A 55375-nucleotide genomic window follows, 5' to 3' on the forward strand; every position below is an offset into this window, starting at 1 on the left:
CCAGGACGAACCAGACCGGCGTCACGTGCGGCGCACCGTCCTTGCGGGTGAGCGCGACCTTGCCGGTCTTGGTGCCCTCGGAGACGAACGCCCGCCACTCGCTGTCTGTCATCGTTGCCATGATCCAAGTCTGCCGCATGCGGACCGGGCGGCTACGCTGGGTCACGTGGAGATCGTGACGGCCCACGGCCCGGCCGAGGTCACGCTGGACGAGACCGCCGACCCCTCGTTCCTGCTGGTGCTGACGCACGGGTCGAACGGAGGCGTGGAGGCGGCCGACCTGCTGGCGGTGCGTGAGGTGGCGCTGAGCCTCGGGGCCGCCGTCGCCCGGGTGATGCAGCCGTTCCGGCTGGCGGGCCGGCGCGCGCCGGGACCTCCGGCCAAGCAGGACGAGGCCTGGCTCGAGATCGTCAAGCTGCTGCGCGACCGGTTCGGTGACGTTCCGCTGGTGCAGGGCGGGCGGAGCAACGGCGCCCGGGTGGCCTGCCGTACGGCCCGGGACGCGGGGGCCACCGGCGTGGTGGCGCTGGCGTTCCCGCTGCACCCGCCGGGCAAGCCGGAGAAGTCACGCGCCGATGAACTGCGGGCGGCGGGGGCCGAGGTCCTGGTCGTGAACGGCGATCGCGATCCGTTCGGGATCCCGGACGCGGCCGACGCCGCCGAGGTCGTCGTGCTGCCGGGCGAACGGCATGACCTCAACAAGAATCCCGCCGCGGTGGGTGCCACGGTCGAACCGTGGCTGCGCCGCTGGCGGGACAGGTGAGTTGTGAAGTTTTGTGGTGGTCTGTGCGCCATACGGCCCCTGGGCCCCGGTCGGGCCCAGAGGTCTCGGGCAGGCGGCGCCGCCCCCGAGGATGATCACCCGTTTTGACTAGTCCCCCGTGGAACGAGTCGTCAAGCGGCGGACGGGGCCCAAAGGTCCGTCGGCCGGTGCGGTGCGATGATTCCCCCGTCGGGCAGCAGCTCGCCGGTGTCGTCGAAGAGCACGACGCCATTGCACAGTAGGCTCCATCCCTGCTCGGGGTGGTTGGCCACAGTCTTGGCGGCGTCGCGGTTCGGTCCGTCCGGTGAAGGACAGGGCGGCTGGTGCGGGCACATCGGCGTGCCTCCGGTCTCAAGTGTTCGTGGTGGTGTTGTTCTTCTTATGACGTTCCCCAGTGTGATGCGGTTCGCATCTTCGCGGCCATAGCCCGTTGGGACGGTTGTCCCTTGGTACCGGGGTACCGGTGGGCTGTGACCCGCCTCACTCCGAGGTGCCATACACAGGGTGCACCGAGATCGATAACGGGTGAAGAACGACGCGCCGTCATAAGGCAAACGATTCCTCCTGATTCGTGGCTCTCATGCCCGTCGGCCCTCATCGGCCACACGTGTGGGATCGTTTCGCCTGTTTGCCCCGCCTGAGCCCCCTACGCTTTCTCTCGGCGGGGGAGCGGCCGAGGGGGAGGTGGGGGCCCGTGCGCGTGGCGCTGTTCGTCGCCTGCTTCAACGACGCGTTGTTCCCCGGCACCGGACGCGCGGTGACCGAGTTGCTGGAGAGACTCGGCCACGACGTCGTGTTCAACGTAGAGCAGACCTGTTGTGGCCAGATGCACTGGGCGTCCGGCTACCACCGCGAGGCCGCCGACCTCGCCCGCGGGGTGACCAGCCTGTTCGAGGACGGTGAGGTCATCGTGACGCCGTCGGCATCGTGCGCGGCGACGATGCGGGAGTCCTACCCGCGCATCGCCCGCGCCGCCGGCGATCCCGAGCTCGCCGCGGCGGCCGAGACGCTGGCCGTCTACGAGCTGACCGAGTTCCTGGTGGACGTGCTGGGCGTGGTCGACGTGGGCGCCTACTTCCCGCACCGGGTCACCTACCACCCGACCTGCCACTCGCTGCGCTCGCTCGGCGTGGGGGACCGGCCGCTGCGGCTGCTGCGCGCGGTGAAGGGCCTGGACCTGGCCGAGCTGCCCGCCGCCGACGAGTGCTGCGGCTTCGGCGGCGCGTTCGCCATGAAGAACGCCGACGTGTCGGTGGCGATGGTGGCCGACAAGGTACGGCACATCCGCGACACCGCCGCCGACGTGGTGTGCGCGGTCGACAACTCCTGCCTGGCCCACATCGACGGCGCGCTGTCGCGGCTGCGCGGCGGCGTGCGGGTCATGCACCTGGCTGAGATCCTCGCCGGCACGGAGGGGACATGACCCCCGTCCCGGTCGGCATGCCCAAGTTCGCCACCACCGCGCGGACCGCGCTTGCCGACCCGCGCCTGCGCCGGGACCTGCGCACCGTCAACGGGTCACGCCGCGAACGTTCGGCGCAGGCCGTCGCGTCGACCCCCGACTGGGAGGAACTGCGCGAGGCGGGCCGGGCCATCAGGGACCGCACGCTGCTCGGCCTCGACACCTACCTGCAGGAGCTCGAACGCGCGGTCACCGAGGCCGGCGGCACGGTGCACTGGGCGGGCAACGCCGCCAAGGCCGGCCGCATCGTCACCGGCCTGATCGATCGCGACGCCGAGGTCATCATCTCCGCGTCCACGGTGACCCGCGAGATCGGCCTCGCCGGGGCGCTGTCGGAGGCGGGGATCCGCGCGACCGAGACCGACCTCGCCGAACTGATCGGCGGGTTCCGGGAGTCCCACCCCGACGCCGCCTCCATCCGGGAGCTGTTCCAGCACGAGATCCCGGCCGCCACCGCCGAGCTGAGCGAGGACCCGGCCGAGCTGGCCGAGGTCGCCCGCACCCATCTGCGCGACCGGTTCCTGTCCGCCGACGTGGCGGTCTGCGGCGCCGACTTCGCCGTCGCCGACACCGGCACGCTCGTGCTGCTGGAGGGCGAGGGCGACGGCCGGATGTGCCTCACCCTGCCGCGCACCCTCATCGCGGTCGCGGGCCTGGACGCCGTGGTCCCCTCCTGGGCTGACATGGAGGTCTTCCTGCAGCTGCTGCCGCGCGCGTCGTCGGGTGACCCGATGTCGCCTGCGGTGTCGACCTGGACGGGCCTGGCCCCCGGCGACGGACCGGCGGAGTTCCACCTGGTGCTCGTCGACAACGGCCGTACGAAGGCGCTCGCCGACGAGGTGGGCCGCCAGTCGCTGCGCTGCATCCGCTGCACGGCCTGCTCGGCGGTGTGCCCGGTGTACGAGCGGACCGGTGCCGGACCCTATGGACCGGTCCTGCCGGGACCGATCGGCGCCGTGCTGACGCCGCAACTGCGCGGGGTGGAGCGCGCCTTCGAGGCCTCGCTGCCGTACGCCTCCACGCTGTGCGGCGCCTGCGCGGACGTCTGCCCGGTCAAGATCGACATTCCGGAGCTCCTGGTGCACATGCGCGGCCAGGTCATCGAGTCGCGCCGGCGCCGCCCGGTGCCGACGCCGGAGATGATGCTGATGCGCACGGTCGCCTGGACGATGGGGGACCGGCGCCGCTACGAGACCGCGATGCAGCGCACCACTCGCGGCGCGCGTCTCCTCGCCCGCGGCGGCCGCATCAAGCGGCTGCCGGGGCTGCTCGGCAAGTGGACCGAGGCGCGCGACCTGCCCGCCCCGCCCCGTGAGAGCTTCCGCGCCTGGTGGCGCACGAGGGACGGTCGCTGATGGGGGAGCGGGAGAAGATCCTCGGGCGGGTCCGGGACGCGCTGGGCGACGCGCGCGGGACCGAGGTGGAGGTGCCGCGCGACTACCGGCGGCGGCTCACCGAGGACGTGGCGGCCGGACGGGCCGACGTGCTGGCGCTGTTCACCGAACGGCTCGCCGACCACCGCGCGACCGTGCGCCACGTGGGCGGCGACGAGCTGGCCACCACGCTCGCGGCGGCGCTGTGGGGACGCGAGGCCAAGGAGATCATCGTTCCGGCCGACCTGCCGTACGGCTGGCTGGCCGAGCTGGACGGCGTGCGCGCCCTGGCCGACTCGGCGATGACCGACACCGCCACGCTGCGGGCGGTCGACGGCGTCGTGACCGGCTGCGCGGTGGCGATCGCGCAGACCGGCACGATCGTGCTGGACGGCGGCCGGGCGCAGGGGCGGCGCGCCCTCACGCTGGTCCCCGCGCATCACCTGTGCGTCGTGCACGCCGACCAGGTCGTCGGCACGGTGCCGGAGGCGGTCTCGCGGGTCGACCCGTACCGCCCGCTCACCTGGATCAGCGGGCCGACCGCGACGGGCGCGCTCGGGCCGCCGCGCGTGACGGGCATGCACGGCCCGCGCAGCCTCGAGGTCCTGGTCGTCGAGGACTGAGCGGCGCGGCGCCTGGAGGCGCGCCTACAGGTTGACGGCGGCCAGCACCAGGTCCAGCCCGCGGTCGAAGCGGGCGTCCCAGTCGACCACCTCGACGGCGTCCTCGCCGGTGCCTCGCACCTCGAGCGCGGTGTGGCCGATGACGTACGACAGCAGCGCGTGCGCCGCGACGGCAGCCGCGGCCTCGGGCACGCCGCCCTCCCGGAGCACCTCGCGCAGGGACGCGGTGGTGGTGGCGAGGGCGGCCGGGTTACGGCTGGTGACCAGGAGCGGGAGGACCCCGGCGTGGTCCAGCAGACGCTTGCGGTAGGCGTGCGCCCAGCGGGTCAGCGCCTCTCGCCAGCCCGCCGCCTTGCGCCCGTCGGCCGGGGCGATCGCCACGTGCGCGACCAGGCCGTCCAGCAGCTGCTCCTTGCCTCGCGGCAGATGGTGGTAGATCGCCATCGCCTCGACCTCGAGCGCGTCGCCGAGCCGCCGCATGGTGAGCCGGCCCAGCCCCTGCCCGTCGATGATCTGCAGCGCGGCCTCGATGATGCGCTCGATGCTGAGGGGCGCGCGGTCCTTGGCGTTGATCGCAGGCTGTCTGACCATGGAACGACCTTACTGCGTAAAGGTCCCGACTTGGGTGTCCGCCGCCACAACACGCCGGTGCCGCGCGTACGCTTGCCCTGACTTCGATCTAGAACGAGGAGCACCGCATGTCGTTGGGCCGCAAGGTGAGCAAGGACGTCCTGGAGCTGCACGAGGCCGACCAGCGGCTCGCCGGGACCCTGCGCGACCGCCTTCTGGACGCGTCCGAGGCCGAGCGGGAGTTCCGCGCGGCGCAGGCCCGTACCGCCCCGGCCGCCGAGCAGCGCGAGCTCGCGATCCGCTTCGACAAGGCGCTCACCGAGGCGCTGGCCACCGCCGAGGCGGCCGAGCGGGTCGCCATGGGCACCAAGACCTACACGACCGGCGCGCAGGACCCCAAGACCCACCGCGCCGCCGAGATCGCGGCGCGCAAGGCCAGGGCGAAGTGGGCGGTCCGGCCGTTCAGCGAAGAGGTGACCCGGCTGCGCACGGCACGCGAGGCGCACCGTCTCAGCCTCAAGATCGGCCCGCAGGTCGCGGTCTGAGCGCGCGCCCGGCTCGCGGGCCGGCTCCCGGCCCGACTTCGGTGCCGGACTTCGCGACACAGCACCACCGAGTGGCACCGGCCGCCGAGTTCTGAGAATCTACCCTCTCGGGGAAACGCCGGGGGGCTCCCTGCACCGGACGCCGCGGGGATCGCGCGGCGTCACGGGAGTTTCCTGGCGAGGGTCGCACGACACGGTGCACTTATCGCGGGGGGAACATCACTTGGAGCGCACGCCGCCTGATCGGCATCGCGTCCTCGAGTCCTATGAGGACGGGGTGCAGGCGATCAGGACGATGGCGGCTCGGATCGGCGACTGGAGCGTACGCACCCCTTGCACCGAGTGGCAGGCTCTGGACCTGGCCGGGCACCTGCGCTGCGTCGCCGAGAACTACCTGGAGTACCTGCAGGACTCGCCGGACAGCCGGCTGGCCAAGCTGTTCGCCCAGGAGGCCGCGACCGCGGTGCTGATCCGGCAGCAGGCACGGCAGAACGCGACCGAGCTCGCGGTGCTGCCGCCCGAGCCGGGGCCGTCGCGCATCATGGCCTTCACCGTCTCGGCGGGGGCCTACGCGGACCTGATGCCTGATCTCTGGGACCGCACGCATTTCGTCTACCGGGGCACCAAGTACACGGTCGGGGACCACGCGGGCGCGTCCTGCGTGGAGTGGCACCTGCACGCGTGGGATCTGGCACGGGCGCAGGGGGCCGACTACCGGCCGCAGGATCCGGAACTGCTGGTGTCGGCCTGGCATTGGGGCGTTCCACATCTGCCCCTGTCGGGCGGGGACGCCTGGGAGGCCGTACTGCGCTCGTCGGGCCGTTCACCCGGCTGGCCGGAGAAGGACGTCCCCGCGACGGCGGAGAAGGGCGCGCCTGCCGCGTCCGGTGCCGCGAACGCCTCGGGCCTGCCGGCCGCGGCGGCGATGGCCCTCGCACGGCGCCGGCCACGCCGCCCGGTCTGACACCGCCGCTGGGCCTGACACTGCCGTACGGGCTGAGACCGCCGTACTGACTGGCAACGGACATGAAGAAGCCGATGCGCCGTCCCCCGGCCGGGGGACGGCGCATCGGCCTGTGCGGGGGCGGTCAGACCCCTACGAGCTTCCTGCTGTGCGTGCGCAGGTAGACGACCCAGGTCAGGGCGAAGCACAGGGCGTAGAACGCGATGAAGGCGATGTAGGCGCCGTCACCTGTCTTGTAGGTGAGGAACGACTGGCGGAAGGCCATGTTCACCAGGACCCCGCCGAACGCGCCGATCGCCCCGGCGATGCCGATGAGCGCCCCGGCGAGGCGGCGCGCCTCGTGCTCGGCCTGGTCCGGGTCGCCGCCGTTGGCCACACCGAGCTGCGCCTTGGCGCGGAAGATGGCCGGGATCATCTTGTAGGTCGAGCCGTTGCCGAGGCCGCTGAAGACGAACAGCAGGATGAACCCGGTGAGGAAGAGCCCCAGCGACTTCTGCGCGGAGGCGGTCAGGACCAGGCCCGCCGCGACGGCCATCGCGACGAAGTTCCAGAACGTCACCTTGGCGCCGCCCACCCGGTCGGCGAGCCAGCCGCCGACCGGCCGGATGAACGAGCCGAGCAGCGGGCCCAGGAACGTCAGGTAGGCGGCGTCGATCGGGGTGGCGAAGTCGGACTTGAACTGCACCTGCAGTACCTGCCCGAAGGCGAAGCCGAACCCGATGAACGAGCCGAACGTGCCGATGTAGAGCACCGACATGATCCAGGTGTGCGGGTCCTTGGCGACGTCGCGCATGGCGTGCTTGTCGTTGCGCGCCTGGGACAGGTTGTCCATGTAGAGCGCCGATGCCAGCGCGGCGACGACGATGAACGGGATGTAGAGGCCGGCGACGTAGCCGGGGTGGCCCTTGCCCGCGGTGGCCAGCACCAGCAGCCCGACCAGTTGCACGACGGCCACGCCGAGGTTGCCGCCGCCCGCGTTGATGCCGAGGGCCCAGCCCTTCAGCCGCTGCGGGTAGAAGGCGTTGATGTTGGCCATCGAGGAGGCGAAGTTGCCGCCGCCGACGCCCGCGATCGCCGCGAGGATCACCAGCGTCGAGTACGACACCCCCGGCTTGATCATGAAGGCCGCGAGCACGGACGGGATCAGCAGCAGCGAGGCGCTGACGATCGTCCAGTTGCGCCCGCCGAACCTGGCCACCGCGAAGGTGTAGGGGACGCGCAGCACCGAGCCGACGAGCGCCGGCACCGCGGTGAGCATGAACTTGCCGGCCGGGTCGATGCCGTAGGCCGGTCCCAGGAACAGCACCAGGACCGACCACAGCGTCCACACCGAGAACCCGATGTGCTCGGAGAAGATCGAGCAGATCAGGTTGCGGCGGGCGACCTTCGCGCCGCCGTTCGCCCAGAACTCCTCGTCCTCGGGCCGCCAGTCCTCGATCCAGCGGCCCTTGAGGCGGGTCAGCGCGGGCCCGCGGCCCCTGTGCTTGACATCGGTCGTGACGGTCATCGGGACTCCTCGTGGTCGGTCGGACGCGGCCGACGCTAGGAGTCCCGGATTTCGCCGGTGTGTTTCGTGTAATGCGGCAGTGATAACTCCGCTGCACTACCGCCCGTGACCGCTGTGAGCCCGTCCGCGAGAGTCCCGGGCTAGACGTGGTCGACGAGGACCTTCGCCTTGCCCGGGTCGGCGCTCCGGGCGCAGTGGGCCGAGCAGTACCAGTGCCGGTCGACCTCCACGCCGTGGCCGACCACGCGGCACTCGCAATGCTCGCAGATCGGAGCCATCCGGGTGATCGCACACTCGAACGAGTCGAAGGTGTGCACCGCGCCCTGCGCGTGCACCTCGAAGCTCATCGCATAGTCGTTACCGCAGACCTCGCAGGCCGCCATGACGTCCCCCCGTCATCAAACCGTCGCTCTCCGTACGCGATCTACCCATCGGAGGGGCGCTTCTATCCCTCCAGGTCAGCCCTTATGGGGCTATCCCTCCGGGGTGGGGGCCTTGGGGGCGACCAGGACCGGGAAGGAGGGCTCGCGGCCGTCCTCCAGGTAGATGGCGCGTCCCTCGGCCATGCCGCGCAGGCTGGGCTCCATGCGGCGGGAGATGTGCGTCGGTGCCAGTTCGGGCACCTTCTCGGGAGCGACGAGGACGTGGTCGGACAGTTCGTCGGGAGGAAGCCGGATCGCGCTCACCTCGTCGGCGGTGACGGCGCCGGAGAACACGAAGACGTTCACCGCGTCCACGCCGTCGCGGGGCGAGCCCCAGTCGACGCAGACCATGCCGTCCAGGCGGGGGACGAAGCCGAGCTCCTCCTCGCACTCGCGCACGCACGCGGTGAGCGGCGACTCGCCCTTCTCGATGACCCCGCCGGGCAGGAACCAGCCCTCCCTGTAGGTGGGCTTGACCAGCAGGACCCGCCCGAGGTCGTCGAGCAGGAGGGCCGCGGCGGCGCCGCGGGTGCGCGGCAGCGAGGCGTAGTAAGCAAGGTCGGGCATAGTTCAGAGGTTAGGCGCCGAAATGTGAAAATTGTCCGGTCGGGTGTACGGGGTGGCCGCTTCCGTCCACGAAGTCGCGGGCCCGCCGCCAATCCGTTCGGCGTGCAGCGCTCTGGCGACGAATGGTCCCTGACAACGTCTGACAACGCTTGACATGTGATCGTCGGAATTGGGTGATCTTTGCCACCCATTCCACGGCGGCCTCCTGACCTTGGTGAACGGGGCCGCGTGAGCGGCTTTTAACATCCAGGTCACAGAGGGGACGCAGCGGCGAAATCCCGTCCGAACAGGCTCGGGACATGACCGAGACCCCGACGCACTGCCCCTACTGCGCCCTGCAGTGCGGCATGACCCTGGGCGGCACGCCCGTCCAGGTGACCCCGCGTGAGGACGTCCCGGCCAACCGCGGCGGCCTGTGCCAGAAGGGCTGGACTGCCGCCGAGATGCTGACCGTGCCGGACCGGATCACCGGCCCGCTGATGCGCGCCCGGCGCGGGGCGCCGCTGGAACCGTGCGGCTGGGACGAGGCGCTCGACCGGATCGCCGCCGAGACCGCGCGGCTGCAGGACGCCCACGGGCGCGACGCCATCGCCGTGTTCGGCGGCGGCGGCCTCACCAACGAGAAGGCCTACCAGCTCGGGAAGTTCGCCCGGGTGGCGCTGCGCACCTCGCAGATCGACTACAACGGCCGGTTCTGCATGTCGTCGGCCGCCGCCGCGACCAACCGGGCGTTCGGGATGGACCGCGGCCTGCCGGGGCCGATCACCGACCTGGGCGTCGCCGACGCGATCCTGCTGGTCGGCGGCAACGTCGCCGAGACCATGCCCCCGTTCATGCGCCACCTGACCGACATGCAGGGCCGGGGCGGCGCGCTCATCGTCGTCGATCCGCGCCGTACCGCCACCGCGCGCCAGGCGGACCTGCACCTGCAGCCGACGCCGGGCACCGACCTGGCGCTGGCCAACGGACTGCTGCACCTGGCGCTCACCGAGGGGCTGGTGGACGAGGCCTACATCGCGGAACGGACCAACGGCTTCGCGGCGGTGCGGACCGTCGTGAACGGCTACTGGCCGGACCGGGTGGAACGCATCACCGGCGTTCCCGTACCGCACATGCGCGAGGCCGTCCGGCTGCTCGCGCGCGGGCGCCGATCGCTGATCCTCACCGCGCGCGGCGCCGAGCAGCACGCGCGCGGCACCGACATGGTGACCGCCCTGATCAACCTGGCCCTGGCGCTCGGCCTGCCGGGACGCGAAGGCTCCGGCTACGGCTGCCTCACCGGGCAGGGCAATGGGCAGGGCGGCCGCGAGCACGGCCAGAAGGCCGATCAGCTGCCCGGCTATCGCAAGATCGACGACCCGGCCGCCCGCGCGCACATGGCGTGGGTGTGGGGCGTCGACGCCGACTCGATCCCCGGACCGGGGCGTTCGGCCTACGAACTGCTGTCGGCGCTCGGCACCGAGACCGGGCCGAAGGCGCTGCTGCTGTTCGGGTCCAACCCGGTGGTGTCCGCGCCGCGCGCGACCGCCGTGGAGGAACGGCTGGACGCGCTGGACCTGCTGGTCGCGGCCGACTTCGTGTTGTCGGAGACCGCGAGCCGGGCCGACGTCGTGCTGCCGACGGCCCAGTGGGCCGAGGAGTCCGGCACGATGACCAACCTGGAGGGGCGGGTCCTGCGCCGCCGCGAGGCCGTACGGCGGCCGGACGGCGTGTGGACCGACCTGGAGATCATCGCGGCGCTCGCCGACCGCCTCGACGCGCCCGGCAAGTGGAGCACCGACCCCGCCGAGGTCTTCGACGAGCTGCGCGCCGCGAGCGCGGGCGGCCTGGCCGACTACTCCGGCATCACCTACGAGCGGATCGAACGCGACGGCGGCGTCTTCTGGCCGTGCCCGGGGGAGGACCACCCCGGCACCCCGCGCCCGTTCCTCGACCGCTTCGCCCATCCCGACGGCCGGGCGCGCTTCACACCGGTCGAGCACGTCGGGGCGGCCGAGGACGTCGACGACGACTACCCCGTCTACCTCACCACCGGGCGGGTGCTCGCGCAGTACCAGAGCGGCGCGCAGACCCGCAGGGTCCGGCCGCTGGTGGAGGCCGCGCCCGAGCCTTTCGTCGAGCTGCATCCCGACCTGGCCGAACGGCTGGGCATCGAGGACGGCGACGACGTCCGCGTCGCCAGCCGGCGCGGCACCGCGACCGTGCGGGCCCGCCTGACCGACGCGATCAGGCACGACACCGTGTTCATCCCCTTCCACTGGGCGGGCGGCGGGCGGGCGAACCTGCTCACCAACCCCGCCCTCGACCCCATGTCGCGCATGCCCGAGTTCAAGGTCTGCGCCGTCCGGCTGGAGCCGGCGGCACGAGTGAACGGAGTCGCACAGTGAGCATCGTGGTCGTCGGGAACGGGATGGCAGGTTCCCGGTTCGTGAGCGAGGTGCGGTCCCGCGACCGGGACGTGCCCGTGACGGTGTTCGGTGCCGAGCCGCAGCAGCCCTACAACCGGGTGCTGCTGTCCAACGTGCTCGCCGGGGTCTCCGCGCCCGACCAGATCGGCCTGGTCGACCCCGCCTGGTACGAGGCCAACGACGTGGACGCGCGGCTCGGCGTCGAGGTGGTGCGGATCGACCGGGAGGCGAGGGTGGTGTACGCCTCCGACGGCAGTTCCGTGCCGTACGAGACGCTGGTGATCGCGACCGGGAGCAACTCGCTGATCCCGCCGTTCCCCGGGACCGAGAACGGCCTGCCCGCCGGGGCGATCGCGTTCCGCACCCTGGCCGACTGCCACGAGATCCTGGCGGAGGCGGACGGCGCGACGACGGCCGTCGTGGTCGGCGGCGGGCTGCTCGGCATCGAGGCGGCGCGCGGGCTGGCAGGCCGCGGCATCGAGGTGACGGTCGTTCACCTCGCCGGGCACCTGATGGAACGGCAACTCGACCCGGGCGCCGGCAAGGTGCTCGCGCGGACGCTGCGCCGCCTCGGCATCGACGCCCATCTGGACGCGAGCGTGACCGCGCTCCGCACAGGGGACGACGCCGGAACGGTGCGGGTCAGCGGTGTCGACCTCGCCGACGGTCGTTTCCTGGCCGCGGACCTGGTCATCATGGCGTGCGGGGTGAAACCGGAGGTCGGGCTGGCACGCGCCGCCGGCCTCGCGGTGGAACGGGGCATCGTGGTCGACGAGGAGCTCACCTCGGTCACCGACCCCGCCGTCCGAGCGATCGGCGAGTGCTCGCAGTACGGCGACACCGTCTACGGGCTGGTGGCGCCCGCCTGGGAGCAGGCGACCGTGCTGGCCGACCTGCTGACCGGCGCCGACTCCGCCGCGCGCTTCACCGGAGCGCGGCAGATCACGCGGCTCAAGGCGGCCAGCGTCGAGCTCGCCGCGATGGGGGAGACCCATCACGGCGACGACGACCCGGGCGTGGAGGTCATGCAGTTCGCCGACGCCAGCCGCGGCACGTACAAGAAGGTCGTCATCAGGGACGACCGGATCATTGGCGCGATCCTGCTGGGGGAGACCAGCACCGCCGGCACGCTCACCCAGCTGTACGACCGGGAGTCGCCGCTGCCGAGCGACCGGTTGAGCCTGTTCTTCCCAGGGGTGGGCGGGGCGCCCGAGGCGGACACGCCCGTGCGCATCCCGGACGCGGCGACGATCTGCCAGTGCAACAACGTTTCCAAGGGACAGATCCGCGCGTGCTGGGAGAAAGGCGCGCGAACGGCGGACGAGGTGGCCCGCGAGACGCGTGCCAGCACCGGTTGCGGAGGATGCCGCAGTGCCCTGGAGGGCATCGTGTCCTGGCTCGATGAGCAGGAGTCCGTCACCGTCGCCTGAACCTCCGCGGCCCTGGGCTGAGACCTTCGGCACATTCACCCCGTCGCTAGCGCGGCGGGGTTTTGTGCTTTCCGAAAGAACGCCGGAAATTCGCGGCGGCCGATTGCGAGATGACCACGTTTGGATTTCAGGGTGAGCGTCTTTTAACACGCCGGTGACAAAGGGGACCCAGCCGCGAAACGGCCTCTGCTCAGGATCGGGCCATGAACGTCGGAGGGCAGGGCCGCATGAGGGTTGTCGTCGTGGGACACGGGCCGACCGGGCACCGGCTGGTGGAGGCGCTGCGCGAGCGCGACACCGGCGGGCAATGGCAGGTCACGGTGGTCGGCGAGGAGACCAGGACGGCCTATGACCGGGTGGCGCTCACCTCCTACCTGACCGAGGACGCCGACCTTGCCTACCCGGCTCATGACGATCAGGTGGAGATGGTCACCGGCGATCCGGTCGCCGGGATCGACCGGGTGGCGCGCGTCGTTCGTACCGCCGGGGGCCGTGAAATCGGCTATGACGCATTGGTTCTTGCGACGGGATCGGCGCCGTTCGTGCCGCCGGTCGAAGGCAAGGATCTGCCGGGCGTTTTCGTCTACCGGACGATCGACGACCTCGACGCCATCCGTTCACACAGCGCGAACCTTACAACGTCAAGGCCCGGGGTCGTGGCCGGCGTCGTCGTGGGCGGGGGACTGCTCGGCCTCGAGGCCGCCCGCGCCCTCCAGGGCCTCGGCGTCGACACACACGTGGTCGAGGTCGCGCCGTGGCTGATGCCGCGCCAGCTGGACGAGGGCGGCGGCGCGATGCTGCGCCGCCACATCGAGGCCATGGACATGAAGGTGCACGCCGGTACGCCGATGGCGGGCCTTCAGGCGGGCGAGGACGGCGGCGTCGGACGGGTCGCGCTGGCCGACGGCTCGGCGATCGACGCCGGGATCGTGGTCTTCTCTGCGGGCATCAGGCCGCGCGACGAACTGGCCCGCGGCTGCGGCCTGCCGGTGGGGGAGCGCGGCGGCATCGTCGTCGACGCCGAGTGCCGTACGGGCGATCCGGCCATCTACGCGATCGGCGAGTGCGCCCTGGTGGACGGCCAGGTGTACGGGCTGGTCGCGCCGTGCTTCAGCATGGCCGAGGTGGTGGCCGACCAGCTGCTGGCCGCCGGCGCCGAGTCCGAGAGCCCGGCCCGCTTCACCGGCGCCGACCTGTCCACCAAGCTCAAGCTGATGGGCGTGGACGTCGCCAGCTTCGGCGACCCGTTCGCCGGACCCGAGCAGGGCGCGCTGGACGTCACCTACACCGACCCGGTCGCGGGGATCTACAAGAAGCTGATCGTCAGCGACGACGCCAAGACGCTGATCGGCGGCGTGCTCGTCGGCGACGCCGAGTCCTACCCGACGCTGCGCGCGTTCATCGGCGCCGAACTGCCCGGCACGCCGGAGCAGGCGCTGTTCGGCGGGACCGAGGCGGCCGGGGGCGAGCTGCCCGGCGCGACCGTGATCTGCAGCTGCAACAACGTGAACGCCGAGGCGATCCGCTGCTCGATCCGCGACGAGGGCCTTACCGACATGGGCGGCGTGAAGGGCTGCACGCGCGCCGGAACCAGCTGCGGCAGCTGCGTTCCGCTGGTGAAGAAGATCCTGGACGCCGAGCTCACCGCGGCCGGCATCGAGGTCAGCCGGGCGCTGTGCGAGCACTTCGACTACAGCCGCGCGGAGCTGTTCGACATCGTCCGCGTCACCGGGATCACCACGTTCACCCAGCTCATCGACGAGCACGGGCACGGGCGCGGCTGCGACATCTGCAAGCCGGTCGTCGCCTCCATCCTGGCGAGCCTGGGCCACGGCCACATCCTGGAGGGCGAGCAGGCGGCGCTGCAGGACACCAACGACCACTTCCTGGCCAACATGCAGAAGAACGGCACCTACTCGGTGGTGCCGCGCATCCCCGGCGGTGAGATCACCCCCGAGAAGCTCATCGTGATCGGCGAGGTGGCCCGCGATTTCGGCCTCTACACCAAGATCACCGGCGGGCAGCGGATCGACCTGTTCGGCGCCCGCGTGGAGCAGCTGCCGCAGATCTGGAAGCGGCTGGTGGATGCCGGGTTCGAGTCCGGGCACGCCTACGGCAAGGCGCTGCGGACGGTGAAGTCGTGCGTCGGATCGACCTGGTGCCGGTACGGCGTGCAGGACTCGGTGGCGATGGCGATCCTGCTGGAGCTGCGCTACCGGGGGCTGCGGGCGCCGCACAAGCTGAAGTCGGCGGTGTCGGGCTGCGCCCGTGAATGCGCGGAGGCGCAGGGCAAGGACTTCGGCGTCATCGCGACCGAGAACGGCTGGAACCTCTACGTCGCGGGCAACGGCGGCATGCGGCCCCGGCACGCCGACCTGTTCGCCACCGACCTCGACGACGCGACGCTGATCCGCTACATCGACCGGTTCCTGATGTTCTACATCCGCACCGCCGACCGGCTGCAGCGCACCGCGAGCTGGCTGGAGGGCCTGGAAGGCGGGCTGGACTACCTGCGCGAGGTCGTCATCGACGACCGCCTGGGCATCTGCGCCGAACTGGACGCCGCGATGGACCGCCACGTCGGCTCCTACGCCGACGAGTGGCGCGACGCCATCGAGGACCCCGCCAAGCTCACCCGCTTCGTCTCGTTCGTCAACGCCCCCGACACCCCCGACCCGAGCATCGTCTTCGAGCCCGAACGCGATCAGATCAAGCCGGTCCTGGTGGCCGGTCCCCGCCTGGAGGTGGCAACGCGATGACCATGACACCCGACGCGACCCTCGACCGAGGAACCGCTCCCGTCCGGACCGCCGCCCGCTGGTCCGACGTCTGCGCCTACGGCGACCTGCTCCCCGAGCGCGGCGCCTGCGCGATGGTCGACGGCGTGCAGGTCGCGATCTTCCGCACGTACGGGGGCGACCTGTTCGCGCTGTCGAACTTCGACCCCTACAGCGACGCGTACGTGATCTCCCGGGGCATCCTGGGCACCCGCGGCGGCGCGCCGACGGTCGCCTCGCCCATGTACAAGCAGGTGTTCGACCTGCGCACCGGCGTCTGCCTGGACGACCCGCGGGTGGCGCTGCCGACCTTCGCGGTCCGTCGCAACGGTGCGGATCGGGTCGAGGTCGCTCGCGGTTCGGAGGTGGGCACGTCCGATGAACACCGACAGTGAGCCGCTCGCCGGGTTCGCGGTCGGCGTGACCGCGGACCGCAGGCACGAGGAGCTGGCCACGCTGCTAGAACGGCGCGGAGCGCGGGTGGTGCACGCCCCGGCCATCCGCCTGGTCCCGCTGTCGGACGACGCCGACCTGCTGCACGCGACCGGCGAGTGCGTCGAACGGCCGCTCGACCACGTCGTCGTCACCACCGGCATCGGCTTCCGCGCGTGGCTGGAGACGGCCGACGGGTGGGGTCTGCGGGACGCGCTGATCGAACGGCTCGCACAGGTGGACCTGCTCGCACGCGGCCCGAAGTCGCGCGGCGCGATCCGTTCGGCCGGACTGCAGGAGGTGTGGTCGCCGGACTCGGAGAGCTGCGCCGAGGTGCTCAAGCACCTGCTGGAGAAGGACCTGGCGGGCACGCGGATCGCGGTGCAGTTGTACGGCGAGGAGCTCCCGGAGTTCACCGGCGCTCTGCGCGCTGCGGGCGCCGAGGTGATCGAGATCCCCGTCTACCGCTGGTCGCGTACCGAGGACTCGACGCCGCTCCGGCGCCTGGTCGGCCAGGCGGTAGCCGGAACCGTCGACGCCATCACGTTCACCAGTTCCCCAGCCGTAGCCGCGACGCTGGCGGTCGCAGCCGAGGACGGCCTCGAAGAGCCGCTCCTCGACGCGCTGCGCACCAACGTCGTCGCGGCCTGTGTGGGCCCGGTGACCGCGCAGCGGCTCATCGAGAAGGACGTGCCGACCGTGCTGCCGGAACGAGCCAGGATCGGCGCACTGGTCCGAGCCCTCGTCTCCGACCTCCCCGAACGCCGCTCCCGCCGCCTAGAGGTCCGCGGCTTCTCTCTAGAGCTGCGCGGGCACGCGGTCGTCTTGGACGGTCAGCTGAAACCGATCGCCCCCGCGCCGATGGCGATCCTGCGCGCCCTGGCCCGCCGCCCGGGCCACGTGGTGTCGCGCGCCGAGCTGTGCGGGGTGCTGCCGAGCCGCCTGATGGTGGGCGGCGTGCCGTGGAGCCGCGACGGACGCCCGCAGGCCGACGAGCACGCGGTGGAGATGGCCGTGGCGCGGCTGCGCCGCGGCCTCGGCAGATCAGGAATCGTCGAAACAGTGGTCAAGCGCGGCTACCGCCTGGCGTGCGACCCCCGGATGCTCGCGGAGATGAGTAGTTGACCGAGGACCACCCGACCCTGCTGGCCGTCGCGCACGGCACCCGCGACCCGGCGGGCGCCGCCACCGTACGGGCCCTGCTGGACCGTACCCGTGCGCTGCGCCCCTGGATCGACGTCGCCGAGGCGTACGCGGAGATCGCCGAGCCGTCCCTGGAAGACGCCGTCACCCGCATCACCAGCCCCATCGTCACCGTTCCGCTCATGCTCGCCCGCGGCTATCACGCCCTCGTGGACATCCCGAACCGCGTAGGGAACGCCCTCACGACCCGCCCCCTGGGCCCGGACCCGATGATCGCGGCAGCCCAAGCGGGCCGCCTGGCCGAAGCACTCAACGGCGAACGCCTCGGCCCCCACGACACCGTCATCCTCGGCGCCGCCGGCTCCTCCGACCCCAACGGCGTGGCCGACGTACGCACCGCCGCCCGCCTCCTGTCCGGCCGCCTGCGCAGAGAAGTCCCGTACGGTTTCGTGGCCGCCGAAGGCCCCCAGCTCTCCGAGGTGGTCGCCGCCCACTCGCACAATCGAGTGATCGTCGCGTCCTACCTCCTGGCCCCGGGCCTCTTCCACACCCGCATGCTTTCCTCGGGCGCAGACATGGTCAGCGACCCCCTAGGCGCCCACGACGCGATCGCGCGCTTGATCCTCCGCCGCTTCGACGAGGCGCGCCTGCGCGATGGCCTGCGCGTCGCCTGAGGCCGGTCTACGCTGCGTGCATGACGTTCGAGGCGGGTCATCCCTGCTGGGCGGATCTCAGCACTCCCGACATCGAGGCGAGCAAGGCCTTCTACGGCGGCCTGTTCGGATGGGAGCCGCAAACCTCGCCCGAGTCCGGCGGCTACACCATGTTCAACCTGCGGGACGGGCACATCGCGGCCGCTATGCCGCAGCAGAGCCCCGGCTTCCCGACCGCGTGGACCACCTACATCAGCGTCGCCGACGCCGACTCGACCGCCAAGGCCGTCCAGGACGCCGGCGGCCAGATCCTGATGGGCCCCCTGGACATCACGGACCAGGGCCGCATCGCCCTCTTCGCCGACGCCCAGGGCGCCGTCCTCGGCCTCTGGCAACCCCTCGCGTTCCAGGGCGCCGCCCTCACCCGCGAGCCCAACACCTACTGCTGGAGCGAACTGGCCTGCCGCGACGTAGAAGGCGCCAAGACCTTCTACAGCGAAGTCTTCGGCTGGTCGGGCGAGACCCACGTCTTCGGCACGTCCTCCTACACCGAATGGGACACCGGCGCCCGCCCCTTCGCCGGCATGGTCGAGATGAACGAGGTCTGGCCACCCGAGGTCCCGGCCCACTGGATGGTCTACTTCGCCGTAGAGGACTGCGACGCCGCCGCCTCCAAGGCAGCCGACCTGGGCGGCCTCATCTCAGTCCCGCCCCACGACATCCCCTCAGGCCGCTTCGCCGTCCTCAACGACCCTCAAGGCGCCGTCTTCTCCATCATCCGCCTCGCCCACTAGGCCTCTGCGATGGCGCCCGGTCAGGCCGGGCAGCGGGGTCAGGGGTGGGTGGAGGTGCGGTCGGGGCTGCCCTGATCGGCTTCGGGTTCGGCGAAGCGGGGGTCGTTGGCGGCCAGGAGCTTGAGGACGAGGGCGCTGAGTTCGTCGCGTTCGTCGGGGGTGAGGGCCTGGAGGAGGGACTCGTGGACCTCTTCGCGGCGGGTGCGGTGCTCGCGTAGGGCGCGGCGGCCGCCGGTGGTGATGTGGAGGGCGTAGCGGCGGCGGTCGTCGGGGTCGCGGTGGCGCTCCACGTAGCCGTGGCGTTCCAGCATGTCGATGACCGAGACCAGGTCGGCGGGGTCGACGCTGAGCCGGTCGCTCAGCTCGCGCTGGGAGATCGGGCCTTCGGCCAGCCAGGCGAGGGACAGCACGTGCTGGATCCGCAAGGGCTCGCCGGGGTGCAGTACGGCGGCGCGGCGGCGGGCCATCCGTACCGCCTCGAGCATCAGGTACATGGGCGACTGGAAGAGCGGGTCGTCGGGCGTCACATGGTCGATCCTCGCATTCGGGCGGCCTCTTGACCGCAAAGCTAGGATACTCCTACCGTTGGAATATCCAAGTATTTCGGGGAGGCTCCCATGTCGGCGGTCGCGGTGGACGGCCTGGTGAAGCGCTTCGGCGAGATCGAGGCCGTGAAGGGCATCGACTTCCAGGTGCACCCGGGGGAGATCTTCGGGTTCCTGGGGCCGAACGGCGCGGGGAAGTCGACCACCATCAACATGCTCTGCACGCTGCTGCGCCCCAGCGAGGGGCGGGCGGAGGTGGCCGGGCACGACGTGGTGACCGAACGCGACGACGTGCGGCGCAACATCGGGCTGGTGTTCCAGGACCCGACGCTGGACGGCTATCTGTCGGGCGCGCAGAACCTGCGTTTTCACGCGGAGTTGTACGGGGTGCCGCGGTCGGTGGTCGGACAGCGGATGCGGCAGGTTCTGGAGATGGTCGGGTTGTGGGATCGACGAGAAGATCTCGTGCAGACCTACTCGGGCGGGATGAAGCGGCGGCTGGAGATCGCCCGGGGGCTGCTGCACTCGCCGCGGGTTCTCTTTCTGGACGAGCCGACCGTGGGGCTCGATCCGCAGACCCGGTCGTCGATCTGGAACTACATCCGCCAGCTCAAGGAGACCGAGGAGATCACGATCTTCCTCACGACCCACTACATGGACGAGGCGGAGCACTGCAGCCGCATCGCGATCATGGATCAGGGCGGGATCGTGGCGCTGGACACCCCCGAGGCGCTGAAGGCCGGGGTCGGCAAGGACCGGGTGCGGATCCAGACCGGTGACGACCAGGCGGCCATCGCGGCGCTCGGCGAGCTCTTCGGGCTGGAGGCCGGCATGTCGGAGGGCATGGTCACCTTCGCCGTGGCCTCGGGCGAGGAGTTCGTGCCGCGGCTGTTCGCCGAGCTCGGCATCCCGATCAAGTCCGTGAGCGTGGCGCGGCCGTCGCTGGACGATGTGTTCATGTCGTTCACCGGGCGGACGATCCGCGACGCCGAGGGCACGGCCGCCGACCGGATGCGCATGGCGATGCGCGCGAGAGGACGATGAGGATGACGCTCACCACCGAACCCGCTGAGGGCGTCGTTCGCGTACGGGTGCCACGGCGCAGCATCGCGCACGACCTGCGCGCGGTGAAGATCGTGCTGCACCGGGAGCTGATCCGCTTCTGGCGGGACCGGATGCGCATGGTGTCCGGCCTGGTCCAGCCCGTGCTGTGGCTGCTGGTCATGGGAACGGGCCTGTCCAACCTGACGCGCAGCGGGGGAGGGCCCGCCGGCGAGGTCAACCTCAAGACCTTCATCTTCCCCGGCGTCTGCGCGATGTCGGTGATGTTCACCGCGATGTTCTCGGCCGGGTCGATCGTGTGGGACCGCGAGTTCGGGTTCCTGCGCGAGATGCTGGTCGCGCCGGTCAGCCGCAGCGCCATCGTGATCGGCAAGTGCGTCGGCGGCGCGTTCGTGGCGACCCTGCAGGGCGTGGTCATCGTGGCGCTGGCGGGCCTGGCCGGGGTGCCGTACGACCCGCTGCTGATCGTGGAACTGCTGGCCATCATGTTCCTGGGCGCGTTCGCGCTGACCGGGTTCGGCGTGATGATGGCCGCGCGGATCAAGACCATGCAGGCGTTCTTCGCGCTCATGCAGATGGCGATGATGCCGATGATGTTCCTGTCGGGCGCGCTCTACCCGCTGGCCGGGCTGCCGACGTGGCTGACGATCCTCACGCGCCTCAACCCGCTGACCTACGCGGTCGACCCGCTCCGGCAGGCCGTGTTCGCGCACCTGAACGTCTCGCCGGAGCTGGAGCGCACGTTCAACCCCGGAGTGACCTGGAACGGCTGGGTGGTCCCGGTCTGGCTGGAGCTGTGCATCGTCGCCGCCATGGGCCTGTCGCTGATGGGCGTGGCGATCATGGAGTTCCGCCGCGGCGACTGACGCCCTCCAAAAGGCTCCGGGCGAGCACCCCGGCGTCCCGGCGCGCGGTCGCCGGGTCGCCCGCGTCCGCGATGCGCAATGAGATCTCGGTGAGGCCGCCGTACAGGGCCGCGGCCAGCAGCTCGGCGGGATGGTCCTGCAGCACGCCCGCGTCGATCAGCGACTGGATCCCGGCGACCAGCAGGCCGCCGAGGTGGCGCTGGTCGAGCTCGCGCCAGCGATGCCAGCCGAGCGCGATCGGGCCCTGGAGCAGCACGAGCTCGCGGTAGTCGCGCTCGGCGCAGACGTCCAGGAACGCGTCGACCCCGGCCAGCGCCTGCTCCCACGGGTCGTCCTTGCCCGTCATCGCGGCGGCGATGCGCTGGGCGGCCCGTTCCTCCTGCTCCTCGAAGACCTCCTGGAACAGGCCTTCCTTGCCCTCGAAGTGGTGGTAGAGCGCGCCCCGGCTGAGCCCGGTGCCGCGTACGAGGTCCTCTGCCGACACCGCCAGGTAGCCGTGCTCCAGGAACCGCTCGCGGCCGGTCTCCACCAGCGTGCGCCGGGTCTCCTCCGCGTAGAGCTCCCGGCGGGACTTGACGCCATCCACGCCCCAGGGATATCACATTCACAGTGAATGTGAGATTCAACCTGTCAGTGAGATTCGGGCCGACGGTGACCTGACGGTCAGGGGAGTGGTGAATCGTGGACGTGGTGATCGTGGGCGGCGGGATCGCCGGACTGGTGGCCGCGCGCGAGCTCGCGCGGGCGGGCCGCGAGGTCACCGTGCTGGAGGCACGCGACCGGGTCGGCGGGCGGCTGCTGAACGCCGAGCTGCCGGGCGGCGGGCCGATCGAGGTGGGCGGGCAGTGGGTCGGGCCGGGTCAGGAGCAGGTGCTCGCGCTGATCAAGGAACTCGGGCTGGCCACGTACCCGACGTACATGGACGGCAGGCATCTCGCCGAGTTCGGCGGCAGGCGCAGCGCGTACACCGGCCGGATCCCGCGGCTGAGCCCGCTGGCGCTCGCCGACATCGCCCAGGCCCAGCTGCGGCTGGACCGGCTGGCCGCCAAGGTGCCTACCTCGGCTCCCTGGGAGTGGGACCAGGCCGGACGGCTGGACGGGCAGACGTTCGCGACCTGGATCCGGCGCCACACGGCCACCCGCGCCGGCCGCTCGTTCCTGACGCTGATCACCCAGGCCGTCTTCGCGGCCGAACCGGAGGACCTCTCGGCCCTCTGGGCGTGCCACTACGTGGGCGCCGCCGGCGGCCTCGACGCGCTGATCGAGACGAGCGGCGGCGCGCAGCAGGACCGGATCGTGGGAGGCTCGCAGCGCATCGCCCTGTCCCTCGCCGACGAGCTCGGCGACCGCGTCGTGCTCGACAGCCCGGTGACCGAGATCGACTGGACCGACGACGGCGTACGGGTCGAGCTCGGCGGCGGACGGGAGCCGGTACGGGCGCACCGCGCGATCCTCGCCGTGCCGCCGCCGCTGGCCGGGCGGATCCGCTACACGCCCGGCCTCCCCGGCGACCGCGACCAGCTCACGCAGCGGATGCCGATGGGCCGCGTGATCAAGCTGAACGTGGTGTACGACGAGCCGTTCTGGCGCCGCGACGGACTGAGCGGGCAGGCCAACAGCGACCGCCGCGCCGTCGGCACCGTCTTCGACAACACCCCGCCCGAGGGCGGCCCGGGCGTCCTGGTGGGCTTCCTGGAGGGGCGGCAGGCCGACGTCGCGTCCCGGCTGGCCCCGCACGAACGGCGGCGCCAGGTCCTGGCCGATCTCGTCGGCTACTTCGGGCCCGCGGCCGGGGATCCGGTCGCGTTCATCGAGCACGACTGGGCGGCCGAGGAGTACTCGCGGGGCTGCTACGGAGCGTTCACCGCGCCCTCCACCCTCACCCGCTTCGGTCCCGCCCTGCGCGCGCCGATCGGCCCCCTGCACTGGGCCGGGACCGAGACCGCCACCCGCTGGCCCGGTTACATCGACGGCGCCGTCGAATCGGGCCGCCGGGCCGCAGCCGAGGTCCAGGCGGTCCTCGACGTTCCGGCGCGGCGAACATGAGAATCCAGACTCGCGACCCGATCATCGACGACGTCCTGGACGTGCACCGCGCCGCGATCGGCCCGGATCTGCCGACGCTGCGCAACCACATCTACCGGAGTCTCAACTACCAGCGGCTGCTCCTCGGCACCGACCGGCTGCCCGACAGCGCGGCGCTGGCCTGGGCCGTCCACGACATGGGCATCTGGACGGACGGGACCTGGGACTACCTGGAGCCGTCGGTGGGCCTCGCCCGGGCGTTCGCCGCCGGGCACCCGATCAAGGGCCTCGGCGACACCGAGGACATGGTCCTCCTGCACCACCGCCTGCGGCCTGTGAAGGATCCCCTCGTCGAGTCGTTCCGCCGGGCTGACCTGGTCGACGTCAGCCGCGGGGTGCTGCGCGGCCGGATCAGCCGCCGTTCGGTGGACGCGATCGTGGCCGAGTTCCCCTACCTGGGATTCCATCGCTTCCTGGTCCGCGGCCTGAGCGTTTATGGCGTCCGCCACCCGGCCCGGCCGTTCCCGATGCTGCGCCTCTGACCCCCTGGAATGTGGAAGGCCCGCCGGACCCTTACGGTCCGGCGGGCCTTCCTCTTGGTGGGGTTGCGGGGTAGTGACGCCTACATCGGAACGGTCAGACCGCGAAGTCCAGCAGCGGCCGGGCGTTGCTCGGGTGCCGCAGCTTGGACAGCGACTCCTTCTCCAGCTGGCGGATCCGCTCGCGGGTCAGCCCGAGGGCCTTGCCGATCTCGTCGAGCGTGCGCGGCGTCCCGTCGTAGAGGCCGAACCGCATCGCCATGATGCGGGCCTCACGCGGGTTGAGGATGTCCAGCGTGCGGCGCAGCTGGTCGGCCATCAGCTGGCGGTCGACCAGCTCGGCGGCCTCGGGGCTGTCGGTGTCCTCGATGAGGTCGCCGATCCGGGTCTCGCCGTCCTCGCCGATCGTCGAGTCGAGGCTGATCGGCTGCCGGCTGGTGCGCAGCAGCTCGCGGATCTGCTCGGGGCTCTTGTCGAGCTCCAGCGCCAGCTCCTCGGGGGTGGGCTCGCGGCCCAGCCGCTGGTGCATGTCGCGCTCGACCCGGCTCAGCTTGCTGAGCATCTCCAGGACGTGCACGGGCAGGCGGATCGTGCGGGCCGAGTCGGCGAAGCCGCGCTGTATGGCCTGGCGGATCCACCACATGGCATAGGTGGAGAACTTGTAGCCCTTGGAGTAGTCGAACTTCTCGACCGCGCGGATCAGGCCGAGATTGCCCTCCTGGACGACGTCCAGCAGCGACAGCCCGCGGTCGGAGTACTTCTTGGCGACCGACACGACCAGGCGCAGGTTGGCCTCGAGCATGTGCGACTTGGCGCGGCGGCCGTCGGCGGCGACCCACTCCAGGTCGAGGCGCCGCTGCGGGCTGAGCTTCTCGGTCTCGAGCTTGTGCTCGGCGTAGAGCCCGGCCTCGATGCGCTTGGCGAGGTCCACCTCCTGCTCGGCGGTGAGCAGCTGGCGGCGGCCGATCGCCTTCAGGTAGGTGTGCACCGAGTCGCCCATGGCGGTCGACTGGTCGTCGAGGTCGGTCAGCGGGGTCGCCTCGACCTCGGTGACCTCGAACGAGTCGTCGTCGGGCTCGTCGGCGTCCTCGGACGCCGCGTCCTCAGGCTCGGCGGTCGCGGCCTTCGCCTTGGACTTGGCGGCGGAAGTCTTGGCGGCGGAGGTCTTGGTGCCGGCCTTGGCGGTGCTCTTGGCGGCGGTCTTGGTGCCCTTGGCGCTCTTCTTGGCGGGGCGCTGCTCGGCGGTGGCGGTGTCCTCGTCCTCGGACTCGGTGATCTCGGTCACCGAGGCGGACTTCCTGGACCTGGCCGGGGCCTTTTTCCTGGCGGGCTCGGCTTCGCTGGCCAGGCTGATCCCGGACTCGGAGAGCTCTCGCAGGATCGAACGGCCCTGGGCCGGGCTGATCCCGGCGGCCTCGAAGGCCTTGCGCACCTCGTCGAGTGAGAGGCGCCCTTGGGCATGACCACGCTCGAGGAGCTCGGCGAGCGCGGGACTCGTCAAGTCCGTGAGCGGGGTCTCAACGGCGGTTCGCGGCATGGGGACGCCCCCTCCCTTCAGTGGTGTGGGTGCGGCGCAGAGGCGGGGTTCGCTGGTGACGCGCGCACTAATCGGAACGCCCCGAAGACGCCTTCTTGTTCCCGGTCGGCGAAAGCTCAAGCAGGTCAGCGGGTGAGCCGGGTCACATACAGATCCCAGAACCGGGCCTTGTCGAGGTCGAACACGATCCGTGCCTGGACCGTTCCCGCAGGGTTACGGGGCCTGCTGAAGTCGCCCTTCCCGTAGCCCAGCGCCCGGCCGTAGTCGGGTCCGTCGGTGGCGTCCACGTCCACATAACGCTCCTCGGCCCGCCGGACCATCCCGGGATCCAGGAAGATCGCCGAGGTGATCGCGTCCCAGACGAACGTGCTGTGGTGGGGGTCCTTGGCGAACTCGGGGCCCTGAAGGTCCTTGAACATCTTCTTGATCGGGGTCTCGCGCCCGGCCACGATCCGGTCGTACTGCGCCTTGGTGTAGCTGATCTTCTCCGCCACGTCGTTCGGCACGATGGTCTGCCGCCGGAACGGCGTCCTGACCGCGATCTTGGCCGACTCGGGGTCGAACCACCAGTTGAACTCGGCGGCGGGCGAGACGTTGCCGGGGGAGTCGAACGCGCCGCCCATGTAGATCACCTCCTTGACCAGGGGGACGATCTCGGGGTGGGTGCGCACGGCCAGCGCCAGGTTGGTCGCCGGGCCGATCGCGCAGATCGTGATCTGGCCGGGGTTGCGCTTGACCTGGTCCACGATGAAGTCGGCCGCGGCGCCCGCGCGCGGGCTGGCCTTCGGATAGCCGCCGTACGGGGGCTTGGCGAGCCTGCGGTAGGACGGCGGCCGGGCATGATCGAACGCCCCGGTGTAGGGAGCCTTGCCGTAGAGAGCGTCCTCGCCCTGGAACCGTTCCCGCCGCCACCGGAACAGCGGCTCCCCGGATCCGGCGACGACCGGCACGTCCTGGCGGCCGATCATCTCCAGCTGCCGCAGCGCGTACGCGGTGCCCTCCTCGACCCAGGTGTTGCCGCTGACCGTGGTGACGCCGAGCAGGTTCACGCCCGGCTCGCGGGCCAGCATGAACATCGCGATCGCGTCGTCGTTCAGCTCGCCCATGTCCGCGTCGATGATCACCTTCCGCCCGCCCGCCTGCTCGCGGCCGGGCGCCCGGCTCGTCGCGCCGGCGTCCGCGGCGCCGCCCTGCCCGGCCACACGGGCTCCAGCGGCCGTACGAGCAGGGGACACGGGGGAGGCGGCGGCGGACTGGGTGGCGCCGGCGGCGACGGGGGCGAGCGCCAGGGCGAGGGCGAAGGTGGCGGCGGGCAGCGGCAGCGAGCGTCTCATCCGGGTTTCCCTTCGGGTATCTACACGTGTAGATCGACGGTCTCGAGCCGGACTATGCGGGAGCGGACACGCCACGGCAAGGTCCGATAAGGGATCGGTTACATGATCGTGATCTTGTAGGTCACAGCTTCGTAACACGCCATCTACACGTGTTGATTTGTTGGACGAGACGTCCGAATATCCCCGTCAACACGAGTTGATGGGCGGACCCGAAAGGCGGCTCGATCTTGGTCACCCGGCGTGATGTGGCACAGCTGGCCGGCACCTCCGAGGCCGTGGTCAGCTACGTGCTGAACGACGGCCCGCGCAACGTCGCGCCCGCCACCCGGCAGCGGGTCCTGGCCGCGATCGAGGAGCTCGGCTACCGCCCGAACGCGGTCGCCCGCTCGCTGCGCATGAGCCGCACCCACACGATCGGCCTGGTCGTCCCCGACAACGCCAACCCGTTCTTCGCCGAACTGGCCCGCGAGATCGAGGACGTCGCGTTCTCGCGCGGCTTCACCCTGCTGCTCGGCAACGCGATGGACGACGGCGAGCGCGAGGCCGCGCACGTGCGGACGCTGATCGACCGGCAGGTGGACGGCCTGATCCTCATCCCGGCGCACGGCCCGGGCACCTGGCGGTCCCAGCTGGCCGCCTCCGAGGTGCCCTGCATCGTGCTGGACCGGGAGATCGAGGGCACCGGCGCCATCCAGCTCCTGGTCGACAACGAGGGCGGCGCCTACACCGCCACCCGGCACCTGCTGGAGCACGGCGCCCGCCGGATCGGCTGCGTCGCCGGGCCGCCGGACCTGCACCCGGCGGTCGACCGCATCGCCGGCTGGGCGCGGGCGCTGACCGAGGCGGGCCTGGATCCCGGCGCGATGCCCCTGGCTAACGGGCCGTTCGGCCGCCGCCAGGGCTACCTGTGCGGCCGCGACCTGCTGGCGCGGCCCGACCGGCCCGACGCGCTGTTCGTGACCAGCGACGAGCAGGCCATCGGCGTGATGCGGGCCGCCGCCGAGCTCGGGATCGCGGTGCCGGGCGGGCTGGCGGTGTGCTCGTTCGACGGCATCGCCGCCTCCTCCTACACCGTGCCCGCCCTGACCACCATGCGCCAGCCCCGCGAGGAGCTGGGCCGCCGTGCCGTCGAACTGCTCATCGCGCGCATCGCGGGGGAGACCCCCGCACCGGACCGGGTCGTGTTCCCGGCCCGGCTGCTGCGCCGCGGTTCGTGCGGCTGCCCCGACCCCGAGGACGGCGGGACGGACGCACCACCCCCACCCCCCTGAGGGCGCATCTCCGCCCACCCCCCGAGAAGGAGACCACAGGTGAAGAGCAGCAGCCTCATCTCCATCGCACTGGCCGCGGGCCTGGCCACTGCATCGCTGACCGCGTGCGGCAAGGAGGGCGGCACCAGCGCCGCGCCGCCGAAGAAGGGCGGCAAGCCCTCGATCTGCCTGGTGATGAAGTCGCTGGCCAACGAGTTCTTCCAGCAGATGCAGGCCGGGGCCGAGCAGCACGCCAAGCAGCGCGGCGACCTGAACCTGCAGACCGTCGGCATCCAGAACGAGACCGACATCGACAACCAGGTCGCCGCCGTCGAGAAGTGCGTGACCCAGCAGGCCTCGGCGATCGTCATCGCCCCGGCCGACTCGCGCGCCCTGGTCGCCCCGGTGAAGCGCGCGGTGAACGCGGGCGTGAAGGTCGTCAACATCGACGTGCAGATGGACGAGGGCACGCTGAAGTCGGCCGGCATCCAGGACAAGGTGCCGTTCGTCGGCCCCGACAACCGGCTGGGCGCCGAGCGGTCCGGCGCCGAGCTGGCCAAGATCCTGGGCAAGGGCGGCAAGGTCGCCATCCTTGAGGGCAACCCGGGCGCCGCCAACGCCGACCAGCGCAAGGCGGGCTTCATGGACGCGGTGAAGGAGGGCGGCCTGCAGGTCGCCGACTCCAAGACCGCGCACTGGGAGACCAACGAGGCGCACACGGTCTTCGGCAACATGCTGACCGCCCACCCCGACATCAAGGGCGTGATGGCCGGCAACGACAACATGGCGCTCGGCGCGCTGAAGGTGATCGAGGAGCAGGGCAAGGGCTCGTCGATCAAGGTCGCCTCGTTCGACAACATCCCGGCGATCCAGAAGTACCTGAAGGACGGCTCGGTCGTGTCCACGGTCGACCAGTTCGGGGGCAAGCAGGCCGCCGACGGCATCGACTTCGCGATGAAGATGATCGCCGGTCAGACCTTCAGCGGCTGGCAGAAGACCGACATCAAGCTGATCACCAAGGCGAACGCCGGATGACCGCCGGGTCCCCGCCCGAAGCGGCCGAGTCCCCGCCCCGGGATCCGCTGCTGCGGATCACCGGGCTGGTGAAGCGCTTCCCCGGCGTGGTCGCGCTGTCGGGCGTCGACCTGGAGGTCGCCGAGAGCGAGATCCACATCCTGGTCGGCGAGAACGGCGCCGGGAAGTCGACGCTGGTGAAGTGCCTGGCCGGGGTCCAGCCGCCCGACGGCGGGACGATGGAGTTCGCGGGCGCACCGCACACGCCGGGATCGGCGGCGGACGGGCTGGCGGCCGGGATCCAGGTCGTTCACCAGGAGCTGGCGCTGCTGCCGCACCTGACCGTCGCCGAGAACCTGTTCCTGCGCCGCCTGCCACGCCGCGCCGGGGTCGTGGACCGCGGGCGGCTGCGCGCCGACGCGACCGAACTGCTGGCCCGCGTCGGGCTGGAGGTATCGCCGGGCACCCGGGTGGACCGGCTCGGCATCGCGCAGCAGCAGCTGGTGGAGATCGCCAAGGCGCTGTCGGGCGAATGCCGCCTGCTGGTGATGGACGAGCCGACCGCCACGCTCACCAGCCGGGAGACCGGGACGCTCTTCAAGATCCTGCGGGAGCTGGCGGCGCGCGGCGTCGCGATCGTCTACATCTCCCACCACCTGGAGGAGGTCTTCGAGATCGGCGACCGCGTCACCGTCCTGCGCAACGGGCGGACCGTCGCGACCAGCGCGATGCAGGAGATGACCCCGGCCGGGCTCGTCCGGCTCATGGTGGGCCGCGACCTGGCCGAGGAGTTCCCGCCACGCCCCGAGCGGGCGGACACGCGAGCGACGGCGCTCAAGGTCACCGGCCTGCGTGTGCCCGGCGCGCCCGAACCGCTGTCGTTCGAGGTGCGCGCTGGTGAGGTCGTCGGCCTGGCCGGGCTCGTCGGCTCGGGTCGTACGGAGGCCATGCGCGCGCTGTTCGGCGCCGACAAGGCGCTGGGCGGACGCGTCGAGGTCGGCGGGCGGCACGTGCGGATCCGCCGGCCCCGGGACGCGGTGCGCGGCGGCATCAGCTTCCTCACCGAGGATCGCAAGTCCCAGGGTCTGGTTCTCGGCCTGCCCATCACCGCGAACGTGAGCCTGGCTCGGATCGGCTCGGTGGCGCGGGCCGGGCTGATCCGCCGCCGCGAGGAACGCCGCGTCGCCGAGGGCCTCGGCCAGCGGCTGCACCTGAAGTCGGCGGGCGTCGGCCAGCAGGTCCGCACCCTGTCGGGCGGCAACCAGCAGAAGGTCGTGCTGGCCCGCTGGCTGCACGCCGGGTCCGACGTGCTGATCGTGGACGAGCCGACCCGCGGCATCGACGTCGGCGCCAAGTACGAGATCCACGAGCTGCTGCTGGGCCTGGCCGCCGAGGGCCGCGCGCTGCTGGTGGTCTCCTCCGACCTGCCCGAGCTGACCGGGATCTGCGACCGGATCCTGGTCTTCTCCCGCGGCCGGATCGCCGGCGAGGCCAGGAGAGCCGAGGGCGGGTTCGATGCCGAGCAGATCCTGACCCTGGCCTACTCGGGCTACCTCAACGAGAACGGGACGAGCGCGTGAGAATCGACATGGGTGGCCTGGCCGGGCGGGTGCTCCGCCAGGTTCTGGGGGAGGCCGGGATCGGCGTGGCGCTGGTCGCGCTGTCGGCGTTCTTCCTGGTGGCGGCCGACAACTTCGGCACCGAGCAGAACATCCGCAACATCATGACCCAGATCACGCTGAACACCGTGCTCGCGGTCGGCCTGACGTTCGTGATCCTGGTCGGCGGCATCGACCTGTCGGTCGGGTCGGTGATGGCGCTGTGCGCGGTCGTGTCGGGCGAGATGATGCGCGGGTCCGGCTCGGTGCTCACCATCCTGGGCGGGATCGTGGTCGCGATGGCGATCGGCGCGCTGTGCGGGCTGGTGAACGGCTTCGTGTCCGAGCGCTGGGTGGTGCCCTCGTTCATCGTGACGCTGGCCATGCTCAACATCGCGCGCGGCGCGGCCGAGCGCTACACCAACGCGGCGACCATCTACGACCTGCCGTCCGGGCTGAACGACTTCGGCGTGCAGACCCTGCTGGGCGTCCCGGCGGTGTTCTGGGTGGCGGTGCTGCTGACCGCGGCCGGATGGTTCGTGCTGACCCGGACGGTGTTCGGGCGGCTGATCTACGCGACCGGCGACAACGAGGAGGCGGTGCGGCTGTCGGGGCACCGGACCTCGCTCATCAAGATCGCCGCGTTCATGATCGCGGGGCTGTGCGCCGGGGTCGCGGCGCTGCTCTACATGGCCCGGCTCAACATCGCCAGCCCGATCCTCGGGCAGGGGTACGAGCTGAACGCGATCGCCGCCGTGGTGATCGGTGGTGCCAGCCTGATGGGCGGCCGGGGATCGATGATCGGAACGTTCCTGGGGGCCTGCCTGCTGGGGGTCCTCACCGACGGCCTGCTGCTGATGGGGGTGTCGGACTTCGAGCGGCAGATCATCACGGGCGTGGTGATCCTCGTCGCGGTGGTGCTGGACGCCTACCGGAGGCGGCTGGGCGACCGGATCGCGCTGTCCAGACCCGCGCAGACGATCACGGTCGAGCCCGTCAAGGCATAACCTTACTACGTAAAGGCGCCGGGTGGTGGCCGCCTCGAGGCGGCCACCACCCGGAAACCCTCTGCGACGACGAGCAAGCCTTTAAAGCAGGCGGCTGATCGGGCGGTTAATCAGGCGAGATCTGCGGGCGGCCCGGCCTCGGCCGCTGGGCGACGTCGCCGTAGCGGGCGATGACGCGCTTGCGCAGGTCCGGGTCGTCACGGGGGACCGGCTCGATGAAGATCTCGTCGATCTCCTCGTGCGCCTCCCGCAGCTCCTGCGACATCCGCACGACGGCCCGCTCGACGTCACCGGCGGTGAGCTCGTCGCGGAAGTCCAGCCGGACGCACAGCAGCACGCGGTCGGCGCCGAACGTCAGGGTGATGATGTCCACGACCCAGTCGATCTCCGGCTCGTCGGCGAGCCGGTCGCGGACGTCGCGGACGATCCGCGGGTCGGCCTGGTTGCCGATCAGCAGGTTGAGGTTGATCCGGCCGAGGATCAGGGCGACCGCCGTGAGCAGCACGCCGATCAGGATGGAGCCGAGCCCGTCCCAGAAGGCCGAGCCGGTGGCCTGGTGCAGCGCGATGCCGGTGAAGGCCAGGACGAGGCCGATCAGGGCGGCCGAGTCCTCCAGCATCACGCTGATCGAGGTCGGCTCGTCGGTGGTGCGGATGTACTTGAGGAAGGGCAGTCCCTCCTCGCGGGCGTTGCCGCGCACCTCGCGCCAGGCCTGCTGCCAGGAGGTCGCCTCCAGGAGGAAGGACACCGCCAGCACGATGTAGGCGACGATCGGGTCGACTTCCTCCGAACCGTGGCCGGTGAGGCTCTGCACGCCCTGGTAGAAGGCGAACAGCGCGCCCATGCCGAAGATCGCGATGGCGACGAGCAGCGTCCAGATGTAGCGCTCCTTGCCGTACCCGAGCGGGTGGCGGCGGTCGGCGGGCCGGACGCTGCGGTGCAGGCCCACCATCAGGAGCACCTCGTTGAAGGTGTCGGCGATCGAGTGGGCGGCCTCGGCGGCCATGGAGGCCGAACCGGTGATGACCGCGGCGACGATCTTCGCGATCGCGATGCCCAGGTTGGCGGCGAACGCCAGGATCACGGTCAAGCGGCTCTCTTGCTGCTCCTCGGCCATGGGTCACAGCCTGTCATGATCGGGTCCGTTCAGCGCGGACCGGGGCGGCGCAGTTCCTCGCGGTCGGGCTTGCCGGAGGGCAGCAGCGGGAGGGCCTCCAGGAGCTCCAGCTCATGCGGGGCGGCGTGCGCGGGCATCGTCTCCCGGACCCAGGCGCGCAGATCGGCCAGCGTGGGGGCGGCGACTGCGGTGGCGGGGACGACGACGGCGGTGACCCGTTCGCCCCACTCGGGGTCGGGGCGGCCGACCACCACGACGTCGGCGACGGCGGGGTGGCGGGCCAGGGCGGCGGCGACCTCGCCCGCGACGACCTTCTCCCCGCCGGTGTTGATCACGTCGTCGACGCGGCCTCGGACGCGCAGGCGCCCGTCCTCGATCGCGCCGAGGTCCTGGGTGACGTACCACTCGCCGTCGCGCACGGACGCGGTGAGCTGCGGCCGCAGCCGGTACCCGGTGAACAGGGACCCGCCGGCCAGGCGGATCCGGCCGTCGTCGCCGATCGCGGCGCGCATCCCGTTCAGGGGAGCGCCGTTGTAGACGCAGCCGCCGGCGGTCTCGCTCATGCCGTAGGTGGTGAAGACGCGTCCGCCGCGCCGCCGGGCCTCGTCCAGCAGGTTCCGGCCGGCGGCGGCGCCGCCGAGCACGATCGCGCCGATCTTGGAGAGGTCCATGCCCGCGTCCAGGAGCCGTCGCAGCTGGGTCGGGACCATCGCGATGTGGACGGCCTCGGCGGAGGTCACGGCGGGGACGTCGAAGCGGGGGAGGATGACCGGTTCGGTGCCCGCGACCAGGGAACGGACCAGGACCTGGATGCCCGCGATGTGGCTGGTCGGCAGGCAGCACAGCCACCGGTCGCCGGGGGCGGCGGAGATGCGGTCGAGGGTCGCGGTGGCCGAGTGCCGCAGCGCGTCCGCCGACAGTTCGACGATCTTGGGGGTGCCGGTGGAGCCGGAGGTCGCGATGAGCACGGCGGTGTCGTCGGCGGCGGGGATGCCCGCGACAGGCACGCAGGCGCTGCGCGGCGCGTAGGGCCGCACGCCCTCCTCGGTCTCGATCGCGTGCGGCGCCAGGACGTTCAGGAGTTCGTCCAGGGCCGCGGCGGGCAGATCAGGGGAGAGGGGGCAGATCGCGGGGCCGCTGCCGTCCAGTGCGGTGGCCAGCGCCTCGTACAGGCGCGGGCCGGGTGGGAGAACGACGGCGTGCAGGCGGCGGTCCATGATCTCATCAGGGTAGACGACCCCACTGAACATGTTCGAATCTGGGAACGGTTGAATGGGGAGGACTGGCGGCAGGGGAGAGGGAACCGATGGTCTCAGAGCTGTTCGACGCGGCGGCGTGGAAGGAAATCGAGGGGTTCGACTTCACCGACATCACCTACCACCGGGCGGTGAACCAGGGGACGGTGCGGATCGCCTTCAACCGGCCCGAGGTGCGCAACGCGTTCCGGCCGCACACCGTCGACGAGCTCTACCGGGCGTTCGACCACGCGCGGCTGTCGGGCGACGTCGGCGCGGTGCTCCTGACCGGCAACGGGCCCTCGCCCAAGGACGGCGGCTGGGCCTTCTGCTCGGGCGGCGACCAGCGCATCCGCGGCAAGGACGGCTACCGGTACGCCGAGGGGGAGACCTCGGAGACGATCGACCCGGCGCGGGCCGGGCGGCTGCACATCCTGGAGGTGCAGCGGCTGATCCGGACGATGGGCAAGGTCGTGATCTGCGTGGTGCCGGGGTGGGCCGCGGGCGGCGGGCACAGCCTGCACGTGGTCTGCGACCTGACGCTGGCCAGCCGCGAGCACGCCCGCTTCAAGCAGACCGACGCCGACGTCGCCAGCTTCGACGGCGGGTTCGGGTCGGCCTATCTGGCCCGCCAGGTCGGGCAGAAGTTCGCGCGGGAGATCTTCTTCCTGGGCGACACTTACTCCGCCGAGGACGCGCACCGGATGGGCATGGTGAACGCCGTCGTGCCGCACGACCAGCTGGAGGCCGTCGCGCTGGAATGGGCCCGCAAGATCAACGGGAAGAGCCCGACGGCGCAGCGGATGCTGAAGTTCGCGTTCAATCTCATCGACGACGGGCTGGTCGGGCAGCAGGTGTTCGCGGGGGAGGCGACGAGGCTGGCCTATGGCACCGATGAGGCCGCTGAGGGCCGAGATTCCTTCCTTGAGAAGCGTGACCCCGATTGGTCGCGTTTCCCGTGGTACTAATCTCAGATTAGGCGAGGAAGGGTCAGGGGGTCAGCGGGTGAGGGTCTACTCCATCCCGATGCGGACGAGGTTCCGCGGTATCACTCAACGGGAGGGTGTGCTGATCCACGGCCCGGCCGGCTGGGGCGAGTTCTCGCCGTTCGCCGAGTACGGCCCGGCCGAGTGCGCGCGCTGGCTCGCGGCGGCCCGCGAGGCCGCCTATGAGGGGTGGCCCGCGCCGATCCGCGAGGCCATCCCGGTGAACGTGACGATCCCCGCCGTGGGCCCCGAGACCGCGTACGCGATGACCAAGGACTCCGGCTGCCGTACGGCCAAGGTGAAGGTGGCCGAGCGGGGGCAGGACGAGAGCGACGACGTGGCCCGGGTCGAGGCCGTGCGGGACGCGATCGGCCCGGATGGCAAGGTCCGGATCGACGTCAACGGCGGGTGGGACGTCGCTACGGCGGTGCGGATGGTCCGGGTGCTGGACCGGTACGGGCTGGAGTACGTCGAGCAGCCGTGCGCGACGCTGGAGGAGCTGGCGCGGGTGCGGCGGCAGGTGGACGTGCCGGTCGCGGCGGATGAGTCGATCCGGCGGGCCGAGGACCCGATGAAGGTCCGCGCGGCCGAGGCGGCCGATGTCGCGGTGCTGAAGGTGCAGCCGCTGGGCGGCGTGCGGAACGCGCTGGCGGTGGCCGAGGCGTGCGGGCTGCCGGTGGTGGTGTCCAGCGCGGTCGAGACGTCGGTGGGCCTGGCGGCGGGGCTGGCTCTGGCCGCTGCGCTGCCCGAGCTGCCGTACGCGTGCGGGCTGGCGACGCTGGCGCTGCTGGAGGCCGATGTGGTCGCCGAGCCGCTGGTGCCGGTGAACGGGGCGATCCCGGTGCGGCGGCCCGAGGTGGCCGAGGCGTGCCTGCTCCGCCATGAGATGTCCGACGAGGCGGGCGCGGGGTGGCGGCGTCGGGTCGCCGACGCCCAGGCGCTGATGGACGCCCCGCCGGTGATCGGCGTGGTGGGCCGATGAATCCCGCCACCGCTCTGGCGACCGTCCTGGTGGACGAGCTGCTGCGCTGCGGCATGACCGACGCGGTGCTGGCTCCGGGGTCGCGGTCGGCGCCGCTGGCGCTGGCGCTGCATGCGGCCGAGCAGGAGGGCCGGGTGCGCCTGCACGTGCGGGTGGACGAGCGTTCGGCGTCGTTCCTGGCGCTCGGCATGGCCAAGCGGTCGGGCCGGCCGGTCGCGCTGACCTGCACGTCGGGGACGGCGGCGGCCAACTTCCATCCGGCGGTGATCGAGGCGCACGAGTCGAACGTGCCGCTGGTGCTGCTGACCGCCGACCGGCCGCCCGAGCTGCGCGACACCGGCGCGAACCAGACGATCGACCAGGTGAAGCTGTACGGGACGGCGGCGCGGTGGAGCTGCGAGGTCGGCGTTCCGGAGAACCGGCCGGGCATGGTGGCCTACTGGCGGTCGCTGGTCAGCCGGGCGTGGGGGCTGGCGCTGGCGCCCGACCCGGGGCCGGTGCATCTGAACGTGGCGTTTCGCGAGCCCCTGATCCCCGACGGGGACTCCTCGTGGTGCGAGCCGCTGGACGGTGACGCGACGGGCGCGTGGACCAAGGTGCGGGCGGCGACGCCGGGGTCGGTGCTGCACGTTCCGCCGACGCGGCGCGGGGTGTTGGTGGTCGGTGACGGCGCCAGCAACGTCAAGCGGTACGTGGCGGCGGCGTCGATGGCGGGCTGGCCCGTGCTGGCCGAGCCGAACGGCAACGCCCGCTACGGCGACCACGCGCTGTCGTCGCATCATTTCCTGCTGGGCATGCCGGAGTTCATGGAGCGGCACCGGCCCGAGGTGGTCGTGACGCTGGGCAAGCCGGGGCTGTCGCGGCCGCTGCTGTCGATGCTGCGGCGGGCCGAGGAGCACATCGTGCTGTCGCCGACGCTGGCGCGCTGGCCCGATCCGGTGCGGTCGGCGACGCAGGTGGCGCAGGACGTGGAGATCCCGGTGGTGTCGGGCGACGACGCGTGGCTGAAGTCGTGGCGTTCGGCGGATCTGGCGGCGGCGTCGGCGGTGGACGCGGTGCTGGACGCGGTGCCGGAGGTGACCGAGCCGCGGCTGGCGCGCGACCTGGTGTCGGCGCTGCCGGGCGGGTCGTTGCTGTTCACGGCGGCGAGCATGCCGATCCGGGACCTGGACCAGGTGATGCGGCCGCGGCGCGGGATCCGGATCATGGCGAACCGGGGCGCGAGCGGCATCGACGGGCTGGTGTCGACGGCGATGGGCGCCGCTTTGGTGCACAGTGGCCGGTCGTACGCGCTGCTGGGCGATCTGGCGTTCCTGCATGATCAGAACGGGCTGATCCTGGGGCCGGCTGAGCGGCGGCCCGATCTGGCGCTGGTCGTGGTGAACAACCGGGGCGGCGGGATCTTCTCGCTGCTGCCGCAGGCGGCGTTGACGGGCCCGTTCGAGCGGGTCTTCGGTACGCCGCAGGACGTGGATCTGGAGCATGTGGCGGCGGCGCACCGGCTGCCGTACCGGCGGTTGGAGGCGGCGGCGGATCTGCCGAAGGCGATCGCGGGTGAGGGGTTGCGGATCGTCGAGGCGCGGACCGACCGGGAGTCCAACGCCGTGCTGCATGCCGAGATGCGCAAGGCGGCTCAGAGGGCGGTCCGGGAGCTTCTGGCGCGCTGACCAGGCGCCAGGGTTGGCGTGAGTGGCATAGACGTCATTGTGGCGTCATAATGGTGTCATGGACTTGATGCCGTTCGTCGATCAACTCCGCCGCGAGGTCGCACTGGCCGCCGAGGCCGGGGGTGAGGACGCCCGCGCGCTCGCCGAGCGGCTCATGGTGCCGCTGGAGTCGGCGACCCGGCTCGTCCTGCTGGAGGCGCTGTCGGCCGCCGCCGACGAGATCACCATGGAGCTCGCGCCGGGCGCGGTCGAGGTGCGGCTGCGCGGCCGCGACCCCGGCTTCGTGGTGACGGCACCACCGCCCCCGCCGCGGGGTGACCCGGCGGGCACGGTCGCGTCCCCGCCGCCCGCGCCCGTTCCGCAGGACGCCGACGAGGGCGGCACCTCGCGGATCTCGCTGCGCGTGCCCGAGTCGCTGAAGCCCCGCATCGACGAGGCGGCCCGCCGCGACGGCCTGTCGGTGAACGCCTGGCTCGTGCGCGCCATCAGCGCGGCCGTCGAGCCGGGCGGCGCGAGCGGCCGCGGTGGCCCCGGCGGCCCTGGCAGCCCTGGCGGGCGCCGCCCGCACCAGAGCGATCACGATTACACCGGATGGGTGCGCTGAGATGCCCACGTTCGACACCCCGGAACCGATCAGCGCGCTGATCCAGTTCCCGCTCGGCGACCTGCGCATCACCGCCGAGGATCGTGCCGACACCGTCGTCGAGGTGGCGCCGACCAGCGCCTCCTCCGAGGCCGACGTGCAGGCGGCGCGGCAGCTGAGAGTCGAGTACGCGGGCGGCAAGCTGCTGGTCAAGGGCGCGCGGGAGCGGGGGATCGCCTCGTGGCTGTCGTGGCTGGGCGGCAGCGCCTCGGTGGACGTGTCGATCTGGCTGCCGACCGGCTCGCGGGTGGAGGCGCGCGCCGCCGCGCCCATGCGCACCGAGGGCGTGCTGGGCGAGTGCGTCTTCGAGAGCTCGCTCGGCGACAGCGTCATCGACCGCACCGGCGAGCTGCGCCTGAGCACCACCCACGGCGACATCCGGGTCGGCGCGGTCGACGGCCAGGCGTCGCTGAGCACCAGCAACGGCAGCATCAGCGTCGGGCAGGTGAGCGGCGACCTGCGGGCGATGACCGCGTCGGGCTCCATCACGGTCGACCGCGCCCTGGGCGGCGTCAACGCCAAGACCGCCTACGGCTCCGTACGGCTCGGCGAGGTCGTGCGGGGCAAGGTGCAGCTGGCCTCGGCCTACGGCGAGCTGGAGGTCGGCGTCCGGCTCGGCACCGCGGCGTGGCTGGAGGTGCACACCCAGTACGGCAAGGTCCGCAACCACCTGACCGCCGCCGACGCGCCCGCCGCGACCGACGAGACGGTCGAGGTGCACGCCCGCAACGGCTACGGCGACATCGTCATCCGCCGCGCCTGACGCGCACTGAAGGCCAGGCTCGGCCGTTCAGTCGACGAGGCGGGCCTGCAGCGCCTCGGTGTCGGCCTCGGTCCAGCCGTTGGCGGCGAGCCACTCCAGCGTGCCGCCGTGCTCCTCGTCCACCCGGCCCAGGAACTTCTCCATCAGCGCGGCGTGCGGGACGTGGCTGTCGGCGGGCCGCGAGTCCAGGTCGGCGGCGTAGGTCTCACTGCCGCGCAGCCGCGCCAGCACCGCCTCGAGCCGTTCGCCGGTCTGGGCGTAGTCGGCGACGATCGCCTCGCGGGTGACGCCGGCGGTCTCCAGCGCGAGCGCGCACACCACGCCGGTACGGTCCTTGCCGGCCGCGCAGTGCACCAGTGACGACCCGTCGGTACGGGTCATGACGCGCAGCGCGGCCACGATCGAGTCGCCCCGGTCACGCAGGTAGCCGAGGTAGTGCCCGATGGAGCGGTCATGCTCGGGGCCCCGGTCGCCGCTGTTCTGCCACGGCAGGACCTTGTCGGCGTCGATGCCCTCGGGCAGGTCGGCGGCGACGTCGGTGTGGCGGCCGCCCTCGGAGAACAGCGACAGCTGGTGGATCGTGATCGAGGGGGTGCGGGCGAGCGGGCCCGGCCCCTCGAGCCGGACCTCGGCGTCGCTGCGCAGGTCGATGACGTTCTTCAGCTCGTAGTCGTCCAGCAGCAGCCGCACGTCGGAGACCGTCAGGTCCTGGAGGTTGTCCGAACGCAGCACCCGCCCCCGCCGTGTCGAACGGCCGTCGGTCGTGGGCAGTCCACCGAGATCGCGGACGTTGACCGCGCCGTCCAGATCGATCCACCGCGTGCTCGCATTCATGACCTATGACCCTATATGCCCGCTCTGTTGCACATTTCATGGGGGAGCCAGCACCACCCGGGTGGGGGAGAAGAGTCCCCTGTGACTGGGGGGCCAGGGCCAATGTGACCGCGCGGCGCGGCGGCGAGGCTGGGAACCGTCCAGGGACGCCACGCCAGCGCACCGGGCCAGGAGCGAGACCTTCGAGCCAGACCACAGATGGCTCTGTAGCGTGGCGACCTTCCGATCTTGGGGTCCGTAGCTTGTCGAGCGTCAGATCCCGCCGAACTGGAGGCTCCATGACCGCCACCCTCGAAGCGCCCGGGCCCCGTGCGCCGCGCACCCGGCCCGGCAGCGACTTCGCGCCCCTCTCACGGCAGGTACGTGAGAGCGGGCTGCTGGAGCGGCGGCTCGGCTACTACACGGCCGCGATCGGCCTGAACGTGGCGGCCACCGCCGCGGTCTGGGCGGCGGTCGGGTGGTTCGGTGCCTCCTGGTGGGTGCTGGCCCTCGCCGTGCCGCTGGCGCTGCTGTCGGGCCGTACGGGCTTCCTGTCCCACGACGCCGGCCACCGTCAGATCGCGACCTCGCCGCGCGTGAACAAGCTCCTCGGGCTGCTGCTGGGCAACGGCGTGCTCGGCATGAGCTACGGCTGGTGGACCGACAAGCACAACCGCCACCACGCCAACCCCAACCACGCCGACAAGGACCCCGACGTCGCCGCCGGCCCGCTGGTGTGGACCGCCGAGCAGGCCTCCACCCGCCGCCGCGGCTTCCTGAACTGGCTGGCCCGCCACCAGGCCAAGCTGTTCTTCCCGATGCTCCTGCTCGAAGGCCTGAACCTGCAGTTCAACAGCGTCATGGCCCTCAAGGACCGCACCCGCCGCGAGAAGCTCCTGGAAGGAGCGCTGCTGCTGGCGCACGCCGCCTGGTACCTGGGCCTGGCGTTCACGCTGCTGTCCCCCGGCAAGGCCGTCGTCTTCCTGCTCCTGCACCAGGCCCTGTTCGGCCTGCACCTGGGCTCGGTGTTCGCGCCCAACCACAAGGGCATGGAGATGCCCGAGGCCGACCAGAAGTGGGACCACCTGCGGCGCCAGGTCCTCACCTCCCGCAACGTGCGCGGCGGCCGCTTCAACGACTGGCTCATGGGCGGCCTGAACTACCAGATCGAGCACCACCTGTTCCCGAGCCTGCCCCGGCCCAGCCTGCGCAAGGTCCAGCCGATGGTCCGCGAGCACTGCGCCCGCGTCGGCCTGCCGTTCACCGAGACCGGCCTCATCGACTCCTACCGCCAGGCCCTCGGCCACATGCACGAGGTGGCCGAGCCCCTGCGCCACTAAAGCCCTCACCGCAGATGCGGCCCGACCGGACCTGGGGCACGGTCGGGCCGCACTATGCTTTCGGGGTGCCTGAGGGACACACCATCCACCGCCTTGCCGCCGAGCATCTGCGCATGTTCGCCGGCCACCCCGTCGCCGCCGAAAGCCCGCAGGGGCGCTTCGCCGACGGCGCCCGCCAGGTCGACGGCCGTACGCTGCGCGAGGCCGACGCCCACGGCAAGCACCTGCTGCTGGGCTTCGGCGACGAACGCCGCCTGCACATCCACCTGGGCATCTACGGCACCTACACCTTCGGCCCCGTGCCCGCCCCGGCCCCCGTCGGCATGGTCCGCCTGCGCCTGGCCGGCCCCTCGGAGTACGCCGACCTGCGCGGCCCCAACGCCTGCGAGCTGCTGGAGCCCGGCGAGATCAAGCTCCTGCTCGACCGGCTCGGCGCCGACCCGCTCCGCGAGGACGCCGACCCCGACCAGGCGTACCGGCGCATCAGCCGCAGCCGCACCACCATCGCCGCGCTGCTGATGGACCAGACTGTCGTCGCCGGCCCCGGCAACGTCTACCGCGCCGAGGTCCTGTTCCGCCTGGGCATCGACCCGCTCCTGCCCGGCCGCAAGGTCACCCCCGAGCAGTGGGCGGCGATCTGGGCCGACCTCGTACCGCTCATGCGCGAAGGTGTGCGCCTGGGCCGCATCGACACCGTCCGGCCCGAGCACACCCCCGAGGCGATGGGCCGCCCGCCCCGCCAGGACGACCACGGCGGCGAGGTCTACGTCTACCGCCGCGCCGGCATGCCCTGCCTGCTGTGCGGCACTGAGGTCCGCACCCAGGTCCTGGCGGGCCGCAACCTGTTCTGGTGCCCTGCCTGCCAGCCGCCGCACGCCTGACCGCTACTCGTTGCGGCCCACTCCGTGGACCACCGGACGAGCGGGCGCAGCGCGTCCCCTCTTGTTGCTTCGATATCCGACGCACTATCGTGGGGCCACTGATTCGTTTTCCGAAGCACTCCGAGGGCGTCGTCATGCACAAGCTGCTGGTCCTGTATCCCGAACCCACCGACCCCGACCACTTCCGCGACTACTACGTGAGCAACCACCTCCCGCTGGTCGCGAAAATGCCCGGGCTGCTCGCGTACCGCTACAGCTTCGAGGTGGCAGCGACACAGGGAAAGCCGCCCTACTTCGCGGTCTTCGAGGCCGAGTTCGCCGACGCTGCGGCATTGGCCGCGGCGAGGCGGTCTCCGCATGGCCAGCGGGTGGCCGCCGACGTCGCCAACTACGCCACCGGTGGTGTGGTCGTCATCGACTACCCGGCGCAGAACGGCACCATCTGAAGAAGGGCGTGCCGGAGCGCCCTGGCCTAGGGATTGGCGGGGGCGATGGCGGCCTTGAGGTTGTCGCGGAGCTCGACGAGCCGGGCGATCTCGGCCTCGATGGCGGCGATGCGCGCCTGGACGGTGCCGGTGCTCCGGTCGCATCCGGGCCCGCCGTAGCGCGGGAGGACGTCGCCGTCGAGCAGTTCGAGGCGGTCGGCGCTGCGGCGCACGTCCTCGACGGTGAGGCCGAGCGACAGCAGCATGCGCACGACGCGCACCCGGGCCAGGTCGCGGTCCCCGTACCACCGCTGGCCGTTGGCGGTACGGGGCGGCGGGGGCAGCAGGCCGCGCTGCTCGTAGAAGCGCAGTGCGCGGGGTGTGGTGCCCGCCGCCGCGGCGGCGTCGCCGATCCGCATGGACCTCTCCCTAGACCTCGACGATGACGGCGCCCAGATGCCGTCCGCTGATCAGTTCGTGCAACGCCTGCGGAGCGTTGTCGATGCCCGCCACGCGTACATGGGGAAAGGTGAGGCGGCCCGCGCGCAGCCACTCGCCGAACCGCTCGGCCCATTCCTCGCGGGTCGTGGCGGCGCCGGTGACGCCGCGCAGGGTGATCTGCTTGAGGATGAGCTGGAACGTGTCGAGCTCGACGGGCCCCGTGGTGCCCGAACTGCTGGGGGACAGCTGGGAGGACAGGGTCCCGACCAGGGCGAACCGTGCCCCCGTGCGGGCCGCGCGGACTGCTGCCCGCAGCTGTTCGCCGCCGACGTTGTCGACCAGGACGTCGATGCCGTCCGGTGCGGCCTTGGCGAGCTGCTCGTCGATCAGCTCGTCGCGGAGCACCACCGCGTCGTAACCGAGCTCATTGACGAGCCGTTCGGCCTTCGTACGCGAGCCGGTGCTGCCGATCACCCGGGCGGCGCCCAGCAGTCTCGCGATCTGCCCGGCCATCGACCCGACCGCGCCGGCGGCGCCGGTGACGAGGACGGTGTCGCCCGGCCTGGTATCAGCGGCGGTGAGGGCGGTGTAGGCGGTGTGACCCTGACCCAGGTGAGCGGCCGGATCGGGCAGCGCGTCACCCAGCGCGGTGCAGGCTGCGGCGTCCACGACCGCGTACTCACGCCAGCCCTGCCAATGGCTGACCAGGTCGCCTGGACGGAGGTCGCTGCCCTCGGAGGCCGAGAGCACCTCACCGACGGCCGCCCCGGGCAACGTGTCGCCGGGCTGCAACTCGGGGAAGGGCGCGCCCTGCACGCCTCCGTTGATGAGGGTGCGCACCGAGGGGAACACCTGGAAGAACAGATTGCGCACCAGCGCTTGGCCCGGACCCGGGTCGGGGACGGGCACGCGGGCGACGGTGAAGTGCTCGGGGCGGGGGAGTCCGTCGGGTCGTGCGGCGAGCTGGACTTGGCGGCCGGTGGTCGGCATAGGTCACTCCTCGAAATCGCGAGGTGCGACGTTAACCCCTGACGTGCGCGTCAAGAGCAAGCCCGCCCTACTAAAACTTACTTTGTAAAGCTGCCCGATCGGTCGAACTTCTCATTCAACGGCGTACGACGAACAACAGCGACGCGGCAGCTGATTCGCCAGCCGCCTGGGGTGCGGACGATCGTGTCGTCGTAGGTGAGGCTCGCGCAGCCGCCGTCGGCGGAGATGCCGATGCCCTTGGAGCGGGCGGTCACGCGGTCGTCGGCGATGCCGGTCAGCACGATGTTGGTGACGTGATGGCCCACCGGGTTTCCCTCGCCCAGGTCGATCCCCGCCTGGATGAGGGCGTCGATGCCGTGGATCGGCTCGCCGCCGAAGCTGGAGACGTCGTAGACGACGTCGGGCGTGAACAGCTCGCGCAGCCCTTCCAGATCGCCGTCGTCGCACAGGTGGCCGTGCAGGGCGATCAGGTCGGTGATGGCGATGCGGTCGTCCGCGGTGAAGGTCATGACGGCTCCTCGGCGCTCAAATGGGGAAGTCCCCGCTTATGATCCGATCTTAGTGGGGAGTTCCCCGGTTCGCCAGCTGAGATGATCAGTATATGGCTCGAACCTTTGAGGACCTGGTCGCGGAGGCCGCGGCGGCGCCGGTCGAGGGCTGGGACTTCTCCTGGCTGGACGGCCGGGCGACCGAGGAACGGCCCTCCTGGGGCTACCAGCGGACGATGGCCGCACGCCTGGCCGACACGGAGGTGTCGGCGGCGCTGGACATCCAGACCGGCGGCGGCGAGGTGCTGGCCGGCGCGTCCAGGATGCCGCCGGTCATGGCGGCGACCGAGTCGTGGCCGCCGAACGTGGCGAAGGCGACGCGGCTGCTGCATCCGCGGGGGGCCGTGGTGGTCGCCGACGCCGACGAGCCGCCGCTGCCGTTCGCGGCCGAGGCGTTCGACCTGGTGACCTCGCGGCATCCGGTCACGGTGTGGTGGGAGGAGATCGCGCGGGTGCTGCGCCCCGGCGGCGCCTACCTGTCGCAGCAGGTGGGGCCGGCGAGCGTGTTCGAACTGGTGGAGTACTTCCTCGGGCCGCAGCCCGAGGCGAGGCTCAGGCGCCGTCCCGAGGACGCGCGGGACGAGGCGGTCGCTGCCGGGCTGGAGGTGGTGGATCTGCGGTCGGAACGGCTGCGGACCGAGTTCTTCGACGTCGGCGCGGTGATCTACTTCCTGCGCAAGGTGATCTGGATGGTGCCGGGGTTCACCGTGGAGGGCTACCTGCCGCAGCTGAGGGCCCTGCACGAGCGGATCGAGGCCGAGGGGCCGTTCGTGGCGCACACGGCGCGGTTCCTCATCGAGGCGCGGAAGCCGGCGTAGCGGGCGCGGGCTCGTCGCCGGTGGGGGCGGGCTCGCCGAAGCGTGCGAGGGCCAGGGTGCCGCTGACGGCCAGGATGAAGCCGGTGATGGCCAGCGGCGCCAGGCCGTTGCGGGTGTGGTCGCCGAGCAGCCAGATGCCGATGGCGGCGGGGATGACGGTCTCGGCGACGACCATGGCGGCGGTGGTGGCGGTGACCGAGCCCTTCTGCAGGGCGGTGGCGTAGAAGAGCAGGGCGGCGACGCCGGCTGCGGCCAGGGCGTAGGCGGCGGGGTCGGTGATCAGGTCGAGCGGGGACAGCGAGGTGAGGACGCGGGCGCCGATGGCGACGATGCCGAAGCCGAGCCCGGCGATGCCGCCGAGGACGATGGAGCGGGCCGTGCCGGGCAGGCGGCCCGCGGTCATGCCGACGACGAACAGGGCGGCGGCGCAGCCCAGGAGCGTCCAGTGGAAGGTGTGGGAGACGTGGGCGGGGCCTTCGTGGCCGGCGGAGGAGCCGAGCATGGCCAGGCCCGCGCAGACGACCACGACGGCGGCCCATTCGGCGGCCGACACCTTGACGCCCAGGATGGGCCCGGCGGCCACTGCGGTGACGGCGAGGGCGGCGGCGATGACCGCCTGGACGACGAACAGCGGCAGGGAGCGCAGCGCGGCCAGCTCCAGGACGAAGCCGACGACGTCCAGGACGAGGCCGGCGGCGAAGGGCAGCTGGGTGGACAGGCGCAGCAGCAGGCGCGGGTCGACGTTGTCGGCGGCGGGCGCCCGGCGGGCGGCGACGGCCTCCAGCACGGTGGCCAGGCCGAAGCAGACGGCGGCGGCGATCGCGCCCAGCAGGCTCCAGATCACCGTTCCCACACTACGGAGAGCGGAGCGAGATCAGGGAGCCGGGTCCGGCCAGGCGTGTCGGCGGCCGGGCCCGGCGGGTGAACGATGTGATCAGCCTTCGAGGGCGTACTGCATGGCGCGGAACTTGGTCTGTGCCTCGGCGAGCTCGGCGGCGGGGTCGGAGTCGGCGACGATGCCGCAGCCGGCGAACAGGCGCGCGCGGGTGCCGTCCAGCTCGGCGCAGCGCAGCGCGATGCCCCATTCGCCGTCGCCGCGGGCGTCCACCCAGCCGACCGGGCCCGCGTAGCGGCCGCGGTCCATGACCTCCAGCTCCCGGATGAGGTCCAGGGCGATGTCGGTCGGGGTGCCGCACACGGCGGGGGTCGGGTGCAGGGCCGCGACGACGTCCAGGACGGAGCGTTCGCGGCCCAGGCGGCCGTGCACGGGCGAGGCCAGGTGCATGACGTTGGGGAGGGTGAGCAGCTCGGGCTGGTCGGGGACCGACAGCTCGGCGCACAGCGGTGCGAGGGCGTCGTGGACCATCTCGGCGGCGTAGGAGTGCTCTTCGCGGTCCTTGGCGGAGGCGAACAGGCGTGCGCCGCGTTCGGCGTCGTCGGCCGGGTCGATGCCGCGGGCGGTGGTGCCGGCGAGGACCAGGGAGTCGACGCGTTCCCCGGTGCGGCGGATGAGCAGTTCGGGGGTGGCGCCGACGAGCCCGGCGCAGGAGAAGGTGTAGCAGCCGGGGAAGCGGTCGGCGAGGCGGCGCAGCAGGACGCGGGCGTCGATGGGCTCGCCCGCCTGCGCGGTCAGGTCGCGGGCCAGGACGACCTTGCCGAGGCGTTTGTCGCGGATGCGGCCGACGGCGGCGGCGACGGCCTGCTCCCAGGCCAGGGCGGACAGGGTGCCGTCGCTCCAGCTGAGCTGGGTGGGCTCGGCGGGCGGGCGGACCAGGGCGAGCGGGTCGGGTTCGTCGCCGATGGTGGTGAGCCAGGCCTTGCCGTCGCGGCGGCCGACGATCCAGCGGGGGACGATGAGCACCGAGTCGGGCGACTTAGGATCGAAGCCGAAGCTTCCGAACGCGACGGGGCCCGAGCCGGGGACCTGGACGGTGTCGTTGATGTCGGCGTTGGCGAACAGGTCGCGCAGCCAGCGGTCGGCGACGGCGAAGCGGTCCTCGCCGCCGGGCAGGGCCAGGCGGGCGGCCTCCCCCCAGCCGACGATGCCCTGGCCGTGCCTGACCCAGGCGAGCGCGGTGGGGTGTGGAAGCCGCGACACCAGGTCGCCGGGGTCGGCGACCTCGGTGGTGCGGACGACCAGACGTTCCGGTGCGGTCACGGCGAGCTTCACAGGCCCCACTGTACGGGAGAGTTGAACCCGTTCAAACGGTCGGGGTGAGGCTCACTGGTGAGGCGTGCGCCACACAGGCCCCTGTTCCGCGGTGGAACGGGGGCCTGTCAGCGGCGTCGATCGGGGCGCCGACCAGGGCGCAGATCAGGAGGAGCGGTCGCGGCCGAAGGCGGCCAGCTTCCACGCGGCGGGCAGCAGCCCGGCGGCCAGCGCCACCTTGGCGGCGTCGCCGAGCAGGAACGGCGTGACGCCCAGGTGCAGGGCCTTGTCGAGGCCGACGTGCAGGGACGCCATCAGGTACGGGACGCCGACGGCGTAGATCAGCGCGGTGCCGAGGAGCATGGTGGCGACGGTGCGGACCGGGGTGCGGTCTCCGCCGCGTTCGGCCAGCCGCCCGACGACGCCGGCGGCCAGCACGAACCCGATGATGTAGCCGAGGGTGGGGCTGCCGGTGCCCGAGGCGCCGTCGACGAACCAGGGCATGCCCGCCATGCCGAGGAGCAGGTAGGCGATCATGCCGAGGGCGGCGCGGCCCCAGCCGAGCGCGGCGCCGGCCAGCAGCACGGCGAAGGTCTGGCCGGAGACCGGGACGGGGGTGCCGGGCAGCGGCACGGCGATCTGGGCGGCCACGCCGACGAAGGCGGCGGCGCCGGCGACCAGGGCGAGGTCGCGGGCCAGGGATCCGGGCAGCAGGTCGCCGAGGACGGCCGGGCGGCGCCGGGCCAGGGGAGCGGTGGTCACAGAACCCTCCATGGGCCTCAAAGGTTGCGTCGTCAACGAACCTAGCGAACGGCCCTCGAAGGGTAGATCACGCGGGCTACAGAAACGGTCGAGGCGTTTTGTAGCCGCAGGTCATGGCGTGCCCTGGACCGGCTGTGCGCCGCCGCGCGATCCGCGCGGGTCGCGGGCGAGGTAGATCACATCGGGTTCGCCGCGCGGCACGGGCACCGGCCGGACCCGCACCTGGTCGAAGCGGCCGCGCAGCAGTTCCTCGAAGGCGGGCGCGGCGCCCGCGCTCCACACCGCCAGCACCCCGCGCGAGCTGAGGCGGCGCACGAGCAGGTCCAGGCCCGTGCCGCCGTACAGGTGCGCGTTGGACGGGGTGACGGTCCAGTCCGGGCCGTTGTCGATGTCCAGGCAGATCGCGTCGAATGGCCCTTCACGCGGAGGCTCGGCGAGCCATTCCAGCAGGTCGGCGCGGACGACGTTCACGCGGGGATCGTCGAGCGCGCCCTCGGAGAACGGGCGCAGCAGCGTGCGGTGCCAGCCGACCACGGCCGGTTCGATCTCCACGACCGTGACCGCGTCCACGCCCGGTCGCCGCAGCGCCTCGGCCAGGGAGAAACCCACGCCGAGCCCGCCGATCAGCACCCGTACGGGCGCGTCCGCCCGGTCCTCGCCCAGACCGGCGACGGCGGCGGAGATCAGCAGGCGCTCGGACTCGCCGTTGCGGGTGTCCATCAGGAACATCCCGTTGCTGATGATCTCGTAGTGCTCGCCGTCACGGCGCAGCACCAGCTCGCCTCCGCCCAGTCCCTGGGCGCGTTCGATCGTGGCAGGTTCCCCGCTGACGGTCACCGTCGCATTATCCTTGGGACACGGGGTGACGGCGGTGGGGCCCGCCGATATCCGCGGCAACCGGTCGCCAACGGTCCCTGAGGTCGGAAGGGAGACCGGCGGTGCCCGGAGTGGAGCAGCCCCTTGCCGGTGAGCGGACCGATGTCTTCAGGTCCGCCGCGGCCCGCAGGGTCAGGCGCCACCGCGACATCCTCGCGGTGATCGCGATCGGCGGCGGGATCGGCAGCCTCGCCCGCTATTTCATCGCCCAGGCGATGCCCACCGCCCCCGGCGCGATGCCGTGGGCGACGTTCCTGATCAACGTGACGGGCTGCGCGGCGCTGGGCGCGCTGATGGTGTACGTGACGCAGGTGTGGCCGCCGCGCCGGTACGTGCGGCCGTTCTGGGGCGTGGGGTTCCTGGGCGGCTACACCACCTTCTCCACCTACGCCCTGGAGCTGCGCGGCCTGCTGGACCATGGTTCGTGGGCGATCGCCGCCCTCTACGGGTTCGGCAGCCTGGCTGCGGGCCTGACCGCGGTGTGGGCCGGGGCGTCCGCAGCCCGCTACGCGTCGGGACGGGCACTGCGCCGCCGCCGCGCCGGGGCGGCGGGCGCGGCGATGGAGACGGCCGAGGAGGACGCGTGAGGCTGCACGGCAGCGCCCGCCGATTGACGATCTTCATCGGTGAGGACGACACCCATCACGGCAAGCCGCTGTACGCCGAGATCGTGCAGCGCGCGCGGCGCGGCGGGCTGGCCGGCGCGACGGTGCTGCGCGGCATCGAGGGGTACGGGGCGTCCTCGCACCTGCACACCAGCCGCCTGCTCAGCCTCAGCCAGGACCTGCCGCTGGCCATCGTGATCGTCGACGAGGCCGAGCGGATCGACGCGTTCGTCGGCGAGCTCGACGAGCTGATCGACGAGGGCCTGGTGATCCTCGACGACGTCGAGGTGTACCGGTACGTGGGCCGCTCGGAGGGCGAGCAGGGGGAGAGCGGGCGGTGACGGTGCTGCTGGTGTTCCTGGGCGGCGCGGCCGGCGCCCCCACGCGGTACGTGCTGGACCGGCTGGTGGCGCGGCGCGCGAGCGGGGTGTTCCCGTGGGGGACGTTCACCGTGAACATGATCGGCTCGGTGATCCTGGGCGCTCTGGCGGGTGCGGGCACGGGCGGCGCGGCGCAGGCGCTGCTGGGAACCGGGTTCTGCGGGGCGCTGACGACGTTCAGCACGTTCGGGTACGAGACGGTGCGCCTGGCCGAGGACGGCGCGCTGGCCGCGGCGGGCCGTAACGCGTTCGGGAGCCTGGCGCTGGGCCTGGCGGCGTCGGCCACCGCGTTCTGGGCCGCCGCGTCCTTCACCTGAACACGCGTTTCCCGTCGGCGCCGGTGAAATTTCGCTGACAGGTCGTTGAACCGGCCGCGTTCGGCCTCGTTTCGCCCCTCGGGGGTCTGGGCCGGGCGGTGTGCGGGCGGCTAGCGTCGCGGCCATGTCTGAACGAGCACTTCTTCAGGGCCGCCGGATCCTGGTGGTCGGCGCCGGTACCCGTCCCAGCGACGAGCCCGACCCGCCCGCCGGCAACGGCCGCGCCATCGCGGTGACCGCCGCCCGGGAGGGCGCGGCGGTGGCGTGCGCCGACGTGGACGAGGCCGCGGCCGCCGAGACGGCCAAGCTGGTCACCGGTGTGGGCGGGACGGCGAGCGTGCTGGCCGGTGACGCCTCCGACCCTGGCGGCGCGGCGCGGCTGGTCGCCGAGGCCACCGAGGCGCTGGGCGGCCTGGACGGGGTGGTCTACAACGCCGGGATCGGCATCGGGTACGGGCTGGAGGGCACCGATCCCGCCGACTGGGACCAGGTCATGGGCGTGAACCTGCGCGGCCCGTTCCTGGTGAGCCGGGCCGCGGTGCCGCACTTGGCCGAGGGCGGCGCGGTGGTGTTCGTGGGGTCGCTGGCGGGCGCCAAGCCGGGCAGCCGTTCCCCGTCCTATGACGCCTCCAAGGCGGGCCTGACCGGGCTGATGCGGCATGTGGCGGCCGAGGGCGCGCCGCGCGGCGTCCGCGCGAACGTGGTCGCGCCGGGGCTGATCGACACGCCGCTGGGGCGGATGGCGTCCTCGGGGAACGCGGGCCGTGACCGTACGGCCAGGCTGATCCCGCTCGGCCGGCAGGGGACCGCGTGGGAGGTCGCCGAGGTCACGGTGTTCCTGCTGTCGGAGCGGGCGAGCTATGTGACCGGCCAGGTGATCGGCGTGGACGGGGGCCTGTCCACGCTGCGCTGAGCCGCTGTACGGGGGGCTTCGCTGAGAGCGGATCCCCTGAGGGGAACACGGGTTCACCTTCCACCGTTGCCGTGTAACGATGTAATCATCGGGAGGTGCGATGATCCCCGAACCGATCCCCGAACCCCGTGACCCCGACCGTCCCCTTGACGCCTACTCACAATCGGTCTCGGCCGTCGCGGCCGAGCTCACCCCCCGCGTCGCCGCGCTGCGCGTGCGCCAGCGCGGCCGCGAGGGCGCCGGCTCTGCGGTGACGTTCACCGCCGACGGCTTCCTGCTCACCAACGCCCACGTCGTCGGCGGTGCCGCGGGCGGCCAGGCCGCCTACTCCGACGGCACCACCACCTCGTTCACCGTCGTCGGCACCGACCCGCTGTCGGACCTGGCGGTGGTGCGCGCCGACGGCGACACCCCGGGCCCGGTCACCCTCGGCGACAGCGACAAGCTCGTCGTCGGGCAGCTGGTCGTCGCGGTCGGCAACCCGCTCGGCATGGCCGGGTCGGTGACCGCCGGGGTCGTCAGCGCCCTCGGCCGGTCCCTGCCGACCCGCAGCGGCAACGCCGTCCGCGTCGTGGAGGACGTCATCCAGACCGACGCCGCCCTCAACCCCGGCAACTCCGGCGGCGCGCTCGCCGACTCGCACGGCCGCGTCGTCGGCATCAACACCGCCGTCGCCGGTATCGGCCTGGGCCTGGCGGTCCCGATCAACTCCACCACGCGGCGCATCATCGCCGCGCTGATGCACGACGGCCGGGTCCGCCGCGCCTATCTGGGCGTGGTCGCCGCGCCGATCCCGGTCCCGGCGTCGCTGCGCGAGCGGATCGGGCAGAACGAGGCGTTGCGGGTCGCCGAGGTCATGCCCGGCAGCCCCGCCGCCCGCTCGGGCCTGCGGCCCGGCGACCTGGTGCTGACCGCCGGCGGCAGCCCGGTGGACCAGGCGCAGAGCCTGCAGCGGTTGATGTTCGCCGACGCGATCGGCAAGCCGCTGCAGATCACCGTGCTGCGCAACGGCGCGATGGTCGACGTCATCGCCGAACCCGTCGAGCTGAACATCGAGCATGCCTGACCCCTCGCCCCCTTGAGGGGTCAGGCATGCGGGGAGGCGTGAGAGGTCAGGTGTGAGGGGTCAGGCGGCGGCGAAGCGGGCGCTGTGGTCGCCGCGCAGGCGCCCCGCCGGCAGCCGCCGCCCGCCCAGCACCATCAGCAGGTCCGCGCCCGTGCCCATCAGCGGCGCGCCCGTTCCGAACCTCCAGTCCATGTCGGTCGCGCGCAACTGCACGCCCGCCAGGTCCACGTGGAAGAACTTCAGGCCGCGCGGCGAGGCCATGCCGTTCAGCACCGGCAGCAGCCGGTCGGCGGGGATCTGGCGGTCGATGCCGAGCGCGATGGTGCTGTCCAGGCCGTGCACGATCTCGTGGGTGAGCGCGCCCTCGTAGCCGCCGCCCGGCGGCTTCCACGGATGGTGGGCGTTGTCGCGCAGCGCCGCCGTCAGCTGCGCCGGGGTCATCACGGCGGCGTCGCGGCGCGCGGTGCGGTCCAGCATCCGGTTCATGCTCCCGCGCGCCTTGACCATCTCGATCAGGAAGTGGGGGAGCCTGGCGCGGAACGCCATCGTGGAGTGCGCCACGACCTCCCGTACGCGCCAGCCCTGGCACAGCGACGGGGTGTCCCAGTCGGCGTCGGGCAGCGCGCCCAGCAGTTCGGCCAGCTCGGTGCGTTCGGCCGCCAGCGCGGCCCGCAGCTCGGTGTCGTCCATGTCGTCGTCTCCAGCGTCGTCCGTCGATGCCGTACAGGTGCCGTACACCCCACCGACGAACGGGCCGGGCCCGGACGGACACCTCAGCCCCGCGAATTCCCCGGAGTCTCTGAGACCTCGGCGAGGCGGCGGGCCAGGTAGCGGCGTTCGGTGCCGGTCGGCGCCAGCTCCATCGCCCGCCGGTAGGCCCGCGCTGCCTCCTCGCGGCGGCCCATGCGGCGCAGCAGGTCGGCGCGGGTGGCGGGCAGCAGGTGATAGTCGGGCAGCCGTCCCGACGCCTCGATCTCGGCCACCAGCGCCAGGCCCGCCTCGGGCCCGTCCGCCATGCCGACCGCGACGGCCCGGTTCAGCTCCACCACCGCCGACGGCACGAATCCGCGCAGCCGCCCGTACAGCGCGGCGATCTGCGCCCAGTCGGTCTCGGCCGCCGTCGCCGCCCCCGCATGGCAGGCGGCGATCGCGGCCTGCACCTGGTACGGGCCGGGACGCCCGCGCCGCAGCGCCGCCTTCACCAGCGCCTCACCCTCGGCGATCATGCCCCGGTCCCAGCGCGCCCGGTCCTGGTCCTCCAGCGGCACCAGGTCACCGGCCGCGTCCAGCCGGGTCGCGCGGCGCGCGTCGTGCAGCAGCATCAGCGCCAGCAGCCCCGCCGCCTCCGGCTCGTCGGGCATCAGCCGCACCAGCACCCCCGCCAGCCGGATCGCCTCACCCGACACCTCCCGCCGCACCAGCTCCGCGCCCCCCGACGCCGCGTACCCCTCGTTGAACAGCAGGTACAGCACCGCCAGCACCGCGCCGGTCCGCTCGGGCAAAAGATGTGCGGGCGGCACCCGGTACGGGATCCCCGCGTTGCGGATCTTGTGCTTGGCGCGGGTCAGGCGCTTGGACATCGCCGCCTCCCCGACCAGGAACGCCCGCGCGATCTCGGCCGTCGACAGTCCCGCGAGCGTGCGCAGCGTCAGCGCCACCTGCGCCTCGGTCGCCAGCGCCGGATGGCAGCAGGTGAACATCAGCCGCAGCCGGTCATCGGGCACCCCGCTCGGATCCCCCTGGTCCCCGTAGCCGCCCTGGCCGCCCTGCCCGCCCTGCCCGCCCTGCCCGCCCTGGCCGCCCTGCCCGCCCTGGCCGCCCGGGTCGCCGGGGCCGGTCTCGGCCGGTGTCATGAGCGCGGCCTCCCGCAGCTTGGCGGCGCCCGCCGCGTCGCGGCGGAGCCGGTCGATGGCGCGGTTGCGCGCCGTGGTCGTCAGCCACGCCCCGGGCCGGTCGGGGACCCCGTCGCGGGGCCAGCGCGCCAGCGCCGCGGCGAACGCGTCCTGCGCGCACTCCTCGGCCAGGTCGAAGTCGCCGGTCGCGGCGATCAGCGTCGCCACCACCTGGCCCCACTCGTCGCGGAACGCCCGCGCCACCACCTCCCCCGTCTCCGGTGGGTGCGGGGCGTCGGGGCCGGTCACGGCTCCGGGACGGGCGGCCGCAGCACCGGCCGGATCTCGATCGACCCGTACCCGGCCGCCGGATGCCTGGCCGCGATCTCGATCGCCTCGTCCAGGTCGGCGCACTCGATCAGGGTGAACCCGCCGATCGCCTCCTTGGTCTCGGCGAACGGCCCGTCGGTCAGCAGCACCTCGTCGCCGCGCACCCGCACCGTGGTCGCGTCCGACGGCGGCCGCAGGCCCGCGCCGCCGCGGATCACGCCCCGTTCGGCCATCTCCTCGCTCCAGCCGCCGCAGCCGTCGCTGGCGTGCTCGGCGGCGTCCTCACCGCCGCAGATCAGCAGCATGTACTCCACGGGCCCTCCTCCTGCCGGTCGCTCACACTCCACCGACGAACGAGATCCTCCCCGACGGACACCCACCGCGAACCGAATCTGGTTCTTCTCAGCGCGATCACGGCGGGTTACAGTGACGGCGGTGCGATTCCAGGCGCGGCGGTGACAGCCCGCCGGCTCCGCCGCGGCGGCGGAGCGACCCGGTGCGACTCCGGGGCCGTGCGGTGACACCCCGCCCTCCTCTCGGACCCGCGCGGTCCCTGACCTCCGGCGGCCGCGACCGCGGCCCGCCGCACCAGGCGAGGGGAAGCATCATGTTCACCGGACGCATCGAGGAGATCGGCGTCGTCGAGACCGTGCGCGGCGACCGCGTCACCGTGCGGGCGCCCGCCAGCGCCGCGCGGATCCGGCCCGGCGGCTCACTGAACGTCTCAGGGGTCTGCGTCACCGTCGAGGACGTGGCCGACGGCGCGTTCACCGCCACCGTCAGCGCCGAGACCCGCCGCCGCAGCACCTTCGACGACCTGGCCGCCGGCCGCGCCGTCGCGCTCGAGCCGGCCCTCACCCTCGGCGACCCCCTGGACGGCCACCTGGTCCAGGGCCACGTCGACGCCGTCGGGAAGGTCACCGCCGCCGAGCAGCAGGGCGCGGGCCGCCGCGTGTGGATCCGCCCGCCCACCCGGTTCCTGCCGCGGGTGGCCGCCAAGGGCTCCATCGCCGTCGACGGCGCCAGCCTGACCGTCGCCGAGGTCGTCAAGGACCGCTTCTCGGTCGTGCTGGTCCCCGCCACCCTGGCCGCCACGCGCCTGGGGGAACTGGAGGCCGGTGACCGCGTCAACCTGGAATCGGACGTGGTCGCGCGGCTGGCCGGGCGACCCGACACCGCCACCCTCGCGCGGGCCGTGCGGGCGCTGCCGTGGGCAGGGCACCTGCCCGGCCGCGCCGGCGTCGACAAGGCCGTCGCGCAACTGGCCGCGGGCGGCGGCGTGGTGG

59 protein-coding genes (2 of these 59 cut by a window edge) are annotated in these 55375 nt (G+C 72.2%); 36 read left to right on the forward strand and 23 right to left on the reverse strand.

Annotated elements, in window-relative coordinates; translation table 11 throughout:
• Window positions 1-121, reverse strand: the start of a protein-coding gene (locus tag J4573_RS43710; RefSeq protein WP_208262173.1) for a PPOX class F420-dependent oxidoreductase. Its footprint begins 305 nt before the window's first position; only the first 121 of its 426 coding nucleotides appear in the window; its start codon is at window positions 119-121; its stop codon lies off the left edge, out of view.
• A gap of 45 nt (window positions 122-166) precedes the next feature.
• Between J4573_RS43710 and J4573_RS43715 the strand changes: the two genes are divergently transcribed.
• Window positions 167-763: an alpha/beta hydrolase family protein gene (locus J4573_RS43715; RefSeq protein WP_208262175.1), complete on the forward strand. Its 597-nt coding sequence runs from the start codon at window positions 167-169 to the stop codon at window positions 761-763.
• Window positions 764-894: 131 nt separating this feature from the next.
• Here the strand turns inward: J4573_RS43715 and J4573_RS54785 are convergent, their stop codons facing one another.
• A complete protein-coding gene (locus tag J4573_RS54785; RefSeq protein ID WP_243774554.1) occupies window positions 895-1098 on the reverse strand; it encodes a DUF5999 family protein in 204 nt (67 codons plus the stop codon).
• 359 nt (window positions 1099-1457) lie between these two features.
• Here J4573_RS54785 and J4573_RS43720 point away from each other — a divergent pair, with 359 nt between their 5' ends.
• The 3 genes from J4573_RS43720 to J4573_RS43730 are packed head-to-tail and all read left to right on the forward strand — an operon-like array spanning window position 1458 to window position 4221.
• On the forward strand, window positions 1458-2186 hold the full coding sequence (locus J4573_RS43720; protein ID WP_208262177.1) for a (Fe-S)-binding protein: 729 nt from the start codon (window positions 1458-1460) through the stop codon (window positions 2184-2186).
• Window positions 2183-3580 (forward strand): lactate utilization protein B, encoded by a 1398-nt coding sequence (locus J4573_RS43725; RefSeq protein WP_208262179.1) that lies wholly within the window; start codon window positions 2183-2185, stop codon window positions 3578-3580. The genes J4573_RS43720 and J4573_RS43725 overlap by 4 nt, the downstream gene beginning before the upstream one ends.
• Window positions 3580-4221, forward strand: a complete 642-nt coding sequence (locus tag J4573_RS43730; protein ID WP_208262181.1) for a LutC/YkgG family protein — start codon at window positions 3580-3582, stop codon at window positions 4219-4221. The genes J4573_RS43725 and J4573_RS43730 overlap by 1 nt, the downstream gene beginning before the upstream one ends.
• 24 nt (window positions 4222-4245) lie before the next feature.
• Here J4573_RS43730 and J4573_RS43735 read toward each other — a convergent pair whose 3' ends face one another.
• Window positions 4246-4812 carry a TetR/AcrR family transcriptional regulator gene (locus J4573_RS43735; RefSeq protein WP_208262183.1) on the reverse strand — a complete coding sequence of 189 codons (567 nt, stop codon included), beginning with the start codon at window positions 4810-4812 and terminating at the stop codon, window positions 4246-4248.
• Window positions 4813-4919: 107 nt separating this feature from the next.
• Here J4573_RS43735 and J4573_RS43740 point away from each other — a divergent pair, with 107 nt between their 5' ends.
• Window positions 4920-5336 (forward strand): plectin, encoded by a 417-nt coding sequence (locus J4573_RS43740; RefSeq protein ID WP_208262185.1) that lies wholly within the window; start codon window positions 4920-4922, stop codon window positions 5334-5336.
• Between the two features lie 223 nt (window positions 5337-5559).
• Window positions 5560-6300, forward strand: coding sequence for a maleylpyruvate isomerase N-terminal domain-containing protein (locus J4573_RS43745; RefSeq protein ID WP_243774555.1), 741 nt, complete (start codon window positions 5560-5562; stop codon window positions 6298-6300).
• 124 nt (window positions 6301-6424) lie between these two features.
• Here the strand turns inward: J4573_RS43745 and J4573_RS43750 are convergent, their stop codons facing one another.
• The 3 genes from J4573_RS43750 to J4573_RS43760 form a co-directional block, all read right to left on the reverse strand.
• Window positions 6425-7807 carry a nitrate/nitrite transporter gene (locus tag J4573_RS43750; protein ID WP_208262187.1) on the reverse strand — a complete coding sequence of 461 codons (1383 nt, stop codon included), beginning with the start codon at window positions 7805-7807 and terminating at the stop codon, window positions 6425-6427.
• Window positions 7808-7947: 140 nt separating this feature from the next.
• On the reverse strand, window positions 7948-8190 hold the full coding sequence (locus J4573_RS43755) for a metallothionein (RefSeq protein WP_208262189.1): 243 nt from the start codon (window positions 8188-8190) through the stop codon (window positions 7948-7950).
• Between the two features lie 90 nt (window positions 8191-8280).
• On the reverse strand, window positions 8281-8796 hold the full coding sequence (locus J4573_RS43760) for an NUDIX domain-containing protein (RefSeq protein WP_208262191.1): 516 nt from the start codon (window positions 8794-8796) through the stop codon (window positions 8281-8283).
• A 299-nt stretch (window positions 8797-9095) separates the two neighbouring features.
• Between J4573_RS43760 and J4573_RS43765 the strand changes: the two genes are divergently transcribed.
• The 7 genes from J4573_RS43765 (at window position 9096) to J4573_RS43795 (ending at window position 18433) form a co-directional block, all read left to right on the forward strand.
• Window positions 9096-11183 carry a molybdopterin oxidoreductase family protein gene (locus tag J4573_RS43765; protein ID WP_208262193.1) on the forward strand — a complete coding sequence of 696 codons (2088 nt, stop codon included), beginning with the start codon at window positions 9096-9098 and terminating at the stop codon, window positions 11181-11183.
• The gene (locus J4573_RS43770) at window positions 11180-12634 is read left to right on the forward strand and encodes an FAD-dependent oxidoreductase (protein WP_208262194.1); all 1455 of its coding nucleotides are present in this window, start codon (window positions 11180-11182) and stop codon (window positions 12632-12634) included. Before J4573_RS43765 ends, J4573_RS43770 begins: the two co-directional genes overlap by 4 nt.
• A gap of 203 nt (window positions 12635-12837) precedes the next feature.
• Window positions 12838-15393 carry a nitrite reductase large subunit NirB gene (gene nirB / locus J4573_RS43775; RefSeq protein ID WP_243774556.1) on the forward strand — a complete coding sequence of 852 codons (2556 nt, stop codon included), beginning with the start codon at window positions 12838-12840 and terminating at the stop codon, window positions 15391-15393.
• Entirely contained in the window at window positions 15390-15806 is a 417-nt protein-coding gene (gene nirD / locus J4573_RS43780; protein WP_208262196.1) for a nitrite reductase small subunit NirD, read from the forward strand. Before nirB ends, nirD begins: the two co-directional genes overlap by 4 nt.
• Entirely contained in the window at window positions 15790-16968 is a 1179-nt protein-coding gene (locus J4573_RS43785) for a uroporphyrinogen-III synthase (protein ID WP_208262198.1), read from the forward strand. Before nirD ends, J4573_RS43785 begins: the two co-directional genes overlap by 17 nt.
• Window positions 16965-17660: a sirohydrochlorin chelatase gene (locus J4573_RS43790; protein ID WP_208262200.1), complete on the forward strand. Its 696-nt coding sequence runs from the start codon at window positions 16965-16967 to the stop codon at window positions 17658-17660. Before J4573_RS43785 ends, J4573_RS43790 begins: the two co-directional genes overlap by 4 nt.
• Before the next feature lie 20 nt (window positions 17661-17680).
• Window positions 17681-18433 (forward strand): VOC family protein, encoded by a 753-nt coding sequence (locus J4573_RS43795; RefSeq protein ID WP_208262202.1) that lies wholly within the window; start codon window positions 17681-17683, stop codon window positions 18431-18433.
• Between the two features lie 38 nt (window positions 18434-18471).
• Here J4573_RS43795 and J4573_RS43800 read toward each other — a convergent pair whose 3' ends face one another.
• Entirely contained in the window at window positions 18472-18960 is a 489-nt protein-coding gene (locus tag J4573_RS43800) for a MarR family winged helix-turn-helix transcriptional regulator (protein WP_208262204.1), read from the reverse strand.
• 90 nt (window positions 18961-19050) lie between these two features.
• Here J4573_RS43800 and J4573_RS43805 point away from each other — a divergent pair, with 90 nt between their 5' ends.
• Both J4573_RS43805 and J4573_RS43810 read left to right on the forward strand, forming a co-directional pair.
• A complete protein-coding gene (locus J4573_RS43805) occupies window positions 19051-20022 on the forward strand; it encodes an ATP-binding cassette domain-containing protein (RefSeq protein WP_208262205.1) in 972 nt (323 codons plus the stop codon).
• A gap of 2 nt (window positions 20023-20024) precedes the next feature.
• Window positions 20025-20906 carry an ABC transporter permease gene (locus tag J4573_RS43810; protein WP_208262207.1) on the forward strand — a complete coding sequence of 294 codons (882 nt, stop codon included), beginning with the start codon at window positions 20025-20027 and terminating at the stop codon, window positions 20904-20906.
• Here the strand turns inward: J4573_RS43810 and J4573_RS43815 are convergent.
• The gene (locus J4573_RS43815; protein ID WP_208262209.1) at window positions 20881-21492 is read right to left on the reverse strand and encodes a TetR/AcrR family transcriptional regulator; all 612 of its coding nucleotides are present in this window, start codon (window positions 21490-21492) and stop codon (window positions 20881-20883) included. The two genes, J4573_RS43810 and J4573_RS43815, sit on opposite strands and share 26 nt — an antisense overlap.
• A gap of 95 nt (window positions 21493-21587) precedes the next feature.
• Here J4573_RS43815 and J4573_RS43820 point away from each other — a divergent pair, with 95 nt between their 5' ends.
• Both J4573_RS43820 and J4573_RS43825 read left to right on the forward strand, forming a co-directional pair.
• Window positions 21588-22952, forward strand: a complete 1365-nt coding sequence (locus tag J4573_RS43820) for a flavin monoamine oxidase family protein (RefSeq protein WP_307797392.1) — start codon at window positions 21588-21590, stop codon at window positions 22950-22952.
• Window positions 22949-23473: a hypothetical protein gene (locus J4573_RS43825; RefSeq protein WP_208262210.1), complete on the forward strand. Its 525-nt coding sequence runs from the start codon at window positions 22949-22951 to the stop codon at window positions 23471-23473. The genes J4573_RS43820 and J4573_RS43825 overlap by 4 nt, the downstream gene beginning before the upstream one ends.
• A gap of 94 nt (window positions 23474-23567) precedes the next feature.
• On the opposite strand, the gene J4573_RS43830 is transcribed toward J4573_RS43825, so the two are convergent.
• Complete coding sequence (locus tag J4573_RS43830) at window positions 23568-25007, reverse strand: RNA polymerase sigma factor (protein ID WP_208262212.1); 1440 nt, start codon at window positions 25005-25007, stop codon at window positions 23568-23570.
• Between the two features lie 125 nt (window positions 25008-25132).
• Window positions 25133-26341 carry a nucleoside hydrolase gene (locus J4573_RS43835; protein WP_208262214.1) on the reverse strand — a complete coding sequence of 403 codons (1209 nt, stop codon included), beginning with the start codon at window positions 26339-26341 and terminating at the stop codon, window positions 25133-25135.
• A 227-nt stretch (window positions 26342-26568) separates the two neighbouring features.
• Here J4573_RS43835 and J4573_RS43840 point away from each other — a divergent pair, with 227 nt between their 5' ends.
• Genes J4573_RS43840 through J4573_RS43855 form a run of 4 tightly spaced genes read left to right on the forward strand, consistent with a single transcriptional unit; the run spans window position 26569 to window position 31210 of the window.
• The gene (locus J4573_RS43840; protein ID WP_208262216.1) at window positions 26569-27612 is read left to right on the forward strand and encodes a LacI family DNA-binding transcriptional regulator; all 1044 of its coding nucleotides are present in this window, start codon (window positions 26569-26571) and stop codon (window positions 27610-27612) included.
• Window positions 27613-27651: 39 nt separating this feature from the next.
• Window positions 27652-28626, forward strand: a complete 975-nt coding sequence (locus J4573_RS43845; protein WP_208262218.1) for a sugar ABC transporter substrate-binding protein — start codon at window positions 27652-27654, stop codon at window positions 28624-28626.
• Window positions 28623-30185 carry a sugar ABC transporter ATP-binding protein gene (locus tag J4573_RS43850; RefSeq protein WP_208262220.1) on the forward strand — a complete coding sequence of 521 codons (1563 nt, stop codon included), beginning with the start codon at window positions 28623-28625 and terminating at the stop codon, window positions 30183-30185. The genes J4573_RS43845 and J4573_RS43850 overlap by 4 nt, the downstream gene beginning before the upstream one ends.
• Window positions 30182-31210 carry an ABC transporter permease gene (locus J4573_RS43855; protein WP_208262222.1) on the forward strand — a complete coding sequence of 343 codons (1029 nt, stop codon included), beginning with the start codon at window positions 30182-30184 and terminating at the stop codon, window positions 31208-31210. The genes J4573_RS43850 and J4573_RS43855 overlap by 4 nt, the downstream gene beginning before the upstream one ends.
• A 106-nt stretch (window positions 31211-31316) precedes the next feature.
• Here the strand turns inward: J4573_RS43855 and J4573_RS43860 are convergent, their stop codons facing one another.
• Both J4573_RS43860 and J4573_RS43865 read right to left on the reverse strand, forming a co-directional pair.
• Window positions 31317-32327 carry a cation diffusion facilitator family transporter gene (locus J4573_RS43860; protein ID WP_208262224.1) on the reverse strand — a complete coding sequence of 337 codons (1011 nt, stop codon included), beginning with the start codon at window positions 32325-32327 and terminating at the stop codon, window positions 31317-31319.
• 29 nt (window positions 32328-32356) lie between these two features.
• Window positions 32357-33544, reverse strand: a complete 1188-nt coding sequence (locus J4573_RS43865) for an AMP-binding protein (protein WP_208262383.1) — start codon at window positions 33542-33544, stop codon at window positions 32357-32359.
• Window positions 33545-33633: 89 nt separating this feature from the next.
• Between J4573_RS43865 and J4573_RS43870 the strand changes: the two genes are divergently transcribed.
• From J4573_RS43870 to J4573_RS43890, 5 genes are read left to right on the forward strand one after another with little or no spacing between them, the layout of a single operon-like run.
• On the forward strand, window positions 33634-34530 hold the full coding sequence (locus tag J4573_RS43870; RefSeq protein WP_208262226.1) for a 1,4-dihydroxy-2-naphthoyl-CoA synthase: 897 nt from the start codon (window positions 33634-33636) through the stop codon (window positions 34528-34530).
• 37 nt (window positions 34531-34567) lie between these two features.
• On the forward strand, window positions 34568-35530 hold the full coding sequence (locus tag J4573_RS43875) for an o-succinylbenzoate synthase (protein WP_307797394.1): 963 nt from the start codon (window positions 34568-34570) through the stop codon (window positions 35528-35530).
• A complete protein-coding gene (menD, locus tag J4573_RS43880; RefSeq protein WP_208262228.1) occupies window positions 35527-37197 on the forward strand; it encodes a 2-succinyl-5-enolpyruvyl-6-hydroxy-3-cyclohexene-1-carboxylic-acid synthase in 1671 nt (556 codons plus the stop codon). The genes J4573_RS43875 and menD overlap by 4 nt, the downstream gene beginning before the upstream one ends.
• 58 nt (window positions 37198-37255) lie before the next feature.
• Window positions 37256-37801, forward strand: coding sequence for a hypothetical protein (locus tag J4573_RS43885; protein ID WP_243774558.1), 546 nt, complete (start codon window positions 37256-37258; stop codon window positions 37799-37801).
• Between the two features lies 1 nt (window position 37802).
• Window positions 37803-38603, forward strand: coding sequence for a DUF4097 family beta strand repeat-containing protein (locus J4573_RS43890; protein ID WP_208262229.1), 801 nt, complete (start codon window positions 37803-37805; stop codon window positions 38601-38603).
• 27 nt (window positions 38604-38630) lie between these two features.
• Here the strand turns inward: J4573_RS43890 and J4573_RS43895 are convergent, their stop codons facing one another.
• Window positions 38631-39437: a tyrosine-protein phosphatase gene (locus tag J4573_RS43895; protein WP_208262230.1), complete on the reverse strand. Its 807-nt coding sequence runs from the start codon at window positions 39435-39437 to the stop codon at window positions 38631-38633.
• A gap of 278 nt (window positions 39438-39715) precedes the next feature.
• Between J4573_RS43895 and J4573_RS43900 the strand changes: the two genes are divergently transcribed.
• The 3 genes from J4573_RS43900 (at window position 39716) to J4573_RS43910 (ending at window position 42083) form a co-directional block, all read left to right on the forward strand.
• Window positions 39716-40756 carry a fatty acid desaturase family protein gene (locus J4573_RS43900; RefSeq protein ID WP_208262231.1) on the forward strand — a complete coding sequence of 347 codons (1041 nt, stop codon included), beginning with the start codon at window positions 39716-39718 and terminating at the stop codon, window positions 40754-40756.
• Window positions 40757-40821: 65 nt separating this feature from the next.
• Complete coding sequence (locus J4573_RS43905) at window positions 40822-41637, forward strand: Fpg/Nei family DNA glycosylase (RefSeq protein WP_208262233.1); 816 nt, start codon at window positions 40822-40824, stop codon at window positions 41635-41637.
• Window positions 41638-41771: 134 nt separating this feature from the next.
• Window positions 41772-42083 carry an EthD family reductase gene (locus J4573_RS43910; RefSeq protein ID WP_208262235.1) on the forward strand — a complete coding sequence of 104 codons (312 nt, stop codon included), beginning with the start codon at window positions 41772-41774 and terminating at the stop codon, window positions 42081-42083.
• A 26-nt stretch (window positions 42084-42109) separates the two neighbouring features.
• Here the strand turns inward: J4573_RS43910 and J4573_RS43915 are convergent, their stop codons facing one another.
• From J4573_RS43915 to J4573_RS43925, 3 genes are all read right to left on the reverse strand, one after another.
• The gene (locus J4573_RS43915) at window positions 42110-42481 is read right to left on the reverse strand and encodes a MerR family transcriptional regulator (protein ID WP_208262237.1); all 372 of its coding nucleotides are present in this window, start codon (window positions 42479-42481) and stop codon (window positions 42110-42112) included.
• A 10-nt stretch (window positions 42482-42491) separates the two neighbouring features.
• Window positions 42492-43493, reverse strand: a complete 1002-nt coding sequence (locus J4573_RS43920; protein ID WP_208262238.1) for an MDR family NADP-dependent oxidoreductase — start codon at window positions 43491-43493, stop codon at window positions 42492-42494.
• Between the two features lie 77 nt (window positions 43494-43570).
• The gene (locus tag J4573_RS43925; protein ID WP_208262240.1) at window positions 43571-44002 is read right to left on the reverse strand and encodes a nuclear transport factor 2 family protein; all 432 of its coding nucleotides are present in this window, start codon (window positions 44000-44002) and stop codon (window positions 43571-43573) included.
• Window positions 44003-44094: 92 nt separating this feature from the next.
• On the opposite strand from J4573_RS43925, the gene J4573_RS43930 reads away from it, so the two are divergent.
• Window positions 44095-44859: a class I SAM-dependent methyltransferase gene (locus tag J4573_RS43930; protein WP_208262242.1), complete on the forward strand. Its 765-nt coding sequence runs from the start codon at window positions 44095-44097 to the stop codon at window positions 44857-44859.
• Here the strand turns inward: J4573_RS43930 and J4573_RS43935 are convergent.
• From J4573_RS43935 to J4573_RS43950, 4 genes are all read right to left on the reverse strand, one after another.
• Window positions 44834-45703 (reverse strand): hypothetical protein, encoded by an 870-nt coding sequence (locus J4573_RS43935; protein WP_208262244.1) that lies wholly within the window; start codon window positions 45701-45703, stop codon window positions 44834-44836. The genes J4573_RS43930 and J4573_RS43935 overlap by 26 nt on opposite strands.
• A gap of 90 nt (window positions 45704-45793) precedes the next feature.
• Window positions 45794-47029: an isochorismate synthase gene (locus J4573_RS43940; protein ID WP_208262246.1), complete on the reverse strand. Its 1236-nt coding sequence runs from the start codon at window positions 47027-47029 to the stop codon at window positions 45794-45796.
• Between the two features lie 144 nt (window positions 47030-47173).
• The gene (locus J4573_RS43945; RefSeq protein ID WP_307797396.1) at window positions 47174-47770 is read right to left on the reverse strand and encodes a biotin transporter BioY; all 597 of its coding nucleotides are present in this window, start codon (window positions 47768-47770) and stop codon (window positions 47174-47176) included.
• A gap of 111 nt (window positions 47771-47881) precedes the next feature.
• Window positions 47882-48607, reverse strand: coding sequence for a spermine/spermidine synthase domain-containing protein (locus tag J4573_RS43950; RefSeq protein ID WP_307797397.1), 726 nt, complete (start codon window positions 48605-48607; stop codon window positions 47882-47884).
• A 101-nt stretch (window positions 48608-48708) separates the two neighbouring features.
• Here J4573_RS43950 and crcB (J4573_RS43955) point away from each other — a divergent pair, with 101 nt between their 5' ends.
• The 5 genes from crcB (J4573_RS43955) to J4573_RS43975 all read left to right on the forward strand — a co-directional run bounded on the left by crcB (J4573_RS43955) (window position 48709) and on the right by J4573_RS43975 (window position 51927).
• Window positions 48709-49233 carry a fluoride efflux transporter CrcB gene (crcB, locus tag J4573_RS43955; RefSeq protein ID WP_208262250.1) on the forward strand — a complete coding sequence of 175 codons (525 nt, stop codon included), beginning with the start codon at window positions 48709-48711 and terminating at the stop codon, window positions 49231-49233.
• Window positions 49230-49592 carry a DUF190 domain-containing protein gene (locus J4573_RS43960; RefSeq protein WP_208262252.1) on the forward strand — a complete coding sequence of 121 codons (363 nt, stop codon included), beginning with the start codon at window positions 49230-49232 and terminating at the stop codon, window positions 49590-49592. Before crcB (J4573_RS43955) ends, J4573_RS43960 begins: the two co-directional genes overlap by 4 nt.
• Entirely contained in the window at window positions 49589-49948 is a 360-nt protein-coding gene (gene crcB / locus J4573_RS43965) for a fluoride efflux transporter CrcB (RefSeq protein ID WP_208262253.1), read from the forward strand. The genes J4573_RS43960 and crcB (J4573_RS43965) overlap by 4 nt, the downstream gene beginning before the upstream one ends.
• Before the next feature lie 124 nt (window positions 49949-50072).
• A complete protein-coding gene (locus J4573_RS43970; RefSeq protein ID WP_208262255.1) occupies window positions 50073-50861 on the forward strand; it encodes an SDR family NAD(P)-dependent oxidoreductase in 789 nt (262 codons plus the stop codon).
• A gap of 100 nt (window positions 50862-50961) precedes the next feature.
• Entirely contained in the window at window positions 50962-51927 is a 966-nt protein-coding gene (locus J4573_RS43975; protein ID WP_208262257.1) for a S1C family serine protease, read from the forward strand.
• 60 nt (window positions 51928-51987) lie between these two features.
• Here the strand turns inward: J4573_RS43975 and J4573_RS43980 are convergent, their stop codons facing one another.
• From J4573_RS43980 to J4573_RS43990, 3 genes are all read right to left on the reverse strand, one after another.
• A complete protein-coding gene (locus J4573_RS43980; protein ID WP_208262259.1) occupies window positions 51988-52617 on the reverse strand; it encodes a maleylpyruvate isomerase family mycothiol-dependent enzyme in 630 nt (209 codons plus the stop codon).
• Between the two features lie 83 nt (window positions 52618-52700).
• Complete coding sequence (locus J4573_RS43985) at window positions 52701-54068, reverse strand: RNA polymerase sigma factor (RefSeq protein WP_307797399.1); 1368 nt, start codon at window positions 54066-54068, stop codon at window positions 52701-52703.
• Window positions 54065-54394 carry a YciI family protein gene (locus J4573_RS43990; protein WP_243774589.1) on the reverse strand — a complete coding sequence of 110 codons (330 nt, stop codon included), beginning with the start codon at window positions 54392-54394 and terminating at the stop codon, window positions 54065-54067. The genes J4573_RS43985 and J4573_RS43990 overlap by 4 nt, the downstream gene beginning before the upstream one ends.
• Before the next feature lie 302 nt (window positions 54395-54696).
• Here J4573_RS43990 and J4573_RS43995 point away from each other — a divergent pair, with 302 nt between their 5' ends.
• Window positions 54697-55375, forward strand: partial view of a riboflavin synthase gene (locus J4573_RS43995; RefSeq protein ID WP_208262263.1) — the 5' portion only. The gene runs 533 nt beyond the window's last position; only the first 679 of its 1212 coding nucleotides appear in the window; it begins with the start codon at window positions 54697-54699; its stop codon lies beyond the right edge, outside the window.

Origin of the sequence: Actinomadura barringtoniae, assembly GCF_017573505.1 — a bacterium.
Classification (GTDB): Bacteria; Actinomycetota; Actinomycetes; order Streptosporangiales; family Streptosporangiaceae; genus Spirillospora; species Spirillospora barringtoniae.

Coding starts and splice junctions, on each gene's coding strand:
- J4573_RS54785 (WP_243774554.1), bottom strand. CDS start 1,098: ATGTGCCCGCACCAGCCGCCCTGTCCTTCACCGGACGGACCGAACCGC.
- J4573_RS43725 (WP_208262179.1), top strand. CDS start 2,183: ATGACCCCCGTCCCGGTCGGCATGCCCAAGTTCGCCACCACCGCGCGG.
- J4573_RS43730 (WP_208262181.1), top strand. CDS start 3,580: ATGGGGGAGCGGGAGAAGATCCTCGGGCGGGTCCGGGACGCGCTGGGC.
- J4573_RS43735 (WP_208262183.1), bottom strand. CDS start 4,812: ATGGTCAGACAGCCTGCGATCAACGCCAAGGACCGCGCGCCCCTCAGC.
- J4573_RS43740 (WP_208262185.1), top strand. CDS start 4,920: ATGTCGTTGGGCCGCAAGGTGAGCAAGGACGTCCTGGAGCTGCACGAG.
- J4573_RS43750 (WP_208262187.1), bottom strand. CDS start 7,807: ATGACCGTCACGACCGATGTCAAGCACAGGGGCCGCGGGCCCGCGCTG.
- J4573_RS43755 (WP_208262189.1), bottom strand. CDS start 8,190: ATGGCGGCCTGCGAGGTCTGCGGTAACGACTATGCGATGAGCTTCGAG.
- J4573_RS43760 (WP_208262191.1), bottom strand. CDS start 8,796: ATGCCCGACCTTGCTTACTACGCCTCGCTGCCGCGCACCCGCGGCGCC.
- J4573_RS43765 (WP_208262193.1), top strand. CDS start 9,096: ATGACCGAGACCCCGACGCACTGCCCCTACTGCGCCCTGCAGTGCGGC.
- nirB (WP_243774556.1), top strand. CDS start 12,838: ATGAACGTCGGAGGGCAGGGCCGCATGAGGGTTGTCGTCGTGGGACAC.
- nirD (WP_208262196.1), top strand. CDS start 15,390: ATGACCATGACACCCGACGCGACCCTCGACCGAGGAACCGCTCCCGTC.
- J4573_RS43785 (WP_208262198.1), top strand. CDS start 15,790: ATGAACACCGACAGTGAGCCGCTCGCCGGGTTCGCGGTCGGCGTGACC.
- J4573_RS43795 (WP_208262202.1), top strand. CDS start 17,681: ATGACGTTCGAGGCGGGTCATCCCTGCTGGGCGGATCTCAGCACTCCC.
- J4573_RS43805 (WP_208262205.1), top strand. CDS start 19,051: ATGTCGGCGGTCGCGGTGGACGGCCTGGTGAAGCGCTTCGGCGAGATC.
- J4573_RS43810 (WP_208262207.1), top strand. CDS start 20,025: ATGACGCTCACCACCGAACCCGCTGAGGGCGTCGTTCGCGTACGGGTG.
- J4573_RS43825 (WP_208262210.1), top strand. CDS start 22,949: ATGAGAATCCAGACTCGCGACCCGATCATCGACGACGTCCTGGACGTG.
- J4573_RS43830 (WP_208262212.1), bottom strand. CDS start 25,007: ATGCCGCGAACCGCCGTTGAGACCCCGCTCACGGACTTGACGAGTCCC.
- J4573_RS43835 (WP_208262214.1), bottom strand. CDS start 26,341: ATGAGACGCTCGCTGCCGCTGCCCGCCGCCACCTTCGCCCTCGCCCTG.
- J4573_RS43850 (WP_208262220.1), top strand. CDS start 28,623: ATGACCGCCGGGTCCCCGCCCGAAGCGGCCGAGTCCCCGCCCCGGGAT.
- J4573_RS43860 (WP_208262224.1), bottom strand. CDS start 32,327: ATGGCCGAGGAGCAGCAAGAGAGCCGCTTGACCGTGATCCTGGCGTTC.
- J4573_RS43865 (WP_208262383.1), bottom strand. CDS start 33,544: ATGGACCGCCGCCTGCACGCCGTCGTTCTCCCACCCGGCCCGCGCCTG.
- J4573_RS43870 (WP_208262226.1), top strand. CDS start 33,634: ATGGTCTCAGAGCTGTTCGACGCGGCGGCGTGGAAGGAAATCGAGGGG.
- menD (WP_208262228.1), top strand. CDS start 35,527: ATGAATCCCGCCACCGCTCTGGCGACCGTCCTGGTGGACGAGCTGCTG.
- J4573_RS43885 (WP_243774558.1), top strand. CDS start 37,256: ATGGACTTGATGCCGTTCGTCGATCAACTCCGCCGCGAGGTCGCACTG.
- J4573_RS43890 (WP_208262229.1), top strand. CDS start 37,803: ATGCCCACGTTCGACACCCCGGAACCGATCAGCGCGCTGATCCAGTTC.
- J4573_RS43895 (WP_208262230.1), bottom strand. CDS start 39,437: ATGAATGCGAGCACGCGGTGGATCGATCTGGACGGCGCGGTCAACGTC.
- J4573_RS43900 (WP_208262231.1), top strand. CDS start 39,716: ATGACCGCCACCCTCGAAGCGCCCGGGCCCCGTGCGCCGCGCACCCGG.
- J4573_RS43910 (WP_208262235.1), top strand. CDS start 41,772: ATGCACAAGCTGCTGGTCCTGTATCCCGAACCCACCGACCCCGACCAC.
- J4573_RS43915 (WP_208262237.1), bottom strand. CDS start 42,481: ATGCGGATCGGCGACGCCGCCGCGGCGGCGGGCACCACACCCCGCGCA.
- J4573_RS43920 (WP_208262238.1), bottom strand. CDS start 43,493: ATGCCGACCACCGGCCGCCAAGTCCAGCTCGCCGCACGACCCGACGGA.
- J4573_RS43925 (WP_208262240.1), bottom strand. CDS start 44,002: ATGACCTTCACCGCGGACGACCGCATCGCCATCACCGACCTGATCGCC.
- J4573_RS43930 (WP_208262242.1), top strand. CDS start 44,095: ATGGCTCGAACCTTTGAGGACCTGGTCGCGGAGGCCGCGGCGGCGCCG.
- J4573_RS43970 (WP_208262255.1), top strand. CDS start 50,073: ATGTCTGAACGAGCACTTCTTCAGGGCCGCCGGATCCTGGTGGTCGGC.
- J4573_RS43975 (WP_208262257.1), top strand. CDS start 50,962: ATGATCCCCGAACCGATCCCCGAACCCCGTGACCCCGACCGTCCCCTT.
- J4573_RS43980 (WP_208262259.1), bottom strand. CDS start 52,617: ATGGACGACACCGAGCTGCGGGCCGCGCTGGCGGCCGAACGCACCGAG.
- J4573_RS43990 (WP_243774589.1), bottom strand. CDS start 54,394: ATGCTGCTGATCTGCGGCGGTGAGGACGCCGCCGAGCACGCCAGCGAC.